General features: G+C 72.6%; 52 protein-coding genes and 1 riboswitch (1 of these 53 cut by a window edge). Of the genes, 21 read left to right on the top strand and 31 right to left on the bottom strand.

What is annotated here, in order from left to right; all coding sequences use genetic code 11:
• The 4 genes from acnA to HIR71_RS04010 form a co-directional block, all read right to left on the bottom strand.
• Positions 1-2501, bottom strand: the 5' portion of a protein-coding gene (acnA, locus tag HIR71_RS04025) for an aconitate hydratase AcnA (protein ID WP_169323664.1). 337 nt of this gene lie to the left of the window's left edge; the window shows 2501 of its 2838 coding nt (coding positions 1-2501); the start codon lies at positions 2499-2501; its stop codon lies off the left edge, out of view.
• A 207-nt stretch (positions 2502-2708) separates the two neighbouring features.
• Positions 2709-2885, bottom strand: coding sequence for a translation initiation factor 2 (locus HIR71_RS04020; RefSeq protein ID WP_169323663.1), 177 nt, complete (start codon positions 2883-2885; stop codon positions 2709-2711).
• 146 nt (positions 2886-3031) lie between these two features.
• Positions 3032-4372 (bottom strand): class I SAM-dependent RNA methyltransferase, encoded by a 1341-nt coding sequence (locus tag HIR71_RS04015; protein WP_396030953.1) that lies wholly within the window; start codon positions 4370-4372, stop codon positions 3032-3034.
• On the bottom strand, positions 4362-6359 hold the full coding sequence (locus HIR71_RS04010; protein ID WP_169323662.1) for an APC family permease: 1998 nt from the start codon (positions 6357-6359) through the stop codon (positions 4362-4364). Before HIR71_RS04010 ends, HIR71_RS04015 begins: the two co-directional genes overlap by 11 nt.
• A gap of 113 nt (positions 6360-6472) precedes the next feature.
• Between HIR71_RS04010 and HIR71_RS04005 the strand changes: the two genes are divergently transcribed.
• Positions 6473-7120 (top strand): potassium channel family protein, encoded by a 648-nt coding sequence (locus HIR71_RS04005; RefSeq protein WP_169323858.1) that lies wholly within the window; start codon positions 6473-6475, stop codon positions 7118-7120.
• A complete protein-coding gene (locus HIR71_RS04000) occupies positions 7120-7794 on the top strand; it encodes a potassium channel family protein (protein WP_169323661.1) in 675 nt (224 codons plus the stop codon). Before HIR71_RS04005 ends, HIR71_RS04000 begins: the two co-directional genes overlap by 1 nt.
• Here HIR71_RS04000 and HIR71_RS03995 read toward each other — a convergent pair.
• The 4 genes from HIR71_RS03995 to dut form a co-directional block, all read right to left on the bottom strand.
• The gene (locus tag HIR71_RS03995) at positions 7727-8401 is read right to left on the bottom strand and encodes a DUF3159 domain-containing protein (protein WP_311836074.1); all 675 of its coding nucleotides are present in this window, start codon (positions 8399-8401) and stop codon (positions 7727-7729) included. The genes HIR71_RS04000 and HIR71_RS03995 overlap by 68 nt on opposite strands.
• Entirely contained in the window at positions 8394-8759 is a 366-nt protein-coding gene (locus tag HIR71_RS03990) for an OB-fold nucleic acid binding domain-containing protein (protein ID WP_169323659.1), read from the bottom strand. Before HIR71_RS03990 ends, HIR71_RS03995 begins: the two co-directional genes overlap by 8 nt.
• 39 nt (positions 8760-8798) lie before the next feature.
• A complete protein-coding gene (locus HIR71_RS03985) occupies positions 8799-9608 on the bottom strand; it encodes a DUF3710 domain-containing protein (RefSeq protein ID WP_169323656.1) in 810 nt (269 codons plus the stop codon).
• A 102-nt stretch (positions 9609-9710) separates the two neighbouring features.
• Entirely contained in the window at positions 9711-10181 is a 471-nt protein-coding gene (gene dut, locus HIR71_RS03980) for a dUTP diphosphatase (RefSeq protein WP_311836073.1), read from the bottom strand.
• Between the two features lie 83 nt (positions 10182-10264).
• Between dut and HIR71_RS03975 the strand changes: the two genes are divergently transcribed.
• Entirely contained in the window at positions 10265-10744 is a 480-nt protein-coding gene (locus tag HIR71_RS03975) for a DUF3093 domain-containing protein (RefSeq protein ID WP_169323655.1), read from the top strand.
• A gap of 66 nt (positions 10745-10810) precedes the next feature.
• Here HIR71_RS03975 and HIR71_RS03970 read toward each other — a convergent pair whose 3' ends face one another.
• Both HIR71_RS03970 and HIR71_RS03965 read right to left on the bottom strand, forming a co-directional pair.
• On the bottom strand, positions 10811-11110 hold the full coding sequence (locus HIR71_RS03970) for a DUF4193 domain-containing protein (RefSeq protein ID WP_146902053.1): 300 nt from the start codon (positions 11108-11110) through the stop codon (positions 10811-10813).
• A gap of 136 nt (positions 11111-11246) precedes the next feature.
• Positions 11247-12092, bottom strand: coding sequence for an inositol monophosphatase family protein (locus HIR71_RS03965; RefSeq protein WP_396030949.1), 846 nt, complete (start codon positions 12090-12092; stop codon positions 11247-11249).
• 134 nt (positions 12093-12226) lie between these two features.
• Between HIR71_RS03965 and sepH the strand changes: the two genes are divergently transcribed.
• Entirely contained in the window at positions 12227-13309 is a 1083-nt protein-coding gene (sepH, locus tag HIR71_RS03960) for a septation protein SepH (protein WP_169323652.1), read from the top strand.
• Between the two features lie 19 nt (positions 13310-13328).
• On the opposite strand, the gene HIR71_RS03955 is transcribed toward sepH, so the two are convergent.
• The 4 genes from HIR71_RS03955 to HIR71_RS03940 are packed head-to-tail and all read right to left on the bottom strand — an operon-like array spanning position 13329 to position 18661.
• On the bottom strand, positions 13329-13976 hold the full coding sequence (locus HIR71_RS03955) for a thymidine kinase (protein ID WP_169323650.1): 648 nt from the start codon (positions 13974-13976) through the stop codon (positions 13329-13331).
• Between the two features lie 17 nt (positions 13977-13993).
• Entirely contained in the window at positions 13994-15202 is a 1209-nt protein-coding gene (locus HIR71_RS03950; RefSeq protein ID WP_169323648.1) for an alkaline phosphatase family protein, read from the bottom strand.
• The gene (locus HIR71_RS03945; protein ID WP_169323646.1) at positions 15199-15774 is read right to left on the bottom strand and encodes a DUF5998 family protein; all 576 of its coding nucleotides are present in this window, start codon (positions 15772-15774) and stop codon (positions 15199-15201) included. The genes HIR71_RS03950 and HIR71_RS03945 overlap by 4 nt, the downstream gene beginning before the upstream one ends.
• A gap of 40 nt (positions 15775-15814) precedes the next feature.
• Positions 15815-18661: a bifunctional acetate--CoA ligase family protein/GNAT family N-acetyltransferase gene (locus tag HIR71_RS03940; protein ID WP_169323644.1), complete on the bottom strand. Its 2847-nt coding sequence runs from the start codon at positions 18659-18661 to the stop codon at positions 15815-15817.
• A gap of 112 nt (positions 18662-18773) precedes the next feature.
• Between HIR71_RS03940 and HIR71_RS03935 the strand changes: the two genes are divergently transcribed.
• A complete protein-coding gene (locus HIR71_RS03935) occupies positions 18774-21248 on the top strand; it encodes a DNA gyrase/topoisomerase IV subunit A (protein ID WP_169323642.1) in 2475 nt (824 codons plus the stop codon).
• Positions 21249-21292: 44 nt separating this feature from the next.
• On the opposite strand, the gene HIR71_RS03930 is transcribed toward HIR71_RS03935, so the two are convergent.
• Together HIR71_RS03930 and HIR71_RS03925 are read right to left on the bottom strand one after the other, a co-directional pair.
• A complete protein-coding gene (locus tag HIR71_RS03930) occupies positions 21293-22354 on the bottom strand; it encodes a GNAT family N-acetyltransferase (RefSeq protein WP_169323640.1) in 1062 nt (353 codons plus the stop codon).
• A gap of 82 nt (positions 22355-22436) precedes the next feature.
• Positions 22437-24611, bottom strand: coding sequence for a DNA gyrase/topoisomerase IV subunit B (locus tag HIR71_RS03925; RefSeq protein WP_169323639.1), 2175 nt, complete (start codon positions 24609-24611; stop codon positions 22437-22439).
• Positions 24612-24721: 110 nt separating this feature from the next.
• Here HIR71_RS03925 and HIR71_RS03920 point away from each other — a divergent pair, with 110 nt between their 5' ends.
• A complete protein-coding gene (locus tag HIR71_RS03920; protein ID WP_169323638.1) occupies positions 24722-24943 on the top strand; it encodes a DUF7455 domain-containing protein in 222 nt (73 codons plus the stop codon).
• 180 nt (positions 24944-25123) lie between these two features.
• Here the strand turns inward: HIR71_RS03920 and HIR71_RS03915 are convergent, their stop codons facing one another.
• The 4 genes from HIR71_RS03915 to HIR71_RS03900 all read right to left on the bottom strand — a co-directional run bounded on the left by HIR71_RS03915 (position 25124) and on the right by HIR71_RS03900 (position 28979).
• A complete protein-coding gene (locus HIR71_RS03915) occupies positions 25124-25312 on the bottom strand; it encodes a hypothetical protein (RefSeq protein WP_169323636.1) in 189 nt (62 codons plus the stop codon).
• Between the two features lie 14 nt (positions 25313-25326).
• Positions 25327-25402: riboswitch (cyclic di-GMP riboswitch) on the bottom strand.
• Between the two features lie 141 nt (positions 25403-25543).
• Positions 25544-27175: an RNA polymerase sigma factor gene (locus HIR71_RS03910; RefSeq protein WP_311836072.1), complete on the bottom strand. Its 1632-nt coding sequence runs from the start codon at positions 27173-27175 to the stop codon at positions 25544-25546.
• 151 nt (positions 27176-27326) lie between these two features.
• Positions 27327-27728: a universal stress protein gene (locus HIR71_RS03905; RefSeq protein WP_169323634.1), complete on the bottom strand. Its 402-nt coding sequence runs from the start codon at positions 27726-27728 to the stop codon at positions 27327-27329.
• A 96-nt stretch (positions 27729-27824) separates the two neighbouring features.
• Positions 27825-28979 (bottom strand): DUF4192 domain-containing protein, encoded by a 1155-nt coding sequence (locus tag HIR71_RS03900; protein WP_169323632.1) that lies wholly within the window; start codon positions 28977-28979, stop codon positions 27825-27827.
• Positions 28980-29122: 143 nt separating this feature from the next.
• Between HIR71_RS03900 and HIR71_RS03895 the strand changes: the two genes are divergently transcribed.
• Together HIR71_RS03895 and HIR71_RS03890 are read left to right on the top strand one after the other, a co-directional pair.
• A complete protein-coding gene (locus HIR71_RS03895; protein WP_169323631.1) occupies positions 29123-29722 on the top strand; it encodes a hypothetical protein in 600 nt (199 codons plus the stop codon).
• Positions 29723-29740: 18 nt separating this feature from the next.
• Positions 29741-30850 carry a polyprenyl synthetase family protein gene (locus HIR71_RS03890; RefSeq protein WP_169323629.1) on the top strand — a complete coding sequence of 370 codons (1110 nt, stop codon included), beginning with the start codon at positions 29741-29743 and terminating at the stop codon, positions 30848-30850.
• A gap of 31 nt (positions 30851-30881) precedes the next feature.
• Here the strand turns inward: HIR71_RS03890 and HIR71_RS03885 are convergent, their stop codons facing one another.
• Complete coding sequence (locus HIR71_RS03885) at positions 30882-31325, bottom strand: Rv2175c family DNA-binding protein (protein WP_169323626.1); 444 nt, start codon at positions 31323-31325, stop codon at positions 30882-30884.
• 182 nt (positions 31326-31507) lie between these two features.
• On the opposite strand from HIR71_RS03885, the gene HIR71_RS03880 reads away from it, so the two are divergent.
• Together HIR71_RS03880 and pknB are read left to right on the top strand one after the other, a co-directional pair.
• Entirely contained in the window at positions 31508-32932 is a 1425-nt protein-coding gene (locus HIR71_RS03880; RefSeq protein WP_169323624.1) for a lytic transglycosylase domain-containing protein, read from the top strand.
• A 49-nt stretch (positions 32933-32981) separates the two neighbouring features.
• Entirely contained in the window at positions 32982-35009 is a 2028-nt protein-coding gene (gene pknB / locus HIR71_RS03875) for a Stk1 family PASTA domain-containing Ser/Thr kinase (RefSeq protein WP_169323622.1), read from the top strand.
• Between the two features lie 60 nt (positions 35010-35069).
• Here pknB and HIR71_RS03870 read toward each other — a convergent pair whose 3' ends face one another.
• The 3 genes from HIR71_RS03870 to HIR71_RS03860 all read right to left on the bottom strand — a co-directional run bounded on the left by HIR71_RS03870 (position 35070) and on the right by HIR71_RS03860 (position 38596).
• The gene (locus HIR71_RS03870; protein ID WP_169323620.1) at positions 35070-36443 is read right to left on the bottom strand and encodes a class II 3-deoxy-7-phosphoheptulonate synthase; all 1374 of its coding nucleotides are present in this window, start codon (positions 36441-36443) and stop codon (positions 35070-35072) included.
• Positions 36440-37657: a pyrophosphate--fructose-6-phosphate 1-phosphotransferase gene (locus HIR71_RS03865; RefSeq protein WP_169323618.1), complete on the bottom strand. Its 1218-nt coding sequence runs from the start codon at positions 37655-37657 to the stop codon at positions 36440-36442. Before HIR71_RS03865 ends, HIR71_RS03870 begins: the two co-directional genes overlap by 4 nt.
• Positions 37658-37795: 138 nt before the next feature.
• Positions 37796-38596, bottom strand: a complete 801-nt coding sequence (locus tag HIR71_RS03860; RefSeq protein ID WP_249051557.1) for a lysophospholipid acyltransferase family protein — start codon at positions 38594-38596, stop codon at positions 37796-37798.
• 72 nt (positions 38597-38668) lie between these two features.
• Between HIR71_RS03860 and HIR71_RS03855 the strand changes: the two genes are divergently transcribed.
• The gene (locus HIR71_RS03855) at positions 38669-39280 is read left to right on the top strand and encodes a hypothetical protein (RefSeq protein ID WP_169323617.1); all 612 of its coding nucleotides are present in this window, start codon (positions 38669-38671) and stop codon (positions 39278-39280) included.
• An 11-nt stretch (positions 39281-39291) separates the two neighbouring features.
• On the opposite strand, the gene HIR71_RS03850 is transcribed toward HIR71_RS03855, so the two are convergent.
• Positions 39292-40236, bottom strand: a complete 945-nt coding sequence (locus tag HIR71_RS03850) for an ROK family glucokinase (protein WP_169323615.1) — start codon at positions 40234-40236, stop codon at positions 39292-39294.
• A 255-nt stretch (positions 40237-40491) separates the two neighbouring features.
• On the opposite strand from HIR71_RS03850, the gene HIR71_RS03845 reads away from it, so the two are divergent.
• Positions 40492-42312, top strand: a complete 1821-nt coding sequence (locus tag HIR71_RS03845) for an AMP-dependent synthetase/ligase (RefSeq protein ID WP_169323613.1) — start codon at positions 40492-40494, stop codon at positions 42310-42312.
• 119 nt (positions 42313-42431) lie between these two features.
• On the opposite strand, the gene HIR71_RS03840 is transcribed toward HIR71_RS03845, so the two are convergent.
• The gene (locus HIR71_RS03840; RefSeq protein ID WP_169323611.1) at positions 42432-42731 is read right to left on the bottom strand and encodes a hypothetical protein; all 300 of its coding nucleotides are present in this window, start codon (positions 42729-42731) and stop codon (positions 42432-42434) included.
• A gap of 122 nt (positions 42732-42853) precedes the next feature.
• On the opposite strand from HIR71_RS03840, the gene HIR71_RS03835 reads away from it, so the two are divergent.
• Together HIR71_RS03835 and HIR71_RS03830 are read left to right on the top strand one after the other, a co-directional pair.
• Positions 42854-44602: a DEDD exonuclease domain-containing protein gene (locus HIR71_RS03835; protein ID WP_169323610.1), complete on the top strand. Its 1749-nt coding sequence runs from the start codon at positions 42854-42856 to the stop codon at positions 44600-44602.
• A gap of 39 nt (positions 44603-44641) precedes the next feature.
• On the top strand, positions 44642-44923 hold the full coding sequence (locus tag HIR71_RS03830; RefSeq protein ID WP_169323608.1) for an Lrp/AsnC family transcriptional regulator: 282 nt from the start codon (positions 44642-44644) through the stop codon (positions 44921-44923).
• Between the two features lie 23 nt (positions 44924-44946).
• On the opposite strand, the gene trpD is transcribed toward HIR71_RS03830, so the two are convergent.
• Positions 44947-45993, bottom strand: a complete 1047-nt coding sequence (trpD, locus tag HIR71_RS03825) for an anthranilate phosphoribosyltransferase (protein ID WP_169323606.1) — start codon at positions 45991-45993, stop codon at positions 44947-44949.
• The gene (locus HIR71_RS03820; protein WP_169323604.1) at positions 45990-46424 is read right to left on the bottom strand and encodes a response regulator transcription factor; all 435 of its coding nucleotides are present in this window, start codon (positions 46422-46424) and stop codon (positions 45990-45992) included. Before HIR71_RS03820 ends, trpD begins: the two co-directional genes overlap by 4 nt.
• Positions 46425-46628: 204 nt before the next feature.
• Here HIR71_RS03820 and ctaE point away from each other — a divergent pair, with 204 nt between their 5' ends.
• The 5 genes from ctaE (at position 46629) to HIR71_RS03795 (ending at position 51681) form a co-directional block, all read left to right on the top strand.
• Positions 46629-47276: an aa3-type cytochrome oxidase subunit III gene (ctaE, locus tag HIR71_RS03815; protein WP_211373750.1), complete on the top strand. Its 648-nt coding sequence runs from the start codon at positions 46629-46631 to the stop codon at positions 47274-47276.
• A 63-nt stretch (positions 47277-47339) separates the two neighbouring features.
• Complete coding sequence (gene qcrC, locus HIR71_RS03810) at positions 47340-48122, top strand: cytochrome bc1 complex diheme cytochrome c subunit (protein ID WP_169323600.1); 783 nt, start codon at positions 47340-47342, stop codon at positions 48120-48122.
• Positions 48119-49147, top strand: a complete 1029-nt coding sequence (qcrA, locus tag HIR71_RS03805) for a cytochrome bc1 complex Rieske iron-sulfur subunit (protein ID WP_169323599.1) — start codon at positions 48119-48121, stop codon at positions 49145-49147. The genes qcrC and qcrA overlap by 4 nt, the downstream gene beginning before the upstream one ends.
• Positions 49144-50928: a cytochrome bc1 complex cytochrome b subunit gene (gene qcrB / locus HIR71_RS03800; protein ID WP_169323597.1), complete on the top strand. Its 1785-nt coding sequence runs from the start codon at positions 49144-49146 to the stop codon at positions 50926-50928. The genes qcrA and qcrB overlap by 4 nt, the downstream gene beginning before the upstream one ends.
• 126 nt (positions 50929-51054) lie before the next feature.
• Positions 51055-51681, top strand: a complete 627-nt coding sequence (locus HIR71_RS03795; protein ID WP_169323595.1) for a superoxide dismutase — start codon at positions 51055-51057, stop codon at positions 51679-51681.
• 277 nt (positions 51682-51958) lie between these two features.
• Here HIR71_RS03795 and HIR71_RS03790 read toward each other — a convergent pair whose 3' ends face one another.
• From HIR71_RS03790 to ctaC, 3 genes are read right to left on the bottom strand one after another with little or no spacing between them, the layout of a single operon-like run.
• The gene (locus tag HIR71_RS03790; RefSeq protein ID WP_169323594.1) at positions 51959-52357 is read right to left on the bottom strand and encodes a cytochrome c oxidase subunit 4; all 399 of its coding nucleotides are present in this window, start codon (positions 52355-52357) and stop codon (positions 51959-51961) included.
• On the bottom strand, positions 52354-54183 hold the full coding sequence (gene ctaD / locus HIR71_RS03785; protein ID WP_169323592.1) for an aa3-type cytochrome oxidase subunit I: 1830 nt from the start codon (positions 54181-54183) through the stop codon (positions 52354-52356). The genes HIR71_RS03790 and ctaD overlap by 4 nt, the downstream gene beginning before the upstream one ends.
• Positions 54183-55061, bottom strand: a complete 879-nt coding sequence (gene ctaC / locus HIR71_RS03780) for an aa3-type cytochrome oxidase subunit II (RefSeq protein WP_169323590.1) — start codon at positions 55059-55061, stop codon at positions 54183-54185. Before ctaC ends, ctaD begins: the two co-directional genes overlap by 1 nt.
• Positions 55062-55305: 244 nt before the next feature.
• On the opposite strand from ctaC, the gene HIR71_RS03775 reads away from it, so the two are divergent.
• Positions 55306-56490 carry a cysteine desulfurase family protein gene (locus tag HIR71_RS03775; protein ID WP_396030988.1) on the top strand — a complete coding sequence of 395 codons (1185 nt, stop codon included), beginning with the start codon at positions 55306-55308 and terminating at the stop codon, positions 56488-56490.
• The gene (locus tag HIR71_RS03770) at positions 56487-56753 is read left to right on the top strand and encodes a sulfurtransferase TusA family protein (RefSeq protein ID WP_311836069.1); all 267 of its coding nucleotides are present in this window, start codon (positions 56487-56489) and stop codon (positions 56751-56753) included. The genes HIR71_RS03775 and HIR71_RS03770 overlap by 4 nt, the downstream gene beginning before the upstream one ends.
• Positions 56754-56950 lie beyond the last annotated feature (197 nt).

Raw genomic sequence — 56950 nt, 5'->3', positions numbered from 1 at the left:
CCCTTGGCCGCCCAGTCGCGCGACGAGCCGGAGCCGTACTCCTTCCCGCCCAGGATCACCAGCGGCACACCCGCGGCGGCGTAGCCCTGCGCGGCGTCGTAGATCGTCGTCTGCTCGCCGGTGAGGTGGTTCACGGTGAAGCCGCCCTCGACGCCCGGCACCAGCTGGTTGCGGAGCCGGATGTTCGCGAACGTGCCGCGGATCATGACCTCGTGGTTCCCACGGCGCGAGCCGTAGGAGTTGAAGTCACGGCGGCCGATCCCGTGCTCCGCGAGGTAGGCGCCGGCCGGGCTGTCGGGCTTGATCGAGCCGGCCGGGCTGATGTGGTCGGTCGTGACCGAGTCACCCAGCTTGGCGAGCACGCGAGCTCCCGTGATGTCCGTGACCGGCTCCGGCGTCATGCCCATGCCGTCGAAGTACGGGGGCTTGCGGACGTACGTCGACTGCGGGTCCCAGGCGAACGTGGCGCCCTCGGGCGTCTGCAGCGAGCGCCAGCGGTCGTCGCCCGCGAACACGTCCGCATAGTTCTTCGTGAACATCTGGCGGTCGATCGCGGAGTCGATCGTCGACTGGACGTCCTGCGGCGCGGGCCAGATGTCCCGCAGGAACACCTGCTCCCCGCTCTGGGTCGTGCCGAGCGGCTGGTTCTCGAAGTCGAAGTCCATCGTGCCCGCGAGCGCGTAGGCGATCACCAGCGGCGGCGATGCCAGGTAGTTCATCTTCACGTCGGGGTTGATCCGGCCCTCGAAGTTGCGGTTGCCCGACAGCACCGAGACGACCGAGAGGTCGTGCTCGTTCACCGCGGCCGAGACCTCCTCGGGCAGCGGGCCCGAGTTGCCGATGCAGGTCGCGCAGCCGTAGCCGACCAGGTGGAAGCCGAGCTTCTCGAGGTAGGGCCACAGGCCCGCCTTCTCGTAGTAGTCGGTGACGACCTGCGAGCCGGGCGCCATCGACGTCTTGACCCACGGCTTGGCGGTGAGGCCCTTGGCGACCGCGTTCTTGGCGAGGAGCGCCGCGGCGAGCATGACCGACGGGTTCGAGGTGTTGGTGCACGACGTGATCGAGGCGATGACGACCGCGCCGTGGTCCAGCTCGGTCTCGGTGCCGTCCACCAGGGTGACCGGCACGCGCTTGTGCGGGCGGGTGACGCTGTCGCCGGCGTGGACGTGCGCGGGCTTGTCCGAGCTGTCCGCGTGCTCGCCGGCCGCGATCGGGTCGGAGGCCGGGAAGGTCTCGGCGACCGACTCGTCGAGCCCGGTGAAGGGCGCGGCGGCGGCTGCATCCACGTAGTCGAGGATCGAGGTGGCGAACGACTCCTTCGCCTCGGTCAGCGCGATGCGGTCCTGCGGGCGCTTGGGGCCGGCGATCGAGGGCACGACGCTCGACAGGTCGAGCTCGAGGTACTCGGAGAACACGGGCTCGACGTAGCCGGGCGCGTCGGGCGCGTGCCACAGGCCCTGCTCCTTGGCGTACGCCTCGACGAGCGCGAGCTGGTCCTCGCTGCGGCCCGTCAGACGCAGGTAGTCGAGCGTGACGCCGTCGATCGGGAAGATCGCGCAGGTCGAGCCGAACTCGGGCGACATGTTGCCGATCGTCGCGCGGTTGGCCAGCGGCACCTGAGCCACGCCGTCGCCGTAGAACTCGACGAACTTGCCCACGACGCCGTGCTGGCGCAGCTGCTCGGTGATCGTGAGCACGACGTCCGTCGCGGTCACGCCGGACGGGATGGTGCCCGTGAGCTTGAAGCCGACGACGCGCGGGATGAGCATCGAGACCGGCTGGCCGAGCATCGCGGCCTCGGCCTCGATCCCGCCGACGCCCCAGCCCAGCACGCCGAGGCCGTTGACCATCGTCGTGTGCGAGTCGGTGCCGACGCACGTGTCGGGGTAGGCACGGACGACCGTCGAGCCGTCGGCGCCGCGGGCCTCGCGCGTCATGACGCCGCGGGCCAGGTACTCGATGTTGACCTGGTGCACGATGCCGGTGCCGGGCGGGACGACCTTGAAGTCGTCGAACGCCGTCTGGCCCCAGCGCAGGAACTGGTAACGCTCGAAGTTGCGCTGGTACTCGAGCTCGACGTTGCGCTCGAAGGCGTCGGCACGCCCGGCCACGTCGATCTGGACCGAGTGGTCGATGACCAGCTCGGCGGGCGCGAGCGGGTTGATGCGCGCGGGGTCACCACCCAGGTCCGCCACCGCCTCGCGCATCGTCGCGAGGTCGACGACGCACGGCACGCCCGTGAAGTCCTGCATGACGACGCGCGCGGGGGTGAACTGGATCTCGGTGCTCGGCTCGGCCGCGGGGTCCCAGCCGGCCAGCGCGTGCACGTGGTCGGCCGTGATGTTGGCGCCGTCCTCGGTCCGCAGGAGGTTCTCCGCGAGGATCTTGAGGCTGTAGGGCAGCCGCTCGAGCCCGGGCACAGCGGCGAGGCGGTAGACCTCGTAGGAGGTCTGGCCGACCTCCAGGGTCCCCTTCGACCCGAACGTGTCGACGTTGCTCACTCATGACTCCTTCACCTGGCGGGTGTCCGGCGGCAGTGGGCCGCCGGACGACGACGGCACCGACCACCTGGGGGCGCCGCCGCACGATATCTCGACGTCAAGATACATCGTAGCGCGTCGACGGTCCGCGGGTGCCGCGCGCCGCGCCGACCACCCACCCGCGCGCGTCGTCGCGCGACTCCCCGGTGACCGCGGGACGCGGGCGGCTCAGCCCTGGGACGTGCGCTGCGCGAGCGTCTCCGCGAGCCTGCGCTCGTGCTCGACGGCGCGCTGGTGCGCCCGGGGGTCGTACTCGGGGGTCCCGGTCTTGCGAGCCTCCGCCGCGGCGATCCTGCTGGCCTCGACGTACCGCCGGGCGACGTCGTCCTGGTGCTCCTCCGTCACAGCGACTCCCCTCCTCCGGTGGGCACCCGGCCGCGCACCGGCGCCCAGTGCCTCGACGCTATGCCGGAGAGGTGAACCTGGCCAGCCCTGCGCCCCGCCGAGCCCTCGCGGGCCGCCCCCCGTGCGCCGCCCCCTCAGCCCTGCCGTCAGCCGCGGTCGAGCACGGCCACGCACTCGACGTGGTGGGTCATCGGGAAGAGGTCGAACGCCCGCAGGCCGGCCAGGTCGTACCCGTGACCCGCGAAGTACGACAGGTCGCGCGCGAGCGCCGCCGGGTCGCACGCGACGTAGACCACACGGTCGGGGCGGAGCGCGGCGATCGACCCGACGACGGCGCGACCGGCGCCCGAGCGAGGCGGGTCGAGCACGACGGCGTCGGCGTGCACCACGTCCGAGTCGGCGTCGACGGTCCCCTCGAGGACCCGTGCGACCTCGCCGTGGTGCAGCTCGACGTTCGGGCGGTCGTGGACGTTGCGGCGCGCGTCCCGGACCGCCCGCTCGTCCCCCTCGACCAGGACGACCTCGCCGGTCGGGCCGACCGCGTCGGCGAGCGGGAGCGTGAAGAGGCCCGCGCCCGCGTAGAGGTCGAGCACGGTCGCGCCCTCGACCTCGCCCAGCGCGGCGAGCACCGCGTCGGCGAGCAGGCCGGGCGCCTCGCGGTGCACCTGCCAGAACCCGTCTGCCGCCACCCGGTAGGTGTGCTCGCGACCCGCCACGACGACCCGCTCGCGGACGCTCGTGCGGGCGTTGGGCCGGGTGTCCGCGCGGCCGCCCGCGAACGGCACGCCGTCGACCAGGATCATCGGCGCCTGGTCATCCGCGGGCGCGACGGCCTCGATCCGGACCCCGGGCCGCCAGGTGCGGTCGAACAGCCCGAGCCCGGCGATCGCCTCGCTCGCGAGCGGCATGGCGGTCAGCGGGTGGATGTCGTGGGACCGGAACCCGCGCATCCCGGCCCGGCCCTCGGCGTCGACCACGAGGTCGATGCGCGTGCGCCAGCCCAGGCCCCCCTGCTCGTCGTCGCCGGGAGCAGCCTCGACGACCACGTCGCGCTCGAGCCGCGCCAGGCGCTGGAGCTGCTCCGCCACGACCGCGGCCTTCCACGCGCGCTGCGCGGGCAGGGCGACGTGCGCGAGCTCGCCGCCGCCGACGCCGCCCGGGCCGGCCGCCGGCCAGGCCGAGGGGACGCGGTCGGGGGACGCCTCGAGCACCTCGACGGCGTCGGCCCGCCAGAAGCTCGCGTCCGAGTCGGCGTCGGTCAGCCGGACGACCACGCGCTCCCCCGGCAGGCTGTGCCGCACGAACACCACGCGGCCACCCGGGCGGTCGTCCGTCGGTGCCAGCCGGGCGACGCAGTGGCCGCCGTGCGCGACCGGCCCGACCTCGAGCTCCACGAGCTCGCCGGCCGCCGAGGCCACGCCCGTGCGAGGCGGACGCGCCCGGTTCGGGGTGCGGTGCGGGCGACGGCGGGCGTGGTCAGTAGGCACGCGGCACCGTACCCCGGACGTCGTCGTCCAGCCCCGTCTGCCCCTCGGACGAGGCGAGCTGCCACGGCACCGACGCGACGACCACCCCGGGGGTGAAGAGCAGGCGGCCCTTGAGCCGCAGCGCGCTCTGGTTGTGCAGGAGCTGCTCCCACCAGTGCCCGACGACGTACTCGGGGATGTAGACCACGACGAGGTCCCGGGGGCTCTCGCGCCGGATCGAGCGGACGTAGTCGATGATCGGCCGCGTCACCTCGCGGAAGGGCGAGTCGAGGACCTTGAGCCGGACCGGCAGGTCGAGCGCCTCCCACGCCGTGCGCAGCTCGGCGACGTCGTCGGGGTCGACGCCCACGGTCACGGCCTCGAGAACCTGCGGCCGGGAGGCGCGCGCGTACGAGATGGCCCGCATCGTCGGCTTGTGGAGCCGCGAGACCAGCACGATGGCGTGGACCCGGCTCGGGAGGGCGCGCGCGGCCGCGGGATCGTCCAGGGCGAGCTCCGCGCGGACCAGGTCGTAGTGCCTGCGGATCGCCTTCATGGTGACGAACACGATCGCCATGGCGAGGATCGCGATCCAGGCACCGTGCGTGAACTTGGTGACGAGGACGACGACGAGCACGGTCCCGGTCATGCCGAGCCCGATCGCGTTGATCAGCCGCGAGCGCGTCATCCGGGCCCGTGCCTGGGGGCCGGGCTCGGTCCGCAGGTGCCGGGTCCAGTGCCGGACCATCCCGAGCTGGCTCACCGTGAACGAGACGAACACGCCGACGATGTAGAGCTGGATGAGCCGGGTGACCTGGGCGTCGAACGCGACGATCAGCGCGATCGCGGCGAGCGCGAGCGTGACGATCCCGTTCGAGAACGCGAGCCGGTCGCCCCGAGTGTGCAGCTGGCGCGGGAGGTAGCCGTGCTTGGCGAGGATCGAGCCGAGCACCGGGAACCCGTTGAAGGCGGTGTTGGCCGCGAGCACCAGGATCAGGCCCGTCACGGCCGAGACCACGTAGAAGGCCACCGGGAACCCGCGGAACACCGCGTCGGCCAGCTGGCCGATGACCGGGTGCTGCACGTAGTCGTCGGGCACCGGCCGCCCGTCGACCCGCAGCTGGGAGAGGTCTTGCGCGTAGCGCACGCCCGTGAGGTTCGCGAGGACGAGGATCGACAGGATCATCGTCACCGAGATGCCGCCGAGCAGCGCGAGCGTCGTGGCGGCGTTGCGGCTCTTCGGCTTGCGGAACGCGGGCACGCCGTTGCTGATCGCCTCGACCCCCGTGAGCGCGGCGGAGCCGGATGCGAACGCGCGCAGCACGAGGAACCCGCCGGCCAGACCGGTGAGCCCCTCGTCGAGCCCGGGTGCCCCCAGCAGCTCGAAGCCGGCGCTCTCCGCCGCCGGCAGGTTGCCCGCCCACGACCGCACGAAGCCGACGACCGCCATCGTGCCGATCGACAGCATGAAGAGGTACACCGGGATCGCGAAGGCGCGGCCCGACTCCTTGACCCCCCGGAGGTTGGCGATCGTCAGCAGGACGACGAGGGCGACCGCGAAGGCGGTCTCGTTCCCCCGCAGCGCCGGGATCGCGCTCGCCGCGTACTGCGCGCCCGACGAGATCGAGACCGCGACCGTCAGCACGTAGTCCACCAGGAGCGCGCTGGCCACGCCCACGCCCGCGTTGGCGCCGAGGTTGACGGTCGCGACCTCGTAGTCGCCGCCGCCGGACGGGTAGGCGTGCACGTTCTGCCGGTAGGACGCCACCACCGTGAGCATCACGACGGCGACCGCGAGGCCGACCCACGGCGAGATCACGAGCGCCCCCACGCCCGCGAGCGAGAGCGTGAGCAGGATCTCGTCCGGGGCGTACGCCACCGACGACAACGCGTCCGACGCGAACACCGGCAGGGCGATGCGCTTCGGCAGGAGCGTGTGCCCCATGCGGTCGCTGCGGACAGGGCGTCCGATCAGCAAGCGTTTGGCGGCATCCGAGATGTCCGACACGACAGTCATGCTAGGCACTCCGGCAGACGTCGGACGCCGCGAAGGCCCCGCCACGCCCGCTGCGTGCTCCCAGGCCGGACGGTATAGCGTGACCGGCTGTGCACTTCGTCATCATGGGCTGCGGCCGCGTCGGCGCGACGCTCGCGCAGTCGCTCGAGAGCCAAGGGCACTCGGTCGCGGTCATCGACCAGAACCCGGAGTCCTTCCGCCGCCTCGACGCCGACTTCTCGGGGCGCAAGGTCACGGGTCTCGGGTTCGACCGGGACACCCTCGCGCAGGCCGGCATCGACGACGCCTACGCCTTCGCGGCGGTCTCCGACGGCGACAACTCGAACATCGTGGCGGCTCGCGTGGTGCGCGAGACCTACGGAGTGGACCGGGTCGTGGCGCGCATCTACGACCCCCACCGCGCGGAGATCTACCAGCGTCTGGGCATCCCGACCGTCGCGACCGTCCGCTGGACGGCGGACCAGGTCCTGCGCCGCCTGCTCCCGATGGGTGCGACAGACGAGTACCGCGACTCGTCGGGCCAGATCCGGCTGCTGCAGATGGACGTCCACCCCGCCTGGTACGGCCGGCCGCTGCGCCTGGTGGAGCAGGCCACCGGGTCACGGGTCGCGTTCGTCCAGCGGTACGGCGACGGCCTGCTGCCGACGAGCGACAGCGTGCTCCAGGAGAACGACGTGCTGCACATGCTCGTCCGGACGCCGGACGCGGCCGCGGTCGAGCGCGTCCTCACCCGCGTCCCGGTGGAGAGCTGATGCGCGTCGTCATCGCAGGCGCCGGGTCCGTCGGCCGGTCCATCGCGCGCGAGCTCCTCGCCCACGGTCACGAGGTGACGATCATCGACCGCCAGCCGTCCGCGATGCGCGTCGCCCAGGTCGCCGACGCCGAGTGGCTGCTCGCCGACGCGTGCGAGCTGCCGACGCTCACCGAGGCCAAGGTGGACGAGTGCGACGTCGTGGTCGCCGCCACGGGGGACGACAAGGCGAACCTGGTCATCGCGCTGCTGTCCAAGACCGAGTACGGGGTGCCGCGCACGGTCGCGCGCGTCAACAACCCGAAGAACGAGTGGATGTTCGACGAGAGCTGGGGCGTCGACGTCGCCGTCTCGACACCGCGCATCATGACCGCGATGGTCGAGGAGGCCGTCTCGGTCGGCGACCTCGTGCGGATCTTCACGTTCCACCAGTCGGGCGCGGACATCCTCGAGATCACGCTCCCGGTCGGGTCCTCGCTGGCCGGGCTGCGCGTGGGTCAGGTCGTGTGGCCGACCGACACGGTGCTCGCGTGCATCGTGCGGGGCGACCAGCCGATCGCGCCGAGCCCGGACGACACCCTCGAGGAGGGTGACGAGCTGATGTTCGTCACCGGTCGCCAGGCGGACGAGAAGGAGCTCGAGCGACTGCTGGGGTCCGGACCAACAACCAGGTGAGCCACAGGGTCAGGGCCCAGAGCGGCACGCCCATCGCGAGCCGCGCCGTGCCGAGCCAGCCCACCTCGGCGCCGAGGTAGAGCGGGACCTGGACCACGAGCCGCAGGCCGAACATGCCCACCCAGAGCCACGTCGCGAACGAGTACGCGCGGCGCAGGCGCCGATCGGCGCGCCAGGACGTCCCCTCGCCCCGCAGCAGACCCACGACGACCCCGACGAGCGGCCAGCCCACGAGCAGCGACACGAGGCACGCGGCCAGGTAGCCCGCGTTGGTCCACAGCCCCACGACGAAGTAGTCCTGCGCCTGCCCCGACCGCGCGGCCCAGAACACGCCCACCGCGACCCCGACGACGCCGGCGAGCGCCTGGGTCACGGGGGTGCGCTGCAGCAGCCGGACGACGACGGCGGCCAGCGTGACCGCCGACGCCGCCACGAGCGCGGGCGTCAGGGCGCTGGTGACGAGGTAGACGACGACGAAGACGAGCCCCGGCGCGACCGACTCGGCCACCCCGCGGACACCGCCCGTCGCCTCGGCCACGGAGAACTCGGACCCGGTCAGCGCGCGCAGCCCGTTGTTCTTCTCGGCGGGCTCGGAAGGCTCACTCACCGTGGCGGGGCTGGAGCTCGTAGCGGGGATTGTAGATGGTCGACCGGCCGACGACCGTGCACGCCATGCCCTCGAACGAGCCACGCCGGCCCGGTTCGATGCCGCTGATCTCCCGGCGGCCCAGCCAGACGAGGTCGACCGTGCCCGTGCCGTCGTACAGCTCGGCCTCGAGCGCCGGGACGCCCTCACGGGGACGAAGGGTGACCGAGCGCAGGACGCCGTTGACCGTCGAGCGACGCCGGTCGGGGAGGTCGCGGACCGCGGTGCAGCCGGCCTTGGCCGACTCGTGCCGCTCCTCGTCCGCCTCGAGCTCCGCCTGGGAGGCGAAGACGTGCTGGAGAGCGCTGCGCAGGCTCATGGTCGGTGGTCCGTTCCGGTGCAGGCGGGCGTCACGGCGTCAGTGGATCTCGGTGATCTCGGGGCCGCGCTCGAGCGGGTCGAAGGCCGGCGGTCCCTGCGCGGGTGCGCCATCGGGCGTCCCGGGGACGAGCGGGGAGCCCTGCCCCGGCAGGCGGAGCGGCAGCAGGTCGCGCGGCGCGCGCGCGTCCGACCCGCGGACGACGACGATGTCACCGAAGAGCTCCTCGAGCTCGCGCGCCGCCTCGGGGTCGACGGCGGCCTTGCCCGTCAGCACGCCGCGCAGGAACCACCGCGGGCCGTCGTGGCCGATGAAGCGGGCAGGACGGTGGCCCGTGCGACCCTCGGGGGTGCGCACCTGGAGCCGCGCCAGGAGCTCACGCCCGAACGGCCCCGGGAGGTCGTCGGCAGACCCGCCCTGCTTGGTCACCGACTCGGCGATCTCGGCGCGGATCTCGTCCCAGATGCCCTCGGTCCGCGGTGCCGCGAACGCCTGCACCTGGAGAGCGGAGCCGTGGAGGTTGAGCGCGACCGCGGTGACCTGATCGGACCTCTTGTCGATCTCCATGCGGAGCTCCATGCCGGGCACCCCGGGCACCCACAGGGCGCCGAGGTCGACCCGGCGACCCACGCCGTCGACGTCGTGCTCGTCCCACGGCCCGCCGACGCGGCGGTCCGTGCCGGCGTCCCCCGGGCCGCTGAACGGCGTGACGTCGGCGGTCACGCCCTCGTCGGACGTGTCGCCCGCGGGAGCCGGGCCGGTCGCCTCGGCGTCGGCGCCCTCGACCGCCTCGCTGCCGACGGCGTCATCGGCGGCGCGATCCTTCGCGCCGCGTCGGAACAGACCCACGTGTGCATCCCTTCTCGACCGCACTCTCCAGCCGGCACGCCCGGACGGGGCGTGCCGAGGTGCGGCACCATGTCGACCCTAAGCCGGACGGCGGTGCCGAACCTACCCCCCGGCTGCGTTCCAGCCCCCGCTCGAGCCGAAGCCACCCTCACCCCGGCGGGAGCCCGGCAGCGACTCGACCCGCACGAAGCGCGCGCGCTCGACCCGCTGGACGACGAGCTGGGCGATGCGGTCGCCCCGCGCGAGCTCGAGCGGGGCGACCGGGTCGGTGTTGAGCAGCGTGATCTGGATCTCGCCGCGGTACCCCGCGTCGACCGTGCCAGGCGCGTTGACGATCGTGAGCCCATGGCGTCGGGCGAGGCCCGAGCGGGGGTGGACGAGCCCGACGTACCCGTCGGGCAGCGCGATCGCGACGCCCGTCGGCACCGTCACGCGTCCCTGCGGCGGGATGACGACGTCGACGCGCGTCACGAGATCGGCCCCCGCGTCGCCGGGGTGCGCGTACGCCGGAGCGGGCAGGTCGTCGTCGAGCAGCAGGAGCAGGACCTCGAGGTCCGTGTCGGCGCGGGTCACGGCGGACGACTCTAGACCGGTTCGGCCGTCCCGCTGCACCCCTGCCGGGGCGGATCCCACACGACCGGTGGGATGCTGGGGCCATGACTCCTCCTTCGACGTCGTCGACCGCCCTCACCTTCCACGAGCGGCTCTGGCCCGGTCCGCTCGGGTGGGTCGGGGTCGTGGCGTTCGGGGTCGTCCTCGGCGCCGCGCTGTACCCGGTGGACAGCACGGTGGCCGTCGTGGTCGGCCTGGTCGGCCTCGTCATCGGGCTCGTGGCCATGGTGCGATGGACCCCCACGGTCGCCGTGGTCGACGGCGAGCTCCGCGCCGGCGACGCCCACATCCCGCTGGCCCTGCTCGGCGAGGTCCGACCCCTCGACGCCGAGGCCACCCGCGTCGAGCTCGGCCCGGCGCTCGACGCCCGCGCCTACGTCTGCCTGCGGGCCTGGGCGCGCACCGGGGTCCGGGCCGAGGTCCTCGACCCGGCGGACCCCACGCCCTACTGGCTCGTCTCGACCCGGCGACCGGCTGCGCTCGCACGCGCCGTCGCGCAGGAACGGACGAGCCCGGGAGAGTAGCGCTCCTGGGCTCGTCCGTTGGTACGTGTGGTCAGCGCGATCCCTGCGGACAGTGGGCCGGGCTGGTCAGGCGGCACACTCCGTGCACACGGGCTGACCGTTCTTCTCGAACGCCAGCTGGCTGCGGTGGTGCACCAGGAAGCAGCTCGAGCACGTGAACTCGTCCGCCTGCCGAGGCAGGACGCGGACGGACAGCTCCTCGCCGGAGAGGTCCGCGCCCGGGAGCTCGAAGCCCTCGGCCGCCTCGGTCTCGTCCTCGTCGACAACCCCCGAGCTCTTGTCCGAGCGCCGCGCCTTGAGCTCCTCGAGCGAGTCCTCGCTGAGGTCCTCCTCGGTCTTGCGAGGGGCGTCGTAGTCCGTTGCCATCTTGTGTGGTCACACTCCGTGTCATGTCGAGTCAGTGGTCTACGCGTGAGTAATGCGCACGAGGGCCCGGATGTTCCCGGGCGCAGGGATTGTGCACCATTTTCCTGGGGGCTGCACGTACGGCCGGGTCGCGCGGTCAGGCGCCGCTCGCCGCGCCGTGGGCCTCGAGGATCCGGACCAGCTCCCGCGCGCTCGCGGGCGGGCCGGCGACGGTCATCGCCTCTCCGGCGGGCGCGCCGTGCAGGCCGCTGACCACCGCGCCGGCCTCCGCCGCGACGAGCGCCCCGGCGGCCAGGTCCCAGGGCTTGAGCCCTCGCTCGTAGTAGAGGTCGAGGTTGCCCCCGGCCACGAGGCACAGGTCGAGCGCGGCGGCGCCCATCCGGCGGACGTCCCGGACGTGCGGGAGCACCTGCGCGAGCAGCAGGGCCTGCTCGGTGCGTCGCTGCCGGGTGTACGAGAAGCCGGTGGCGAGGAGGGACTCCGCCAGCGGGCGCGCCGCGTTGACACGCACCCGCTGCCCGTCGAGGAACGCGCCGAGCCCCCGGCCCGCGGTCCACGTCCGGCCGTCCGGCACCGCATGCACCGCGCCCGCGACGGCCGTCCACGTCGCGGGCGCGGTCTCGCCGGCGACGACGGCGACGGAGACGGCGTAGGCGGGGATCCCGTACAGGTAGTTGACCGTGCCGTCGATCGGGTCGACGACCCAGGTCAGACCGGAGGAGCCGGGCCGGAACTCACCCTCCTCGCCCAGGACGGCGTCGTCGGGCCGGTGCTCGGCGAGGAGCGAGCGCAGCAGCTCCTCCGACGCCACGTCCATCTGCGTCACCACGTCCACGGGGCTCGACTTGGTCGCCGCGACGTCGACCCGGTCGGGCCGCCCCTCGAGGACGAGCGCGCCGGCCGCACGGGCCAGGCGCGCGGCGAGCTCCATGAGGACGGTGGTCGTGGCGGCGTCGGGCAGGACGGGCGGCGGCGTGGTCACGTCCTCATCCTGCCCCAGCCGCGTCGTGACCGAGGTGCGAGGGCCTGCAGGGTCGAGCCGACGCCGCGCCGCGTCGGTGCCGCCGTTCGGCGCGTCGAGGTGGCACCCTTCTGGGTGAGGTACCGGGAGGTCGCATGGGTGAGCTGGAGCTGGTAGGCCTGCACGAGGACGGGGAGCACCTCGTCCTGGCAGGTCCCGACGGGCAGCGGTTCCGGCTGCGGATCGACGAGCCGCTGCGTGCGGCGGTGCGACGCGATCGTCCGCAGCTCGAACAGCTGCGCGCCGAGGGTGCGGGCACCCTGTCGCCGCGGGAGATCCAGGCCCGCATCAGGTCGGGTCGCTCGGCGCAGGACGTCGCCGACTCGGCGGGGGTCGCGGTCGAGCACGTCCGCCGCTACGAGGGACCGGTGCTCGCCGAGCGCGAGTTCGTCGCGAGCCAGGCGCGCGCTGCGCGCGTCGGCCGGGAGACGGGTGCGCCCGTCCTCGGTGACCTGGTGACCGACCGGCTCGCCGCACGCGGCGTCGACGTCGGGTCGATCGAGTGGGACGCCTTCCGCGAGGGGTCGGGCTCATGGACGGTGGCCGTGCGCTTCCGCACCGGTGAGGACCCGCGCGAGGCCCTGTGGTCGTTCGACACGCAGGCCCGGTCGGTGCAGGCGCTCGAGGACGAGGCGCGGTGGCTCTCCGAGACCGAGCTCGCGGACGAGCCCATCCCCCGGCGTCACCTCGCCGCTGTGCGGGACGCCGTCTTCGACGTCCAGGCCGACGGCGCGATCCGACCCGTCCTCGCCTCGGTCGACGCTCCTGTCGCGACGTCGGAGCCGGAGCCGGACGACGTGACGGCCGCCCTGCTCGACGACCTCCGGACGAAGCGGGGCGTGCGCCAGCAGCTCGAGCTGCCGGACGAGGACGACGACGGCGAGGCGTTCGAGGGCTTCGGGCCGCAGCACATGTTCGACCTCGGTCCGGCGGGCGAGCCACCCGCCGCTCACCCGCCGCACTCCGACCCCGGGTCCGCGACCGACGCGACGGTCCTGCCGGCGAGCCCACGCCGGCTCGCGCGTCGCACGAAGACCCCGGTGGCGCTCGAGCCCGACGAGCCGCACCCTGACGAGGCGGTGCCGCCGCCGCTCGCGGAGCGTCCGCGCGGCGGCCGCAAGGGGCGTGCGAGCGTGCCGAGCTGGGACGAGATCGTCTTCGGCGCGAAGCCGGAGTAGCCGCCGGCTCCAGGAGCCCTCAGACGTCGAGGTCGAGGGTCTGCGCCGACGGTGACGCGACGCGTGCCGCGACTGACGTCATGCGACGCATGTGGTGGCGGCGGCACAGCACCTCGTACGCGACCTCGCCCGGGTCCGCCTCGGTGTCGCCGACCACGACCTGAGCGCCCTCGACCACCATGATGCCGTCGACGGTGCGGGCGTTGTGCGTGGCCCTCGCACCGCACCAGCACAGCGCCTGGACCTGGAGCTCCTCGACCCGGTCGGCGAGCTCGATCAGGCGCTGCGACCCGGGGAACAGCCGGGTCCGGAAGTCTGCCGTGATGCCGAACGCGAACACGTCGACACCCATCTCGTCGACCAACCTGGCCAGCTGCTCGACCTGCGTCGGCGAGTAGAACTGCGCCTCGTCGCAGATGAGGTAGTCCACCCGGTCGCCCCGCATGCGGCGCGTGACCACCTCGGCCCAGAAGTCGGTGGCGTCACCGACTTCGTACGCCGCCGTCCGCAGGCCGAGACGCGAGGAGAGCACGTCCGTCCCCGCGCGGTCGTTGCGCGTGAAGATCACCCCGCCGCGGCCGCGCGCCGCGTGGTTGTGGTCCATCTGCAGCGCCAGGGTCGACTTGCCGCTGTCCATCGTCCCGGAGAAGAACGCGAGCTCTGCCACGGCCCGTCGCCTCCGGGCTACCGGTGCACCACGAGGAGCGGGACGTGCATCTCCTCGGGCGTGAACGAGCCGTGGACGCCGAGCAGCTCCATCGAGGCGGCGGTCTGCGTCCGGGAGTCGACGACAGTGGCCCTGCCGGTCATCGCCGCGACGACGTCACCGAGGAGGGGCCGCACGTGCTCGGAGACGGGTCCGAACCACCCCGCCGCGATCGCGTCGTCGCGCGTGGCGACGACGGCCGCGTCGCCGAGCGTCGCGCGCCAGCGGTCGGCGACGTCGTCCGCGGCGGCGAGCGTGCCCGACGTGGTGTGCACGTGCAGGGCGCGCGGCTCCCCCGCGACGAGCTCGACGCCGTCGGACAGCGCCGGGGTGCGCGCGACGTCCCACCGTCGAGCCGGGTCGACGGCGACCATGCCGTGGTCCGCCGTGACGACCATGGACGTGCCCGGCGGGAGCGCCCTGGCCAGGCGGGCCAGCTCGCGGTCGAGGGCGCCCAGCTCGTCTCCCCACTGCCACGAGCCCGGACCGAAGTGGTGGCCCGCCTTGTCGACCTCGCCCCAGTACAGGTAGACGAGGGCCGGGCCCATGAGCTCGTAGACAGCGGCGTCGACCCGGTCGGAGAGCCGCTCGGCGCGGTGGTAGCCGCCACCACGCAGGGCGGCCTCCGTCAGCCCCGACCCTGCGAAGCGCGCGGGGCCGACCGACGTCACCGGGATTCCCGCCGCCGCGACGCTCTCGAAGATCGTCGGCTCCCGCTGCCACTCGCGGGGGTCACCGAGCCCGTCCCACGACACGAGGTTCCCGAGAGCCCTCGTCGCGGGGTTGCGCGCGGTGTAGCCGACCATGGCCGTGCGGCCGGGACCCGTGCCGGTGCCGAACAGGCCCATCGCGGCTGCGGTGGTCGAGGGGAACCCGGTGGCGAGGACCGTCCCCGCGTCGAGCAGCGAGCGCAGGAACGGCGCGTGCCCCGAGCGCTCGCTCAGGTTCAGGTGCCCGAGCCCGTCCACGAGCACGACGACGGCCCGCTGGACCGTGGGCAGGCCGAGGAGGGACCGCGCGTGCGCACCGGTGCCGACCCCGGTGGTGACCTCGACGCCGAGCGCGTCGGCCACCGCCGGCAGCACGGCCCCGAGGGAGCCGCGACCGTACCGGGGTGCGACCAGCCCTGCCTGGGCCAGGTCGGGCAGCGGGCGTGCCCCGACGGGCGTGCGCCCCGCGTCGCTCATCGGGTGCGCGAGCTGGCCGCCGACAGCGTGCGCGCGAAGTCGACCGCCGCCCGGACCGCACCGGGACCCTCCGCCTGGGCGCTGATCCGCACGACGATGTCGTCAGGCGTCATCGACCCGGTCAGGCCGTGGTCCGCCTCGCAGGCCGGGTCCGGGCACGTGGCCGGCTCGAGGTCGATCCGTGAGACCGCGCCCCAGCCGATCGCGAGCGTGAGCTCGGCCGGTCCCGTCCCGGTCTCGTGCGTCGCGGGCGACGCGATCACGTGGGTGAGCGCGACCGAGCGCAGCTCGGCCAGCGGCACGGCCTCGGTGGTCGCCGACGCGCTCGCCGCCGGGTGGTGGCTGTCGGCCGGGTGGTCGTCGACGTGCGAGACCACGAGCCGGGTGGGCGTCAGCACCAGCACGGTCACGTGCCGGCGCACCTCGTCGGCGTCGAACGTCGTCTCCGGGTGCACGAGGTGCGCGACGACGGTCTCGTCCGCCAGGGCGACGTCGAGCACGTCGGCGACGAGGTCGGGGTAGTAGCCCGCACGGTCGAGGTCCTGGCGCAGGTCGGTGGTGGTTCCGGTCACCCGTGCATCCTTCCACCCCGCGGGCAGGCGGTCATCTCGCTCATGCCGGCAGCGACCGGCGCGAGCCGTCGGCGCGCGTCGCCTCCTCGACCTGCACGCGCGCGGAGAGCACCGCCGCGCCCCTCTCGGCGACCACGACCGGGTGCAGCTCGAGGCTCCGCACCTCGGGGAGGTCCGCCGCCAGCACCGAGACGCGCGCGAGCACGTCCTCGAGAGCGGTGACGTCGGCGGACGGCAGCCCGCGGTACCCGAAGAGACGGGGCGACGCGCGTGCGGACCGCACGAGCTCGGCGACGTCGACGTCGGTGAGCGGCGGGATGCCGTACGCGACGTCGTCGAGCAGGTCGACCGCGTCGCCCGCGAGACCGAACGACACGACCGGGCCGAACAGCGGGTCCTCGGCGCTGCGGATCACGCAGGCCACGCCCGACGGCGCCATCCGCTGCACCTCGAGGGGCGCGTCGGTCGCGCCCACCTGCGCGGCCCGCTCCCGCAGGTGCGCGTACGCGCCGCGCAGGTCCTCCACGTCACCGAGGTCGAGGCGGACGCCCCCCAGGTCGGCACGGTGGCGCAGGAGCGGCGACGTGCTCTTGAGGGCGACCGGCCAGCCGAGCTCCTCGGCCGCCGCGACCGCCTCGTCCACGCCGGCGACGGTGATGCCCGTCCACACGTCGATGCCGTAGCACGCGAGCAGCTCGAGGGCAGCCGCCGGGCCGAGCGGGACCGGGCCGCGGCCCTGTCGCCCACGCAGGTGAGCGGCGACGATCGCGCGGGCACGCACGCGGTCGATCCCCGGCGGGTGGACGGGCTGACCCCGGTCCGCGGCACGCCAGGCGGCGTAGCGCGCCACCGCGCCGAGCGCGACGACGGCCCCCTCGGGGGTCGAGTAGGCGGGAACGGTCCACCGACGACGGGCGGGCGCCGTCTCGTCCGCCTGCGCCACGTCGTGCGGCGGGGTCGCGACCGCCGGCTCGTCCGGGGCCGCCGCCGTCAGGTCGTCGGTGATCCCGTGCAGCCCGAGCACGCACGCCACCGTGGCGACACCGGAGCCCGCGGCGGCCGCCGCCACGGCGCGCACGAGCCGCGGTGAGCTGGTCCCCACGGTCGGGACCTGCACCACGACGACGACGTCGCAGCTCCCGTCCCGGTAGAGCGCATCGAGCTCGGCCGTGAGCGTGGTCTGGTCGGCGTCCTCGGAGTAGAGCACCACGCGCCCCTCGTGGTCGAGGCCGGCCGACGCGGCTGCCTCCGCCACGAGCGCGACCATCGACGACGCGCTGCCGACGATGCCGACCCGGCGGCCGCGCGGCAGGGGCTGGTGGGCGACGAGCTGCGCGATGTCGAGCATCCGGTGCGTGTTCTGCGCGCGGATCACGCCCGACTGCCGGAACATCTCCTCGAGCGTGCGGCGCGGCGACCTCGTCGCGCGCACGGCGTGCCCGGGCGGCACGACCTGTCCTGACTGCCCCGCGGTCACGACGATCACGGGTTTCACCGCGGCCAGCCGGCGCGCGATCCGCGAGAACTTGCGGGGATTCCCGATCGACTCGAGGTAGAGGCCCGCAACCGAGGTGGCGGGGTCCTCCTGCCAGAACTGCATGAGGTCGTTGCCGGACACGTCCGCGCGGTGGCCGGCAGAGAAGAACGACGACACGCCGAGGTTGCGGTTCGCGACGGAGTTGAGGATCGGCACGGCCATCGGCGCCGACTGGCAGAACAGCCCCAGCTCACCGGGCGGCGGGAGGTCCGCGGCGAGCGAGGCGTTGAACGGCGGGTCGGCCGCCGCGTCGAAGAAGCCGTACGAGGCGGGCCCCACGAGTCGCATCCCACCCGCGTGCGCCGTACGCACGAGCGCCCGCTGCAGCGCGAGCCCGGTGCCGCCGGTCTCGGCGAACCCGGTCGACAGGACGACGACGCCACGGACCCCGAGCGGCCGCAGCCGGCGCACGACCACCACGACGTCGGCGGCCGGCAGCGCCACGACCGCGAGCTCGACCGGACCCGGGACGTCCTCGACCCGGTCCCAGCTCCGCACCTCCGGACCGCCCGCGGGGGCCTGCGGGATGTCCTCGGCCCGCAGCCCGACGACGTGCAGGACCCGGGTCCCCCCGGTCGTGAGGCTGTGCGCTCCCCGCCGGACGAGCCGGTCGAGCACCGAGCCGGGCGCGGCGCCCGGCGAGCCGACCAGCAGCACCGAGCGGGCCGACATCACCCCCTGCACGCTGCGGGCCTCCGCGCGGTGCTCGCGGTCCGCCATCACGGCTTGGGACCGGTCGGTCGGGTCGATGTCGAACGACACCGTGACGACGCCGTCGTCGACGGTCTGCGCGACGTCGAAGCCCGCCTCCCGGAACACCGCGATCATCCGGCCGTTCTGCGGCAGCACCTCGGCGGTGAACCGGCGGACACCCCGCTCGCGCGCCGCTGCGGCGAGGTGCTCGAGCAGGACCGAGCCGAGCCCCCGGCCGTGGTGCGCGTCGGCGATGTTGAACGCCACCTCGGCCGCGTCGGGTCCGACGCGGTCGTAGCGCGCGACGCCGATGATCTGCTCGGTGGGCTGCTCGTCCGCGCCCGGGGCGGCCGCCGGCAGGTCCTGCACCGCGATCAGCGCGACCCGGTCGTGGTGGTCGACGATGGTGAACCGCGCGAGGTCCCGCTCCGACAGCCTGCTCAGCGGCGCGAAGAAGCGCAGGTACGTCGACCGCTCGGACTGGGCCACGTGGAACGCCTGCAGGGCGTCGGCGTCCGTCGGGGCGATCGGTCGCAGGTGCGCCGTCCCGCCGTCACGCAGCACGACGTCGGCCTCCCAGCCGGCCGGGTACGGCGCGCTCGCCGCGTCGATCGCGGGCGCGTCGGCCGCGGGGGGCACGGCGTCGGGGCTGGCCATGGCTCCAGGTTAGGGGCCGCGACCGCGCGCCTGACCACCACCTGCGCCGGTTGGGGAGACAATGACCGACGGACACCACGCCGTCGACGTCACTCGAGGAGCCGCATCACCCATGGCGCGCCGTACCGCCACCCCCGCGCCCCTGCCCGAGGACTTCACCGAGACCATCGTCGACATCGACGTCTCGACCGAGATGCAGGGCTCCTTCCTCGAGTACGCGTACTCGGTGATCTACGCGCGCGCTCTCCCGGACGCGCGCGACGGCCTCAAGCCGGTGCAGCGCCGCATCCTCTTCCAGATGGCCGAGATGGGCCTGCGCCCGGACCGTGCGCACGTGAAGTCGGCGCGCGTCGTCGGCGAGGTGATGGGCAAGCTGCACCCGCACGGTGACGCCTCGATCTACGACACGCTCGTCCGCCTCGCGCAGCCCTTCGCCCTGCGGCTCCCGCTGGTCGACGGGCACGGGAACTTCGGCTCGCTCGACGACGGCCCGGCCGCCCCGCGGTACACCGAGGCGCGGCAGGCGCCCGCCGCGCTCGTGATGACGACGGGGCTCGACGAGGACGTCGTCGACTTCGTGCCGAACTACGACAACAAGCTGATGCAGCCCGAGGTGCTGCCCGCGGCGATCCCCAACCTCCTGGTCAACGGTGCGTCGGGCATCGCGGTGGGGATGGCCACGAACATGGCCCCGCACAACCTCGTCGAGGTCGTCGCGGCGGCGCGCCACCTGGTCGCGCACCCCGAGGCCACGCTCGAGGACCTCATGCGGTTCGTGCCCGGGCCCGACCTGCCGGGCGGCGGCAAGATCATCGGGCTCGACGGCGTGCGCGACGCCTACCGGACCGGCCGCGGCGCGTTCCGCACGCGGGCCACGAGCCGGATCGAGAACGTCACCCCTCGGCGCAAGGGCGTCGTCGTCACCGAGCTGCCGTCCATGGTGGGCCCCGAGCGCGTGATCGAGAAGATCAAGGAGGGCGTCCAGGCCAAGAAGCTCACGGGCATCACGAGCGTCGTCGACCTGACGGACCGCTCGCACGGTCTCCGGCTCGTCATCGAGGTGAAGACCGGGTTCAACCCCGAGGCCGTGCTCGAGCAGCTCTACCGGTACACGCCGCTCGAGGACGCGTTCAACATCAACAACGTCGCGCTCGTCGACGGTCAGCCGCGCACCCTCGGCCTCCGTGAGCTTCTGGTGGTCTGGGTCGAGCACCGGATCGACGTCGTGCGGCGTCGCTCGCGCTTCCGCCTCGCGAAGCGGCAGGAGCGGTTGCACCTCGTCGAGGGGCTGCTCGTCGCGATCCTCGACATCGACGAGGTCATCCAGGTCATCCGCACGTCGGACGACGGCGACGCGGCGCGGACCCGGCTGCGCGACGTCTTCGACCTGTCCGAGGCGCAGGCCGAGTACATCCTCGAGCTGCGCCTGCGCCGGCTCACCAGGTTCTCGCGGATCGAGCTCGAGAAGGAGCAGTCCCAGCTCGCCGAGGAGATCGCGGAGCTCGAGGCGGTCCTGGCCGACGACGCCCTCCTGCGCACGATGGTCTCGGACGAGATGGCGGAGGTTGCGCGCCTGCACGGCACGCCACGCCGGACCATCCTGCTCGACTCGGCGGGCGGCGGCGGCCCGGTGGCTGCCTCGGCCCGGACGGCGACCCCCCTCGAGATCGAGGACACGCCGTGCTGGGCCCTCCTGTCCGGGACCGGTCTCCTCGCGCGCACCTCCGACGACCGTCCACCGGCGCGGGTAGGCGCCCGCCACAAGCACGACGTGCTGCGGACCGTCGTGCCGACGACGACGCGCGGCGAGATCGGTGCCGTGACCTCGCGCGGTCGGCTGGTGCGGCTCCCGATGCTCGACCTCCCGGGGCTGCCGCCAACCGACGGCCCGCCGAGCCTGTCGGGCGGCGTGCCGGTGAGCGAGGTCCTGGCGCTGCTGCCGGGCGAGCGGGTCATCGCCCTGTCCTCGCTCGACCAGGGTGCGCCGACGCTCGCGCTCGGGACGGCGTCGGGCGTCGTGAAGCGCGTGGCGCCGGGCGACGCGCCGTCGAACAAGGACGCGTGGGACGTCATCGCGCTCAAGGACGGTGACGAGGTGGTCGGCGCGGGAGCCGCGACAGACGCCGACGAGCTCGTGCTCATCAGCTCGGAGGCGTCGCTCCTGCACTTCTCCGCGTCGTCGGTCCGCCCGCAGGGCCGTGCGGCCGCCGGCATGGCGGGGATGAAGCTCCCGGAGGGGCAGCAGGTGGTCTTCTTCGGTGTCACGGCGCCTGTGCCCGAGGGCGCGGACGAGCACGAGTACGCCGTGGTGACCGTCGCCGGCTCCCGGTCTGCCCTGCCGGGCACGCAGCCCGGTGCGGTCAAGACGACCCCCCTGGCGGCGTACCCGGGGAAGGGGCGCGCCACCGGCGGCGTGCGTGCGCACCGCTTCCTCAAGGGCGAGGACACGCTCCTGCTCGCGTGGGTCGGGCTCGCTCCCCCGCGCGCCGTGGGGTCGGCGGGGCAGCCGCTCGAGCTGCCTCCGGTGGACCCGCGCCGCGACGGGTCCGGAGTCGCGCTGCCCGCGCCGGTGCACGCGATCGGCTGACCTGACGCCGCGGGCCGGGCCGGGTCTGGCCGGGCTGGGCCCGGTCAGATCTCGATCGAGTACATTACCGACCCGCTCGTGGGCTCGAACCCCACGCGCGCGTACAGCCCGTGCGCGCCCGTCGGGTTCTCCGTGTCGACGTCGAGCACCGCGTGCTCGAGCCCGTCGGCGCGGTACGCGTCCATCGCGGCCGCGAGGAGCGCGACGGCGACACCCCGGCCGCGCCACGGCCGCCGGACGCCGAGCTGGCTCACGTAGCCGAACGTGTACCCGCGCACCGGCCAGTCGTGCTCGAACCGGGCCGACATGAGGTAGCCGGCGACGGCGGGGCGCCCGTCCTCGGCCGCGTCGTCGTCCAGCACCGCGAAGCTCCACCCGGGGGCGAACGCCGGACGGCCGGATCGCCACTGCTCGGCCGTCCGTGGCTGGCTGCCCCAGTGGTCGGCGAAGGCCTCGTTGTGCGCGAGCCGGACGGCGTCGTCGAGCTCCTCGCCCCACGGCACCAGTCGCAGCCCGGACGCGAGCGATGCCTGCGGGGACGGCGTCGCGAGGTCGCGACGCATCGTCGTGTACCACCGCCGCGGCGCGAACCCGCCCGCCGCGTACAGCCGTCGCTCGGCCTCCGAGTCGTTCTCGAGGAACGTCATCAGCCGCGCAGGGGCGTCCCGCCCGCTCTCGACCAGGAGCTGCCGGCCCCGGGCGTCGAGCCAGTGCAGCAGGCCCCGCCCGATCCCCTGCCCGCGGCGGGCCGGGTCGACGCCGCCGTGGAGGTACGCCCGGATGATGCTGACGTCACCGGGTGACACCTCGGCGAAGCCGAACGCCCGGAGCGTGCCGTCGGGCTCGACGGCGCCCAGCGTGTCGCGCGCCAGGTCCTTCCACGAACCCTCGAGCCACTCGAGCACCTCGTCCGGCGAGGTGCGGTACGGCGGCTCGTCGGCATCCTCGACGCGGCCGACCAGCGCGGTCAGAGCGGTGGCGTCGGCCAGGGTCAGGGGCCGCCAGACGAGCCCGGCCACCGGCGCGGGCGTCGGGACGGTGCGTGGCGCGGCCGCGCGCACGACGAGAGGGGAGGCAGCGGCCGGCTGGGTCGACGACGTGGACATTGCGCCACGGTAGCCATCGAGCGGCAGTGCGAGCAGCCTGTTTTCGCGGGCTCCGTCCCTCGGCGGACCTTCCGTCGACCCGCTACGCGTCGATGCGGCTGCGGTCGAGCTCCACCGCCCCCGCGACGATGAAGTCCTTGCGCGGCGCGACGTCGCTCCCCATGAGCAGCTCGAAGACCTTCTCGGCCTCCTCGGCGTGCCTCATCGTGACGCGACGCAGGGTCCGGTGCCGCGGGTCCATGGTCGTCTCCGCCAGCTGGTCGGCATCCATCTCGCCGAGTCCCTTGTACCGCTGGATGTCCTCCTTGTAGCGGCGGCCTGCGCGCTCGAGCTTCGTGAGCGTCGCGGTCAGCTCGGACTCCGAGTACGTGTACACGTACTCGTTCTTGCGCGAGCCGGCGCCGATCACCTCGATGCGGTGCAGCGGCGGGACGGCGGCGTACACGCGCCCCGCGTCGACCAGCGGGCGCATGTACCGGAAGAACAGCGTGAGGAGCAGCGTGCGGATGTGCGCGCCGTCGACGTCGGCGTCGGTCATCAGGACGATCTTGCCGTAGCGCGCCGCGCCCAGGTCGAACGAGCGGCCCGAGCCGGCACCGATCACCTGGATGATCGCGGCGCACTCGGCGTTTTTGAGCATGTCCGTGATGGACGCCTTCTGGACGTTGAGGATCTTCCCGCGGATCGGCAGGAGCGCCTGGAAGTCCGAGCTGCGGGCGAGCTTCGCGGTCCCCAGGGCGCTGTCGCCCTCGACGATGAACAGCTCGCTGCGGTCGACGTCGTCGCTCCGGCAGTCCGCGAGCTTCGCGGGGAGCGACGACGTCTCGAGGGCGTTCTTCCGCCGGGAGATCTCCTTCTGGTGGCGTGCGCTGAGCCGCGCCCGCATCTCGGCGACGAGCTTGTCGAGCAGCAGCGTGGTCTGCGTCTTCTGGTCCCGCTTCGGCGAGCTCAGGAGGGCGCCGAGCTGGGTGTCCACGACCTTGGCGACGATCGCGCGGACCGGTGCCGTCCCGAGGACCTCCTTGGTCTGCCCCTCGAACTGCGGCTCGGCCAGCCGGACGGTGACCACGGCGGTGAGCCCCGCCAGCACGTCGTCCTTCTCGATGCGCTCGGCCTCGCCGCGGTTGGAGATCTTGAGGCGGCGGGCGTTGGTCTCGACCGCCTTGCGGAGCGTCCGGAGAAGACCGGCCTCGAACCCCGCGAGGTGCGAGCCGCCCTTCGGCGTCGCGATGATGTTGACGAAGGTCTGGACCTCGGTCTCGTAGCCCGCGCCCCAGCGCAGCGCGATGTCGACCTCGCACTCGCGCGTGACCGCCTTCGGGCTGAGGTGGCCCTTGTCGTCGAGCACCGGGACCGTCTCCTCGAAGGTCGCCGACCCGGTGAGGTGCCAGGTGCCGGTGACGGGCGCGTCGGGAGCCAGGAAGTCGACGAAGTCGACCGTGCCGCCCGAGTGCTGGAACCGCTCGGAGTGCGGCCCGTCCGCACCCGGCGTGCCCGGGAGCCGACGCTCGTCCCGGACCGTGACCGTCAGGCCGGGGACGAGGAAGGTCGTCTGACGCACGCGCGTCACGAGCTCGTCGTACGAGAAGACCGCGGTGGCCGGGAAGACCTGCCGGTCGGCCCAGTAGCGCACGCGCGTACCGGTGCGGGCCTTGGGCGCCCGGCCCGCGACCGCGAGCTCGGACCCGGAGATGAACGGGGTGAACGGCGACTCGGGTGACGGGCCCGAGACCGGGTCGGTGAACACGCCCGGCTCACCGCGGTGGAAGGTCATCCGGTGGACCTTGCCGCCCCGCTCGACCTCGACGTCGAGCCGGGAGGACAACGCGTTGACGACGCTCGCCCCGACGCCGTGGAGACCGCCCGACGCCCCGTAGGAGCCGCCGCCGAACTTGCCGCCGGCGTGGAGCTTGGTGAAGACGACCTCGACGCCGGACAGGCCCGTCTTGGGCTCGATGTCGACCGGGATCCCGCGACCGTTGTCGTGCACCTCGACCGACGAGTCGGCGTGCAGGACGACCTCGATCTCGTCGCAGTGCCCCGCGAGCGCCTCGTCCACCGCGTTGTCGATGATCTCCCAGAGGCAGTGCATGAGCCCGCGCGAGTCGGTGGACCCGATGTACATCCCGGGCCGCTTCCGGACGGCCTCGAGCCCCTCGAGCACCGAGAGGTGCCGGGCGGTGTAGCTGGACTGGGGGGAGACTGTCGTCACGAGTGCCGAGCGTAATCGCTGGTGACCGCAGGGCGCCGCTGCCATGCCGGTCTCGCGACGAAGTGCGCGGAAAGTCCGGGTCACCGGACTTCGCGGGTAGCGAACCCCACCCGTCCGGCGGCATGGGATCTGCGCCCTGATGGTTACATGTGATTGTGAACGCGACGACGACTGAACCGCTGACCGTGGCCGACCGCTGCGACCGCTGCGGCGCCCAGGCCTATGTGCGGGTGCTGATGCCGAGCGGCGAGCTCCTCTTCTGTGCCCACCACGCCCGTGAGCACGCTCCGAAGTTCTCCGAGCTGGCGACTCACGTGCACGACGAGACCGACAGGCTCCTCGCGGAGCACGGCGCGGGCGCCGCCTCGGCTCGCTGATGCGGCGGGCGGCCTCGACCGCCCGCCATCGACGGCTCGCGACCCGACGAAGGGCCCCTCCCGCAACATCACCGGGAGGGGTCCTTCGTCGTGCGCTCGTGGGTGGGGCCCCGGGGTCACGCTCCCCGGTGCTGGCCTCTCACCGGACACCCGAGGCGGCACCCGGGGTGATGGCTCGCGTCAGCGGATCTGCGCCGGCACGAACGACAGGCGGCGGTCCGCGCCGAGCACGCCGTTCTGCCGACGGACGAGTGCCTCCAGGGAGGAGCCGGTCAGCGGGCGAGCCGGACCGGTCGCGGGTGCGTCGCCCCGGAGCGTCTCGCTGTGGGCGCCGGCACCGCTGTCGGGGGTACCCGTGAAGTCCGTCATGATCGCTCCCGTCTTTCGGTGTCCCGGCTGACCCCGCAGGGTCCCGTGGCTTTGCGTCCCCGCCTCACGACGGGTTTGCCCTTCTCGCTGACCGGACAGAACGTACCCCAGCTCCCGCGGATGTGTGAGCAGTTCCGCAGAGAATGCCCCGTTCGGCCCATCCGGGTGGGCGTACGCACGAGGGCCCGGACGCATGAGCGTCCGGGCCCTTGATGCTCGAGACCGAGCGGATCAGTCCAGGTAGTCGCGCAGCACCTGCGAGCGGCTCGGGTGCCGCAGCTTCGACATCGTCTTGGACTCGATCTGCCGGATCCGCTCGCGCGTGACCCCGTAGACCTTGCCGATCTCGTCGAGCGTCTTGGGCTGCCCGTCGGTCAGGCCGAAGCGCATCGAGACGACACCTGCCTCGCGCTCCGAGAGCGTGTCGAGCACCTGGTGCAGCTGCTCCTGGAGGAGTGTGAAGCTCACCGCGTCGGCGGGGACCACGGCCTCGGAGTCCTCGATCAGGTCACCGAACTCGCTGTCGCCGTCCTCGCCCAGCGGCGTGTGCAGCGAGATGGGCTCCCGACCGTACTTCTGGACCTCGACGACCTTCTCGGGCGTCATGTCGAGCTCCTTGGCGAGCTCCTCCGGCGTCGGCTCGCGTCCCAGGTCCTGGAGCATCTGCCGCTGCACGCGCGCGAGCTTGTTGATGACCTCGACCATGTGCACGGGGATGCGGATGGTCCGCGCCTGGTCCGCCATCGCGCGGGTGATCGCCTGCCGGATCCACCACGTGGCATACGTCGAGAACTTGTAGCCCTTGGTGTAGTCGAACTTCTCGACCGCGCGGATCAGGCCGAGGTTCCCCTCCTGGATCAGGTCGAGGAACAGCATGCCGCGACCCGTGTAGCGCTTCGCGAGCGACACGACCAAGCGGAGGTTGGCCTCGAGCAGGTGGTTCTTGGCACGACGACCGTCCGCCGCGATCCACTCGAACTCCCGGCGCACCTTCGACTCGAGCTTGATCCCGGAGTTCAGCCGCTCCTCGGCGAAGAGGCCGGCCTCGATGCGCTTCGCGAGGTCGACCTCCTGCTCGGCGTTGAGGAGCGCGACCTTGCCGATCTGCTTGAGGTAGTCCTTGACCGGGTCCGCGGTGGCGCCGGCCGTCACGACCTGCTGGGCGGGCGCGTCGTCATCGTCGGCGTCGGAGTACGTGAAGCCGGTGTCCTCGGCCTCGTCCTCCTTGACCACGACGTCGCCGTCCTCGACCGGGGCGTCGCCCGTGACCTCGACGTCGGCCGGCTCGGTGTCCGCGTCCGGCTCGCCAGCGGCGCTCGTGGTGCCTGCAACCTCCACAGGAGCCTTGGTCGCCGTCGGCTTCGCGGCCGTCGTCTTCGCGGCCGTCGTCTTCGCGGCCGTCGTCTTCGTCGCCGCTGTCTTCGCGGGCGCCTTCTTCGCCGCCGTCCTGCGGGTCGGCGTCGCGGCCTCGGTTGCATCCGGCCCGTCATCCGCACCGTCCACGTCCGTGGCGGCGCCCGAGGCGGGGGCCTTCTTCGTCGTCGGCGCCTTCGTGGCCGCCTCGGCCGGCTCCGCGACCGTGGCCTTGGCGCTCTTGCGCGCCGTCGTCGTCGCAGCGGCGACCTTCGCCTTGCCGACCACCCGCGCCTCCTCGGCGGGCTCGGCGACCGTGATCCCTGCCGAGGACAGGGCGCGGTGGACGGCCTTCAGCCGCTTCGCGTCGGTGATCCCGGCGGACTCGCACGCGGCGCGGAAGACATCCGCGTCCACCGTGCCGTGCGTGCGCCCGTGCATGACGAGGTCCTGGAGTGCGGCATGGCCGAACTCGCGCGGAAGTGCAGAACTTGTGGGGAGGGACGACACGAACGACCTTTCGGCAGCGTCTGGCCCGGAGTCGAGGCCCGGGGTACCTGCATATTGTACCGGCAGGGGCCGCGTCGAGGCCCCTGCGGATGTCAGCCTCCGTGGGGCTCCGGGTGGCCGACGAACGAGTCCAACGACCGGGGGCAGGCCATCATTCCCGCGCGGGCTTGACCGCCAGCACGGGGCACGGTGCGTCGAGCAGGATCCGCTGCGCGTTGGCGCCGAGGATGAGCTTCCCGACGGGGCTCCGGCGCCGCAGCCCGATGACGATCAGCTCTGCCCCCGTGTTCTCCGCCGCGGCCAGGAGGTCGTCGGCGACGTCGCCCGTGCGTCCGACGAGCCGGACCTCGTGCGGGACGCCACGTTTTGCCAGGTCCTGCCGGACGGCGTCGAGGGCCCGCTCCTCCGCCAGCCGCTCGTCGCCGTCCGACGCGCTCGTGCGGTGGACGGTCACCACGACGAGCCGCGTGCCGCGCTTCTCGGCCTCCGCTGTCGCCGCTTCCAGCGCGGTCCGCCCCTCGACGGTCGGGAGATAGCCGACGACGATGCTCATGGCGCCTCCTTGCAGGCGGGGTGACCGACGGCAGACCGTCCGTCGACCGTACCCGAGGAGCCTCCGAGGAGAGGAGACCGGCGGCACCGGCGCGGCTCAGCGGCTGCGCCTCACCCAGCCGGGCGCGAGTCCGGACGCCAGTGCGTCCCCGAGCAGGTGCGCCAGCCGGTAGGACGCGTCCGCGCTGAACGCCTGGTCGAGGAGCACACCGGCTCGAGGACCGTCTCCCTGCCACCACGCGAGCAGGGCCAGCAGCGTCAGGGCGGGCGCGCCGCGCTCGGACCGCGCGTGCGCGACCACCTCCTCCAGGACGCCGGACCCGCTCGCCACGAGCGATTCGTCGGGGCGGATCCCGCGACGAGGATCGACGATCGCCCCGAGCGCATCCGACGTCCCGGTCACCACGTCCCGGACAGCGGTCGGTTCGGCGAGCGCGCGCTCGGCAAGGTCCCCGGTGCCCTGCACGAGCGCCAGCAGGACGGCGTCCCGGACGCGGACGTCCGCGAGGGCCGCCTCGAGCCGCCCGGCCTCGGCGGGCGGCAGCGGGGCGTGCCCGGCGTGGCGCCGTTCCGTGGCGGCACGCCAGAGCGCGAGCCCGTCCTGCTGCCACCGGAGCGCGGCCTCGGGACCGACCAGCACGGCGGCTGCTCCGCGCGCTGCCCACCGGTCCGCGGCCCGTGCGGCGTTCCGACGCGCCGCGGACGGCGCGGGTGCGACTCGCGCGAGATCCTCGCGCGAGTCGGCGACCAGGGCTCCGGCGAGGACCATGTGGGCTCCCACCTCGCTGCTCTGCAGGTCGCTCAGCGGGCGGCCGCCCTCCGGGCAGCAGCTGGGGTCGTCGCAGTCGAGAGACAGGTACCCGGTGGGGCCGACCACCCAGACCGACATCTCCTCGAGGAAGGGCTCCGCGGCGTCGCGCATGTGGTCGGCCGCCGCTCGGGTGAGCGCCGCCGTCGTGCTCGCCCCCCGCGCGACCGCGCGCCGATCGGCGGGGATGTCCGTGTACAGCACGAGGACGCCCCGCCGCGCGCCGTCGGACACCAGGTGCGACACGAGACCGCGCGCCAGCTGGGGGCCCTGGCTCCGGTCGGCGAGGTCCGGGAGGTCGACCCGCGCGACGAGACCGACGCGGCCCCGCGGTGGCCGCAGGGAGACGGCCACCGCGCTCTCCCTCGGCTGGAAACCGAGCTGGTACGGCAGAAGGGCGAGCAGCTCACGGGGCTCGCGGACCCGGATCGTCGTGGTGTCCATGCGCCGATGGCACCGCACCGGTGCCGGCTCGCACCGATGCCTCGGTCGGCGGTGTGGGTCCACCGCCGTCAGCCGGTGATGTGGTCGGGTGAGAAGCTGGCCTGCCGGCGACCTGCGCGACCGCCCCCGGATACGGTGAGCAGATGACTCTCGAGGGGCGCGCCGGTCGCCGCGCGCCCCGCGCTGCCGTGCGTCCCGCCCTGCTCACCCTCGTCCTCCTGGCGCTGCTCGCGGGGTGCGGGCTCGGGCCGTTCGCGGGCGACGTGGGTGCCGGCGACACGTCGGCGTCGGCCTCGCCTGGACCCGAGGTGCCGGCGCCCGAGGACCCCTCGGGCGGGACCCCCGAAGCAGGCACCACCCCGACCCCGCTGCTCGAGCACGAGACAGATCCGAACTCCCGTGTCGGCGGGCTCGTGCCGGGCTTCCCGGCGGACCTGCTCCCGGTGCCCGAGGGCGCGGAGGTGCTGGTCTCGGCCGTCGAGCCCATCGGCGACTCGGGGGCGTACCAGGTCAGTCTGAACCTGCGCACGACGCTCGCGGCATCGGAGGTGGTGGACATGTACCGCCAGAGCCTGACGAGGGCCGGGTTCACCGAGTCGGACCAGAACCCGCCCGACGCCGTCCTCGCCGCCCAGACCACGTTCACCCGGTCCGGCGGGGACGAGCTGCTCGTCATCGGTGTGCTCGACCGCGACGGCGTGCGGACTGTCACACTCGGGGGACGTCTGCGCGGCGAGGCCTGACCCGCCTAGGCTGCGAGGGTGACTCCTCCCGACGCCAGCCCTGTCGACGTCGAGGACGTCCGCTCCCGTGTCGACGCCGTGCTCGCGGCCTACCTGGACGCGCAGCGCCCGCTGCTCGCAGGGCTGGGCCGGGACAGCGTGGCGCTGGTGGACGCGGTCGACCGGATGCTCTCCGGCGGGAAGCGCCTGCGCGCCGCGTTCTGCTACTGGTCGTGGCGCGCGCACGGGGGTGCCCCCGATGCCCCGGCGACCGAGGCCGTGCTGCGGGTCGGGGCTGCGCTCGAGCTCTTCCAGGCAGCCGCCCTGTTCCACGACGACGTGATGGACGACTCCGACACGCGCCGGGGCCACCCCGCGGCGCACCGGTCGTTCGCCGACCTCCACGGCCGCTCGCGGTGGAACGGTGAGGGGCGCCGGTTCGGCGACTCCGCCGCCATCCTGCTGGGGGACCTCGCGCTCGTCGCGAGCGACGCGGAGTTCCAGCGCGCTATGCCGGCGTTCCCCGCGGGAGCGGCCGCCGCCGCGCGCGACGTGTTCGACCTCATGCGCACCGAGGTCACGGTCGGCCAGTACCTCGACGTGCTCGCGCAGGCGCTGCCCTGGGGCCAGGATCCTGCCGTCGACGAGTCACGCGCCCGCGAGGTGATCCGCGCCAAGTCGGCGCGCTACAGCGTCGAGCATCCGATCGTGCTCGGCGCCGCCCTGACCGGCGCCGACGCGGCGGCGCGCAGTCGCTGCGCGGCCTTCGGCCTCCCGCTCGGTGAGGCGTTCCAGCTGCGGGACGACCTGCTCGGGGTGTTCGGCGACCCGAGCGCCACCGGCAAGCCGACCGGGGACGACCTGCGCGAGGGAAAGCGCACGGTCCTGGTGGCGCGCGCCATGGCTGCGGGCGACGAGGAGCAGCGACGCCTCCTGAGCTCGCGGTTGGGCGTGCGCGACCTCGCGGACGACGACGTCGCGGCGCTCGCGGCGCTCATCCGCGACACCGGCGCCGAGCGCGACGTCGAGGGACTCATCGGCGAGCTCGCCGACGAGGGCTTCAGCGCGCTCGAGGCCGCCCGCCTGCACGAACCCGGAGCGTCGATGCTGGCGACGCTGGGGCACGCCGCCGTCGACCGGCAGGCTTGACCGTAGCCGGAGGAGGTCCCGGCCCGGCCGGTCAGAGCAGCGTCTGGGCAAGTCGGCGGACGGCGGCCTTCTGCCCGGCCCGCAACGCCGCGAGCGGCGTGCCGTCGAGGGACTCCTCCTCGGTGCACAGCCACGCGATCGTCTCGGCGTCGTCGAACGCGGCGTCGCGCAGGAGGGTGACCGTCCCGGCGAGCGAGGAGAGCACCGCGTAGGCGGCGCGGGGCGCGCCGTCCTCCCCCTCCGGGTCCGGAGCCGGTGCGCGCAACGTCGAGTTCGCCGGGTTCTCCAGGTGCGCCGGGACGAGGAAGCCCGCCGGGACGGAGACCACCTGAGGGTCGCCACGGCGGACCGCCACGAGCCGGCCCTCCTTGAGCAGGCGGCGGACCTTGCCGGCCTCCAGACCGAGACGGTCCGCGACGTCGGGCACGGTCAGCCACTCGTCGACGAGCTCGTCCAGGGCTGCGATGTCAGTCACGGGCCCAGCGTACGCAGCGTCGACGCGCGCTCCCACTGCTCCGAACGAGGGGCACAGATCGAACTACACGTCGGGAATTACCGCCCGCGCCTTTCCACTCCTCGTGCGGGCGGCTACGGTCGCACAAGTCACACCAGTCACATGAGCATCATCCATCACTCACGTCACACGAGGCCCCCATCATGAGTCAGCCCGTCGCCCTGCGGTCGGATGCAGCAGCCACCCCCGGCCGGATCCGTCGTCGCGTCGCGACCGGCACGGGCGCGACCCTCGCACTGGCGGTGGCGTCGGTCGGTGCGGGCGGGGCCGCGCACGCGGACGAGTACGTCGTGCGGAGCGGGGATACCGTGAGCCGGATCGCGGCGCGCACGGGGACCTCGGTCGCTGCGATCGCTGGCGCCAACAGGCTCGCGAACGCCTCGCGCATCGCCATCGGGCAGCGGCTCGTCATCCCGACGGGTGCGTCCGCCGCCCCCGCCCCGGCTGCGCCGGCGCCGGCGCCGGCGGCGCCCGCCCCGAGCTCACGGACTCACCCGGTCGTCTCGGGTGACACCGTCTCCGGGATCGCCGCGCGGTACGGGACCACCGTGGCCGCCGTCGTCGCCGCCAACGGGCTCGACTCGCGTGCCTTCATCCGCGTGGGCCAGCAGCTGACGATCCCCGGCGCCGGGGCCCCCGCGACCGCTGCCCCCGTCTCCGCACCCGTCTCCGCACCGGTCACGATCGCACCGGTCGCCGCCAGCCACCGGGTCGTCTCGGGCGACACCGTCTCCGGCATCGCCGCGCGGTACAGGACCACCGTGGCCGCCGTCGTCGCCGCCAACGGGCTCGACTCGCGTGCCTTCATCCGCGTGGGCCAGCAGCTGACGATCCCCGGCGCCGGGGCCCCGGCGACCGCTGCCCCCGTCTCCGCACCCGTCACGATCGCACCGGTCACGATCGCACCGGCTGCCGTGACCCACCGGGTCGTCTCGGGCGACACCGTCTCCGGCATCGCGGCGCGGTACGGGACCACCGTGGGCGCCGTCGTCGCCGCCAACGGTCTCGACTCGCGGGCGCTCATCCGCGTCGGCCAGCAGCTGACGATCCCCGGCAGGGCCGCGGCGGCACCGACGACCGCACTGGTCGGCAACACGTTCGCGGGGCGCACGTACCCCGAAGCCGTCGTCGCGTCCGCGAACGCCAACAAGGCGACACTGCTGCGCGCGGGCGTGCCCTCGAAGGCGGAGATGCAGGCGAAGGTGGTCGCGACCGCGCGCGCGATGGGCGTCGACCTGGCCCTGGCGCAGGCGGTCGCCTTCCAGGAGTCGGGCTTCAACCAGACGGCGGTATCCCCCGCCAACGCCGTCGGCACCATGCAGGTGATCCCTTCGTCGGGCGAGTGGGCGTCCCAGCTGGTCGGCCGCCACCTGAACCTGCTGGACCCGGACGACAACGTCACCGCCGGTGTCGCGATCCTGCGCCAGCTCCTGCGGTCGAGCCCCGACCTGCCGACGGCGATCGCGGGGTACTACCAGGGCCTGTCGTCGGTCAAGCGCAACGGGATGTACGCCGACACGCGCGTCTACGTCGCCAACGTCCAGACCCACATGACGCGCTTCCGCTGAGCGTCCCGCCTCACGGGTTCTGCACGGTGCCGCCCGTAGGATGACGCCCGTGGGAGCCACCATCACCGATCCGCTCGTCGGCCGTCTGGTCGACGGGCGGTACGAGGTCGTCTCCCGGATCGCGCGCGGCGGCATGGCAACGGTGTACCTCGCGATCGACCGTCGGCTCGACCGCGAGGTCGCGCTCAAGGTGATGCACCCGCATCTCGCCGAAGGAGCTGCGGGCTCGGCCTTCGTCGCGCGGTTCCGCCGTGAGGCGCGGGCGGCAGCGCGGCTGACCCACCCGGCCCTCGTCGGCGTCCTCGACCAGGGGGTCGACGGCGAGACCAGCTACCTCACCATGGAGTACGTCGACGGCATCAACCTGCGCCGGCACCTCGGCGAGCGCGGCGCCCTCAGCGTCGAGGAGTCGTTCACCATCCTCGAGCGCATGCTCGACGGGCTGGCCGCGGCGCACCGCACGGGCCTCGTGCACCGCGACATCAAGCCCGAGAACCTGCTGCTCGCGACGGACGGCCGCATCAAGCTCACCGACTTCGGCCTCGCGCGCGCGGTCACCGAGGTCACCTCCACGACCACCGGCACGGTGCTGGGCACGGTCGCCTACCTCGGTCCCGAGCTCGTCGCCACAGGGCTCTCCGACGCGCGGACCGACGTGTACGCGGCGGGGATCCTGCTGTACGAGATGCTCACGGGGCGTCAGCCGTACACGGGCGAGACCCCGATCCAGGTGGCCTTCCTGCACGTGAACTCGGACATCCCCGCGCCGTCGGACCTCGTGGAGTGGCTGCCGCAGGAGATCGACGAGCTCGTCAGCGCCCTGGCCGCCCGCCAACCCGACCACCGCCCGGTGGACGCGGGAGCGGCGCTCGAGCTGGTCCGTCGCACCCGTGCCGCGCTCGACCCCGCGACCCTCGCGCGGCGCGCGGACGTCGCGCCGACGATCACGCTCCACCCGGCGACGATCGACCCGGACTCGGGCGTCGACCTCACGGACTCCGGGTCGGCGGGCGGCGAGGCGAACCCCGCGGACGCTCCACGACCACCCGGTGCGGCCACCGCGCGCGCAGGCGACACCACCCGCCTGGACGTCCCCGCGACCGGGAGCACGGTGGCTCTGCCGATCGGCGCCGGACTGCGGGCGTCGACCGGCGATCGCGACACGCCGACGGTCGACGACGCGCCGAGGCGTCGTCGGCGGATCCGGTGGATCGCCCTCGTCCTCCTGCTGTCCGGACTGGTCGCGGCCGGGACGTGGTGGTACATGACCGCCGGCCCCGGCGCGTATACCGGTGTGCCCGACGTGCTGGGCCGGCAGGAGGCCGACGCCGTCGCCGTGCTCGAGCGGGCCGGGCTCGACGCCGCCCCCATCCCCGTGTTCGACCCCGCCGAGCCGGGCACCGTCGTCGCGACGGACCCCGGTCCCGGGGGTCGCGTCCTCAAGGACGGCACCGTCGAGCTGTCGGTGTCCCAGGGCCCCGAGATGACGACCGTTCCCGACGAGCTGGTCGGGACGCACTTCGACGCCGCCTCGCAGGCGCTCGAGGGCGCGCGGCTCGTGGTGGGCGACTCGGTCACCCCGTACGACGACGTCGCGCCCGTCGGGACGGTCGTGGCCGTCTCGGTCGAGGAGGGCGCGCAGGTCGAGGTCGGCACCGAGGTCGTCCTGACCGTCTCCCAGGGCCCGGCCCCCGTCACGATCATCTCGGTCGTCGGCGCGACGCAGGAGCAGGCGACCGCCGAGCTCGAGGCCCTCGGGCTGAAGGTCAACCCGGTGCGGGCGTTCAGCGACACGGTCGAGTCGGGACGGGTCATCAGCCAGGATCCGGCGCAGGGCACCGCCGGGTACCGGACCGACACGGTGACGATCACCGTGTCGCAGGGCCCGGAGATGATCGAGGTGCCGCGCGTGATCGGTCAGGGCTTCGTGGCCGCGAGCGACGCACTGAGCGCTCTCGGCTTCGTCGTCGCTCGCGAGAACGTCCTGGGAGCCCCGGGCGGGTTCGTCCTGGAGCAGAGCGCGAAGCCGGGCGAGAAGCTGCCCAAGGGCAGCACGATCACCCTCACGGTGTTCTGAGACATCGTCTTCGGTGGCGGCGCGACTGAGACGACGCGTCCCGAACTGGTCCCCCGCCGGTCACGCCCCCCGCATGAGCTGCACGACCTGGAACGCCATCTCGAGCGACTGCTGGTGGTTGAGCCGCGGGTCCACGAGCGTCTCGTACCGCCGCGCCAGCCCGGCGTCGTCGATCTCCTCGCTCCCGCCCAGCACCTCGGTCACGTCGTCACCCGTGAGCTCGATGTGCAGACCCCCCGGAACCGTGCCGAGCGAGCGGTGCACCTCGAAGAAGCCCCGGACCTCGTCGAGCACGTCGGTGAGCCGCCGGGTCTTGTAGCCGCTCGCCGACGTGATCGTGTTGCCGTGCATCGGGTCGCAGACCCACGTCACCGGCGACCCGACCGCGGTCACCTTCTCGACGAGAGCCGGCAGCGCGTCGCGGACGGTCGCGGAGCCCATGCGCGTGATGAACGTCAGCCGCCCGGGCTCGCCGGACGGGTTGAGGCGATCCATGAGCGCGAGGGCGTCGTCCGCCGTCGTCGTCGGGCCCAGCTTGACCCCGATCGGGTTGCGCACGCGCGAGAGGAAGTCGACGTGGGCGCCGTCGCGCTGACGGGTGCGCTCCCCGATCCACAGGAAGTGCGCGGAGCAGTCGTACGGCAGCCCGGTCCGTGAGTCGATGCGGGTCAGGGGCCGCTCGTAGTCGAGGAGGAGCGCCTCGTGGCTCGAGAAGAACTCGACGGTGCGCAGGGCGTCGAAGTCGGCCCCGCACGCCGCCATGAACCGGATGGCGCGGTCGATCTCCGCCGCGGTCTCCTCGTAGCGGGCGTACGCGGGGTTCGCCATGAAGCCGCGGTTCCACTCGTGGACGCGCCGCAGGTCGGCGAAGCCCCCGGTCGTGAACGCACGGATGAGGTTCAGCGTCGACGCGCTCGTGTGGTACGCCTCGAGCAGCCGCTCGGGGTCGGGGATGCGCGCCTCGGGCGTGAAGGCGTGCCCGTTGATCGTGTCGCCCCGGTACGCGGGCAGCGTGACGCCGTCGCGCGTCTCGTCGTTCGAGCTCCGCGGCTTGGCGTACTGCCCCGCCATCCGGCCCATCTTGACGACCGGCAGGCTGGCCCCGTACGTGAGCACGACCGCCATCTGCAGGATGGTCTTGACCTTGTTCCGGATGTTGTCCGCGGTCGCGTCGGCGAACGTCTCGGCACAGTCGCCGCCCTGGAGCAGGAAGGCCTCACCCCGGCCGGCGGCGGCGAGCCGCGACTTGAGGACGTCGGCCTCCCCCGCGAACACCAGGGGCGGCAGCGCGCCGAGGCGCGTCGTCACGCGCGCGACGTGCTCGGCGTCGGGCCAGGTCGGCTGCTGGAGGACGGGCAGCTCGCGCCAGTGATCCAGGCCTGCGAGCACCTGGGGGTCGGGGGCCACTGACGCGAGGTCGTGCGTGTCGATCATGACGTCGCCGGGACGAGCTGCTGGCCGATCTCGCCGAGCAGGGCGCCGAACCAGGGCTGCGAGACGTCGAAGGCCTTGCCTCCCGCGATCCGCGGGAAGGCGATGGCCTTGAGCCGGCCGCCGTCCTCCTCGTCGTGCCCGACGACGCCCGCCTCGCCCGTGAGCGCGCACTCGACCGCGAAGTCGGTCATCGACTTGATGAGGCGCAGGTCCTCGGCGTTCGGCGCCGCGGCGCGCGAGTAGTACCCGCTCTTCTGGACCATGACCTTCTCCGCACCCAGGAGCTCCGCGAACTGCTTGGCGAACCACTGGCCCGGGTTGATGGTGTCGAGGCGCACGTGACCGAACGGGTCGCGCGGGACCTCGGTGCCGGACGCCTCGAGCTGGGCCACGATCTCGTGCATGCCCGCGCCCTCGGACAGGAAGATGTTGACGTTGCCGATCTCGTCCATCACACCGCGCAGCCGCTTGGCCTCCGCGTCGATGTCGAGCGCGAGCTCGGGCAGGAACACCGCGTGGATGTCCCAGCGCTCCTTGCTGAGCCCGATCCCCGGCAGCCACTCCTGCGTGTCGAGCCACCTCCGGTACTCGGCCGCGGCCGCGGCCGTGAGCCACCCGCAGTGGCGGCCCATGACCTCGTGCACGATGAGCATGCGCGGGCCGGAGCGGTGCTCGCCGATGATGTTCCGCGCGAAGCCCGCGGCCTCCTCGGCGGCGGTCCATGCGCCCAGCGACTGCTTGATGGGGATGACGTCGTTGTCGATCGTCTTGGGCAGGCCGACCACGGTCAGGTGGTAGCCGTGCTCCTCGAGGTAGGCGGCCAGGTCCGCAGCGGTCGTGTTCGTGTCGTCGCCGCCGATCGTGTGCAGGACGTCGACGCCGTCGGCCTGGAGGCGCTCGGCCGCCGCCTGGAGCGGGTCGACACCCTCCGCGACGAGCCCACGCTCGACCAGGTCGGCCGCGTTCGTCAGCTTGACCCGCGAGTTCCCGATGGGAGAACCACCGAAGCGGTGGAGCAGGCCCGCCTTGGAGCGGGTCTCGGCGTCGACCACGATCTTGTCGCCGGTCAGGAGCCCGTGGTACCCGTGCTGGTAGGCGATGATCTCGATCTCGGGCGCGAGCTCGGTGTACCGCTCGATCAGGCCGCCGACGGCCGAGGACAGGCACGGAGCGAAGCCACCTGCCGTCAGGAGCGCGACGCGACGAACCGACATGAGACACACCTCTCGTAGACCGACACCACCGAGCCGACGGGGACCGGCCGGCACGAGCCCTCAGGACGAGTCCGAGGGCGGGGCCGGCAGGACCGGCGACGCGGGACCCTGCTCCTCACCGCACGGGCGGTGACGTGCTCATCCTACTGACGCACCGGCGTCGTCCTCGGGCGGTACCGGAACGTGGACCTCGGGGGCCGGGCGACCACCCGGCGCGGTGGCCGCACCCGCGTCCTGCGACGAGGCTGCCTCGGCGTGGCCGGTCGCGATCCTGGCCTTCTGCGTGGCGGCGTACACGTCCACGTACTCCTGGCCCGAGAGGCTCATCAGCGCGTACATGATCTCGTCGGTGACGGCCCGCAGGATGAAGCGGTCGTTCTCCATCCCGGCGTACCGGGTGAAGTCGAGCGGCTCACCGATGACGATCCCGATGCGCGTGGGCTTGGGCAGTCGCTGGCCGATGGGCTGGGCCCTGTCCGTGTCGATCATGGCGACGGGGACCACCGGCGCGCCGGACTCGAGCGCGAGCCGCGCTACGCCCGTCTTGCCCCGGTAGAGGCGACCGTCGGGGCTCCGCGTGCCCTCGGGGTAGATGCCGAACAGCTTTCCCTCGCCGAGCCTCCGCAGGCCGGTGCGCAGCGCGGCCTCGCTCGCCCGACCGCCGCTGCGGTCCACCGGGATGGTCCCGACGCCGCGCATGAAGCCGGCCGTGAGCCGCCCCTTGATCCCCGCACCGGTGAAGTACTCGTTCTTCCCGATGAACACGATCTCGCGGTTGAGCACGAGGGGAAGGAAGAAGGAGTCGACGACGGCGAGGTGGTTGGACGCGAGGATGGCGCCGCCCTCCGCCGGGACGTTCTCGATCCCGCGGACCCACGGTCTGAAGAGCACCTTCAGGAGCGGACCCACCAGGACCCGCTTCATGAACCAGTAGAACAACCCGCCTCCTTGCCACTGTGCATGCGGCGGGACCATCCGCGCACCGTCGGGTCCGACTCTAGAGTGAGATGCATGGCCGCACGGCATCACGACACCGGTGGGACCCCCGACGACGGCGATCAGCCCGAGCGCGACCTCGCCGAACGGTGGGCCGAGATCGTGGCCGAGCTGAGTGACCTCGACACGGGGCCGGGCGCGGCGCGCGACGCTCGTGCGGGTGGTGGCGACCTGGACGAGGGCGAGCCCGGTGCGGGCGGCTCAGGTGAACCCGGACGGTCGCCGGAGGTCGATGCGCCCCGGAAGGACCCCGGCGGCACGGCGTCCTTCCCTGTCGCCCCGTGGGTATCGGCCCCGCCCGAGCGTGCGGCGCGGGAGCTCACCGGGCGCGATTGGGAGGGCACCGAGCAGATCGACGCGGCCGAGGCCGAGGTGGACGAGCGCGAGCACTTCGTCCCGCCGGACCCGGGCCCCGTCCTCGGGGGTGACCCGTTGCTCACGATGGCCTGGTTCGGCGCGGCAGGGGTACCCATCGCTCTGCTCCTGATGGTCGTCGCGTGGCGGGACGCGCCCACGGGCCTCGTCCAGGGAGCGGCTGTCGTCTTCGCGATCAGCTGCATGGTCCTGGTCTGGCGGCTCCCGCACCGCCGCGAGGAGTCGGACGACGACCCGGGTGCTGTCGTCTGACCTTCGCGACGTCAGATCCGCGCGAGGTCGGCGGCCCCGACGATCCCGGCGTCGTTCCCCATCGCAGCCAGCTGGAAGTCGGCGAGCGGCCGGTACCCCCGCGCGGACAGCGAGTTCTCGTACGCGTGCCGGGTCGGCGCCAGCAGGAGCTCCCCCGCCTCACCGACCCCGCCACCGACGACGATCAGGGCCGGGTCGAGGACCGCCGCCAACGACGCCGACCCCTCCCCGATCCACCGCCCGAGCTCGGCGAACAGCTCGATCGCGAGCGGGTCGCCCTGCCGGGCCGCCTCCGTGATGTGCGGGCCCTCGAGCGCGGCGGGGTCACCCCCGGCGAGCTCGAGCAGCCGCAGGGCTCGCTCGGGTCGCGTGATCAGCGCGGCCTGCGCATCCCGCACGAGAGCCGAGCCCGACGCGTACTGCTCCCAGCAGCCCTCGTTCCCGCACCCGCAGTAGTGCCCGTGGGGCACCACGCGCATGTGCCCCAGCTCGGCGGCCACCCCCCAGGCCCCGCGCACGAGCCGACCGCCGACGACGAGCGCGCCGCCGAGGCCGGTCCCGATGGTCAGCATGATCATGTCGTCGACGTCGCGCCCCGCCCCGAACCGGAACTCCGCCCAGCCCGCGGCGTTGGCGTCGTTCTCGACCACGACCGGGACGTCGGCGTCGAGCAGCGCACGGACCCGATCCTGGAGCGGGTAGTCGCGCCAGGCGATGTTGGGGGCGAAGAGAACGGTCGACCGCGCGGCGTCCACGAACCCGGCGGCCGCCACCCCGATCGCGCCGATCTCGAAGTCCTGGGACAGCTCCAGGTAGACGTCCTTGACCGCGCGGTCGATGCTCGCCGCGTCGTCGGGCTCGGTCGGGCGGCGGGCCATGGCGAGGATCGTCCCGTTCTCGTCCACGACGCCCGCGGCGATCTTCGTGCCGCCGATGTCCACACCGATCGCGTGCATGTCCGTCCTTGCTGGTAGGAGGTCTGAGGGCGCCGTTCTGGTCCGGACCGGCGGGTGCCTCGCTGGTCCGAGGGCCCGTGCGAGCCGGGCGCCGGGAGGCTCACGCTACGCGGGTACGCGCAGGCACGCGGCGGGAGCCGGGCCGGTGCAAGCCCGGATGACCGTGGTGCAAAGAGTTCCCCCGCGGCGGTCCTTGAACTACCCGGCACGTCCCGTATCGTCTACCCCACTTCCCCGCCTGCCACAGGAGCCAGCATGGATGAGTTCCGGACGCCTCTCTTGGTTGAGGTCGACCCTTCGCGCAACCTCAACGACCTGCTGGCAGCCCGGGTGGGCGCAACTCCCGATCAGCCGTTCATCGAGCACAAGACCACCGCGGACGGCCCGTGGATCGCGCTGACGGCACGTCAGTTCGAGGCGAAGGTCGTCGAGGTCGCGAAGGGACTCGCCGCGCACGGGGTCGAGCCGGGTGACCGCGTCGCCATCATGTCGCGCACGCGCTACGAGTGGACGCTCCTGGACTGGGCGATCTGGGCTGCGGGTGCGATCCCGATCCCCGTCTACGAGACGTCGTCGGCCGAGCAGGTCCACTGGATCCTCACCGACGCCGACGTGTCCCTGCTGGTCGTCGAGACCGCCGAGCACGCAGCGACGGTGGCGCAGGTGCGCGCGGAGACTCCTCGCCTGCGCGACATGCTGGTCATCGACGGTGGCGCCATCGACGCGCTCGTCGCCGCCGGCACAGCCGTCACCGACGAGGAGATCGCGCGCAGGCGCGGCCTGGCGGTTCTCGCGGACGTCGCCACGATCATCTACACCTCGGGCACCACCGGCCGCCCCAAGGGTGCCGAGCTGACGCACGAGAACTTCTACGTGCTCACCGTCAACGCCGTCGAGGGCCTCGGCGAGGTCGTGTCCACGCCGGGTGCGCGCACCCTGCTCTTCATGCCGCTCGCGCACGTCTTCGCGCGGTTCGTCGAGGTGCTCGTGGTTCCCGCGGGCGCCGTGCTCGGCCACACCCCGGACACCAAGAACCTCGTCGCGGACCTGGGCTCGTTCAAGCCCACGTTCGTGCTCTCGGTGCCGCGCGTCTTCGAGAAGGTCTACAACTCGGCCGAGCAGAAGGCGGCCGCGGGAGGCAAGGGCGCCATCTTCCAGCGCGCCGCGAAGACCGCCATCGTCTACTCCCGAGCCCTCGACACCCCCAAGGGTCCGAGCCCGTGGCTCACGCTGCAGCACAAGGTTGCGGACAAGCTCGTCCTGCACAAGATCCGCGATGCGCTCGGCGGCCGCGCCGAGTGGGCGATCTCGGGAGGCGCACCGCTCGGGGAGCGCCTCGGGCACTTCTACCGCGGACTGGGTCTGCGCGTGCTCGAGGGCTACGGCCTCACCGAGACGACCGCACCCGCGACCGTCAACACCCCGACGCTGACGAAGATCGGGACCGTGGGCCCCCCGCTTCCCGGCACCGCGGTCCGCATCGCGGCGGACGGCGAGGTCGAGGTCCAAGGGATCCACGTCTTCCGCGGCTACCACAACAACCCGACGGCGACGGCGGAGGCGTTCCACGACGGCTGGTTCCGGACCGGCGACCTCGGGTCGCTCGACGCGGACGGCTGCCTGCGGATCACCGGGCGCAAGAAGGAGATCATCGTGACAGCGGGCGGCAAGAACGTCGCGCCCGCGGTGCTCGAGGACCGTCTGCGGGGGCACCCCCTCGTGAGCCAGGTCGTGGTCGTGGGCGACCAGCGTCCGTACATCGGTGCGCTCGTCACCCTCGATGCGGAGGCCCTTCCCGGCTGGCTCGCCGCCCACGGGCACGCCGAGATGACCGTCGCCCAGGCCGCGAAGGACCCCGCGGTGCTCGCATCGCTGGACAAGGCGATCGCGAAGACCAACGAGGCGGTCTCGCGCGCCGAGTCGATCCGCAAGTACCGCATCCTCGACGACGACCTGACCATCGCCAACGGCTACCTGACGCCGAAGCTCAGCGTGAAGCGCAACCAGGTGCTCAAGGACTTCGCGGGCCAGATCGACGCGCTGTACGAGGGCGGCCTCGACGACTCGCGGGCGTAGCCGGCGCCGGCGAGAGCGCGCGGCACAACCCGCAGAGGGACTCGAGGGGCCGTCGGCCCAGGAGGGTGCCCGCGGGCGACCGTCCTCGGACCGGCGGCCCTGACGAGCGTGGAGGGCGCTCACCCGGCACGCGTGACCGGTGGGGCGAGCCGCAGCGGTGGGACGAGCCCCGAGGAGGCGAGCACACCGATCGCCACCCGCTCGGCGTCGTCCAGGTCGACGGGTTGCGACGGGACGCCAGCCGGAACCCCGGGCGACGTCACGCCGGGCACCGAGACGTCGGCCGTGAGCCCTCGCGCGGTGCCCACGACGACGGGCGGCGGGCCGACGTCGGTGCGGACCGGGATGGTCAGGAACGTCACGACGCAGTCGGCGCACGCGGCGCCGCGCACCGTGCAGGTGCCACAGTCGATCATCATGGGCCGGACGGTAGCCCGGGCCACTGACGTCGCACCTCGGCCCGTCGCCGCCGACGCCGTCGAGGACCGGCTCCCGGTGCGCCGCCACCGTGTTGTCGGTCCCCACGGCTACCGTCGCGCCCATGCCGTCAGTCCGTCCCCTGAGCCGTGCAGAGCTCGCGCCGCCGACCCAGGGACGGCCCGTCCAGCTCGGTCTCGACGAGCTCGGCACCCCGCTGCGCGAGGTGACCTTCGTCGTCGTCGACCTCGAGACGACCGGTGGCACGCCGGCCGACTGCGGCATCACCGAGATCGGCGCCGTGAAGGTGCGCGGCGGCGAGGTGCTCGGCGAGTTCCAGACGCTCGTGAACCCGGGCACGCCGGTGCCGGCGTTCATCGCGGCGCTCACCGGCATCACGACGTCGATGATCGCCACGGCCCCCCGCGTGGAGCAGGTGCTCCCGGCGTTCCTCGAGTTCGCCCGCGGGTCGGTGCTGGTGGCGCACAACGCGCCCTTCGACGTCGGCTTCCTCAAGGCGGCGGCGGCGCGGTGCGACCACGCGTGGCCGCGGCACCAGGTCGTCGACACGGTGCGTCTCGCCCGTCGCGTGGTGCTGCGCGACGAGGCGCCCGACCACAAGCTCGGCACGCTGGCCGCGCTCTTCGGCGCCACGGTGACCCCCGACCACCGGGCGCTGTCCGACGCACGCGCCACGGTCGACGTGCTGCACGCGCTGCTCGGCCGTCTCGCGCCTCTCGGCATCACGCACCTCGAGGACCTCGCGACCGCTGCCGACCCCGTCCCGCCGGACGTCCGGCGCAAGCGTCACCTGGCCGACGACCTGCCCGACGCGCCGGGCGTGTACCTTTTCCGCGGTCCCGGCGACGAGGTGCTCTACGTCGGTACGTCGACCTCGATCCGCTCCCGTGTACGCAGCTACTTCACGGCAGCGGAGAAGCGGGGCCGGATGACGGAGATGGTGCGGATCGCGCACGCCGTGACGCCGGTGGTGTGTGCGACGACCCTCGAGTCGCGCGTCCGCGAGCTGCGCCTGATCGCCGAGCACTCCCCCCGCTACAACCGCCGGTCGCGGTTCCCCGAGCGGATGCCGTGGGTCCGGCTCGTCGAGGGTGAGCGCCCGCGACTGCTCGTCAGCAAGGAGCTCCGCGTCGGCGCGGCGCACATCGGGCCGTTCTCCTCACGGAGCACCGCGCAGCTCGCGATCGACGCGCTGCACGCCACGTTCGCCCCACGCACGCCGGGGACGCGCGGCGCCGATCTCCTCGACCAAGACTCGGTGCGGCACGTGCGTGCGGCGATGACGATCGAGCCGCGGCCTGTCGTCGCGCGACACACCGCGCGGATCGCGGCGCTGATCGCCCAGGAGCGGTTCGAGGACGCCGCGGCGGTCCGGGACCGGCTGGAGGCGTTCGTGCGTGGCGCGGCCCGCGTCCAGCGCCTCGCACCGATCGCGACGTGCCGGGAGCTGCTCGCCGCCAGGCGCACCGAGACCGGCGGGTGGGAGGTCGTGCTGGTCCGCTATGGACGGCTCGCCGGCACGGCGACCGTCGACCGGGGCACCGACCCCTACGTGGCCGTGGCCTCGCTCCGCCTCACGGGCGAGGACGTCGCCGCGCCGGTCGCCCCGGCGCCGGCCGCCCATCCCGAGGAGACCGACATCATCCTCGACTGGCTCGACTCCCCGGACGTCCGGCTGGTCGACGTCGTGGTCGACGACGAGGCGCCGCCCGCCCGATCCTGCCCCGTACGCGGCGCCCAGGCGTTCACCTCGCCGGCCCGTATCGCCCAGCTCGTGGCCCACGCCGGGACGACGGAGCCCAGCGGCGAGCCCAGCGGCGAGCCCAGCGTCACCGGCATCGACGCGGCATGATGAGCCGCGACACCGTCCCAGGCGCGACCGGAGGAAGCCATGCTGACAGCAATCGTCCTGATCGACGCCGAGGCCGGCAAGATCCCCGAGGTGGCGGCCGCGATCACCGAGGTGCCGGGCGTGAGCGAGGTCTACTCGGTGACCGGTGAGGTCGACCTCATCGCGATGGTGCGCGTCCGGGAGCACGACCAGCTCGCCGACGTCATCGCGGACCGCGTCAGCAAGGTCGACGGCGTCCTGCGGACGCAGACGTACATCGCCTTCCGTACGTACTCCAAGCACGACCTCGAAGAGGCGTTCGCGCTCGGGCTCGAGGACTGACCCCGCAGGGGGCCGACGCCAGGTCAGGACGCCGAGGCGCGCACCCAGCGCTCGAGGACGTCGCGAGCGGCGCCGTCGTCGATCGAGCGCGCTGCGTGTGCCACGCCCGAAACGAGCCGGTCCACGAGGCCGCCCGAGCCGGTCCCGTCCAGCACCCCGTCCGCCACGAGCGCCGCGGCAGCATTGAGCACGACGGCGTCTCGCACGTGCCCGAGCTCGCCCGCCAGGACGCGGCGCGCGACGCCCGCGTTGTGCTCGGCGTCCGCACCCCGCAGGTCGTCGATCGTCGCGGGCGCGAGCCCGAGGCCCGCCACCGAGTCGAGGACGCTCTCGGTCACGATGCCGTCGCGCACCTCCCAGACGTGCGACGGCGCCGTCGGCGCCAGCTCGTCGAGACCGTCGTCGCCGCGGAACACCAGGGCGTTCGTCCCACGCGCGGCGAACACCCCGGCGACCAGCGGAGCCATCCGCTCGTCCGCCACCCCGACGGCGGTCGCGCCGGGCTGGGCCGGGTTCGTCAACGGCCCGAGGATGTTGAAGGCGGTCGCGACCCCGAGGTCGCGGCGCGCGGCGGCGGAGTGGCGCATCGAGGGATGGAACACCTGCGCGAAGCAGAACGTGATCCCCACCTCGATCGCGATCTCGCGGACCCGCTCCGCGGGCTGGTCGAGGCGGATGCCGAGCGCCTCGAGCACGTCGGCGGAGCCCGACGACGACGACGACGCCCGGTTGCCGTGCTTGACGACCGTCGTCCCGGTCCCCGCGACGACGAGCGCCGCCATCGTCGAGATGTTGACGGTGTGCGCGCGGTCCCCACCGGTCCCGACGAGGTCGATCGCGCGGCCCGGCACGGCGAACCGCAACGAGTGCTCGAGCATCGAGTCGGCCAGGGCGGTGAGCTCGTCGACCGTCTCCCCCTTCGCGCGGAGCGCGATGAGGAACGCGGCGAGCCGGGCCGGTGAGACCGCACCGTCCATCACCTGGTCCATCGCCCAGGTCGTCTGCTCGGGCGTGAGGTCCTCTCGCGCGACGAGCGACGTCAGGAGCTCGGGCCAGGTCGGTGTGCTCATGCGGAGGCGTGACCCGCCAGCAGTCGCGCGACGACCTCCCGGACCTCGACCGGGTCGAGCGGCTGCGCGACGACGGCGTCGGCGAGCGACCACGAGGCGAGCCACGCGTCCTGCGTCCGCCCGATGAGGACCAGCACCGGCGGGCACTCGAACAGCTCGTTCTTGAGCTGCCGGCACAGCCCCATGCCACCCGACTTGGCGGCCTCGCCGTCGACGATGAGGAGGTCGAACCGCTCGGTGTCGGCGCGGGCGACGACGGCAGGGTGCGTCGCGGCCTCGACCCACTCGATCTCCGACGCGCCGCGTGTCAGCCGCCGACCGACCGCGAGCCGCACCTGCTCGCGCGTGTCCACGTCGTCGCTGTAGAGCAGCACGCGGGGCGCGCGCTGCTGCACCTCGGCGCCCGACTGGTCCCGGATCTCGATGGTCATGCCCCGCCTCACTCGCCTCGTCCGCGCTCGCGCGCACCTGTCCAGGCATCTTGGCACGCCGCAGCGTCGTCCGGGCGCACCGTGCCGCAGGCACCCCAGCGGGCGGTGCGGCCGGGGGCGGTCACCACCGGGAACTGACGGTGTGACAGATTCCGCCCGCCTCGCCTGGGTCCAATGACCCATTCACCGCGGATCTCGGCCATAATGACGAGCGTGTCGACCGCAACGGCTGCCCCCAGCACCCCTGTCCACGTGAGCGTCAACCGACCCAACCCGGTCTCGGTCGGCACCATCGTGTGGCTCGCCAGCGAGCTGATGTTCTTCGCTGGTCTCTTCGCGATGTACTTCACGCTCCGCGCCACCGTGCCGGACGACTGGGCGGCGAGCACGCCCACCCTCAACCTGCCGTTCGCCGCGACCAACACGACCGTCCTGGTGCTGTCCTCCGTGACGTGCCAGATGGGCGTGTGGGCGGCCGAGCGCTTCCAGCCTCGCCGCGCCGGCCCGCTGTGGGCGGTGAACCGCTGGGGGATGAACGAGTGGATGACCCTCACCTACATCATGGGTTCGGTCTTCGTCGCCGGGCAGATGTTCGAGTACGCCGAGCTCATCGACCAAGGCGTCACGATCTCTTCGAGCCCGTTCGGCTCGGTCTTCTACCTGACGACCGGCTTCCATGCCCTCCACGTCGTCGGTGGGCTCATCGCCTTCCTCTTCCTGCTCGGACGTTCCTTCACGGCCAAGCGATTCGGCCACCACGAGGCGACGACCGCGATCGTCGTGTCGTACTACTGGCACTTCGTGGACGTGGTCTGGATCGCCCTCTTCGCCGTCATCTACCTGATCCGTTGACCCGTCGCCCGCGTGTCGGGCCCCAGCTCCCCTGCTCCCCACTTGCGAGACGAGGATCCATCCGTGAAGGCACTCGCAGCCCGCAGGCACCACCGGCTCGCGCCGCTCGTGCTGCTCCTGCTCGCGCTGCTGGTCACCGGCGGGCTGTACGCCGCCCTTGCTCCCAGCCCGGCCACCGCTGCGTCGACCCCGACCGCGGACGACGTCGCGACGGGTGAGAAGCTGTTCCAGGCGAGCTGCGCGACGTGTCACGGCTTGAACGCGCAGGGCACGCAGGACGCGCCGTCGCTCATCGGGGTCGGCGCCGCGTCCGTGGACTTCCAGGTCAGCACGGGGCGCATGCCGATGCAGGCCAACGGACCGCAGGTCATCGCCAAGCCTCCGCAGTTCGCGGAGGAGGAGACGCGGCAGCTCGCGGCCTACGTCGCCTCGCTGGGTCCCGGTCCGGCGATCCCGACCGACGAGATGGTCGACCCGTCGAAGGGTGACCCGGCCAACGGCATGGCGCTCTTCCGCACCAACTGCGCGATGTGCCACAACGCCGTGGGCGCGGGCGGCGCACTCTCGAAGGGCAAGTACGCGCCGGACCTCCGCGAGACCAGTCCCGTGGCGATCTACGAGGCCATGCAGACCGGCCCGCAGTCGATGCCCGTGTTCAACGACGCGACCCTCACACCGGAGGAGAAGCGCGACATCATCGCCTACGTCGACGAGCAGCGTGCCGGGTCGCCCGGCGGCGCACAACTCGGCGCCCTCGGCCCGGTGAGCGAGGGCCTGTGGGTCTGGGTCCTCGGCATGGGTCTTCTCATCGGCTGCGCCGTGTGGATCGGAGCGAAGTCCTCGTGAGCACGCACAACCACCCGACCGACGTGACGGTCACCGGAGCCACCGACGGCGTCCCGGCCGTCTTCACGGACCCAGGCATCCCGCACCACCGCGACCGGCAGTCCGACCTTCACCCTGCGGCCGAGAAGCGTGCCGAGCGGCAGGTCACCCTGCTCTTCGGCCTGTCGGTGCTGGGCACCATCGGGTTCCTCGTCGCGTACTTCACGGTGCCGCCGGGCGAGACGGTCGCGAGCATGCGTCTGTCGAACCTACTGCTCGGGCTCGGGCTCTTCCTCGCGATGTTCGCCATCGGCATCGCTGCCGTGCACTGGGCGAAGTCGCTCATGAACGCGCACGAGAAGGCGGAGGACCGCCACGAGCTGCGCAGCTCGGACACCACCCGTACGGCTGCCGTGGAGATGCTCCGTGAGGGCACGGAGGACTCCAGCATCGGTCGCCGTGGCGTCCTCAAGGGCGCCATGGTCTCGGCGCTCGCGCTCGCCCCTCTGTCGGTCGCCGTACCCCTCATCGGGGAGGTCGGCGAGGACTGGGACGTCTCGAAGTTCAAGAGCACGATGTGGCGCAAGGGCACCCGGCTCGCGATCGACCCCTCGGGTCGGCCCATCCGCGCCGCCGACGTCACGATCGGCTCGGTCGTGCACGTCATCCCTGAGAACCTCAGCGAGGCCGAGCACCCCCTCGACGAGAAGGCGAAGGCCGTCGTCCTGCTCGTGCGGCTCGACCCGCGCGACCTCAAGGAGGCGGAGGACCGCAAGGGCTGGTCCTACGAGGGCATCGTCGCCTACTCGAAGATCTGCACCCACGTCGGGTGCCCGGTCTCCCTCTACGAGCAGCAGACGCATCACCTGCTCTGCCCGTGCCACCAGTCGACGTTCGACGTCGCCGACGGCGCCAAGGTCGTCTTCGGCCCCGCCAACCGGCCTCTGCCGCAGCTGCCGATCGAGGTGGACGACGAGGGCTACCTGGTCGCGCAGAGCGACTTCACCGAACCGATCGGCCCGAGCTACTGGGAGCGTCTGCGATGACGACCACCACATCCCCTGCCGCGAAGGCGGCCGGCGGGACCGCTGACTACCTCGACCAGCGGACCGGCCTCGGCGCGGCGGTCAAGGGGCTCTCGCGCAAGATCTTCCCGGACCACTGGTCGTTCCTGCTGGGCGAGATCGCGCTCTACTCGTTCATCGTGATCCTGATCTCGGGGGTCTTCCTCACGCTGTTCTTCGTCCCGAGCATGGCGGAGACCGACTACGAGGGTCCCTGGGCTGCGATGAACGGTGTCGAGATGTCGGAGGCGTTCGCCTCCACGCTCCGGCTGTCGTTCGAGGTCCGTGGCGGGCTACTGATGCGTCAGATCCACCACTGGGCCGCACTGCTGTTCATGGCGTCGATCGTCACGCACATGATGCGCGTGTTCTTCACGGGCGCGTTCCGCAAGCCGCGTGAGCTCAACTGGCTCATCGGCTTCACGCTGATGATCCTCGGCCTTGCCGCAGGCTTCTCGGGCTACTCCCTCCCGGACGACGTGCTCTCCGGGAACGGCCTGCGCATCACCGACGGTGTCGTCCGGTCGATCCCGATCATCGGGTCGTACCTGTCGTACTTCATCTTCGGTGGCGAGTTCCCGGGCCAGGACCTGATCCCCCGGCTCTTCATCGTCCATGTGCTGCTGGTCCCCGCGATCATCCTGGCGCTCGTCGGGCTCCACCTGTTCCTGGTGTTCCTCCAGAAGCACACGCAGTACCCGGGTGGCGGCCGCACGAACACGAACGTCGTCGGGTTCCCGCTCTTCCCGATCTACGTCGCCAAGGCAGGTGGCTTCTTCTTCATCGTCTTCGGGGTCATCGCGCTCATGGCGGCGACCATGACCATCAACCCCGTCTGGAACTACGGACCCTACGACCCGTCGCCCGTCGGCGCCGGGGCCCAGCCGGACTGGTACATGCTTTTCCTCGAGGGCTCGCTGCGCCTCATGCCGGGTCAGGGCACCGAGTGGGTCATCGGCGGCTACACCCTGTCCCTCAACGTGCTCATCCCGGCTGTCGTGGTCCCGGGGATCCTCTTCACCGCACTCGCGGCCTACCCGTTCATCGAGCAGTTCGTAACCGGCGACAAGCGCGAGCACCACGTCCTGGACCGCCCACGCAACGTGCCGTTCCGGACCGCCACCGGCGTCGCGATCCTCACGGCGTTCTTCATTCTGGTGCTGGCCGGCTCCAACGACCTTATCGCGACCCAGTTCGACCTGTCGATCAACGACATCACCTGGACGTTCCGGGTCCTGTTCTTCGTTGCCCCGGTGCTCGCCTTCTGGATCACGAAGCGCATCTGCCTCGGCCTCCAGCGCAAGGACCGCGAGCTGGTGCTCCACGGTCACGAGACAGGCCGCATCGTGCGGTTCGCGCACGGCGAGTACATCGAGGTCCACCGTCCGCTGGACGACCAGGAGCGGTGGCTGCGGGTCAGCCAGGAGCCGAATCGCCCGCTCGAGATCGAGCCGGCGGAGGACTCGCGCGGCGTGCGTCGCAAGGGCTACCGAAAGGACGTCCTGCGGCAGCGCCTGTCCCGGATCTTCTTCGAGGATCGGGTCGAGCCGGTCACCCCCGCGGAGCTGGCCGCGGCGCACTCGCACGGCGAGCACGACGCGCTCGGCAGCGTCCACCAGACGCACGGAGGGGCGAACGTGCCGGAGCTCGATCAGGCCGGCACCGACGGCGTCCCGACCGTGACCGCTGCCGGTGGAGGACGGCGACTGGCTGAGCCCGAGACGCCTCAGCAGGGTCCCGGTGCTGACGCACGGAATCACTGAGACCGTGCAGCGGTTCAGTGGGTAGAAGCGTCCGCAGGCGCCGCTCGTCCGAGCGGCGCCTGCGGCATCTGGAGGACGACGCCGCAGCGTGCTGCGGCCCGACGCAGGAGAGAGGCTTGGTTATCCATGGCTGACTACACACTCCCGGATCTGCCCTACGACTACGCGGCGCTCGAGCCGCACATCTCGGGGCGAATCATGGAGCTGCACCATGACAAGCACCACGCCGCCTACGTGGCCGGCGCCAACACGGCGCTCGAGAAGACGGCCGAGGCGCGGGAGACCGGCTCCCTTGACGCGATCAACCTGCTGGAGAAGAACCTCGCGTTCAACCTCGGCGGCCACGTCAACCACTCCGTGTTCTGGAAGAACCTGTCCCCCGACGGCGGCGACAAGCCCACCGGCGAGCTCGCTGCCGCGATCGACGAGCACTTCGGCTCGTTCGACGGCTTCCAGAAGCAGTTCACGGCGAGCGCGCTCGGCATCCAGGGTTCTGGCTGGTCGATCCTCGCCTGGGACTCGATCGGCCAGAAGCTGATCGTCGTGCAGCTGTACGACCAGCAGAGCAACATCGCGCTCGGCCTCGTCCCGGTCGTCACGCTCGACATGTGGGAGCACGCCTTCTACCTCGACTACGTCAACGTCAAGGCGGACTACGTCAAGGCATGGTGGAACATCGTGAACTGGGCGGACGCGACTGAGCGCTTCACCCGTGCCCGTACCCAGACGGTGGGCCTCATCGTCGGCATCTGAGCGTCCAGGTGCGGGTGCCTGCAGGATCTCCGTCCCGCAGGCGCCCGCGCGCTTCAGGCCTTCCCGGGCCGCACCCGCGGTCCTCACCGTCGCACGGCGTCTCGCGCGACGACGGTCTTCGCCCGGCTGGGGCGACGACGGACGGACGGGGCCGCTCTCGCCAGTCGAGCCCTGCACCAACGGCTGAGCGCCGGTGACCGTCGGTCACCGGCGCTCGGCCACTGTTGTGCGCTCGCCGCGCGCGCCTGCCGCCGCGGCCGCCCCTCGTCGAGACGGCCTAGTGGGCGTGCTGCCCGCGGGAGAACTCGAAGACCCAGCCGATGAGCCCGATGATCCCGGCAACGAACCCCACCGCCATGAGCCACCAGCTGACCGCCATCCCGAGGAAGACGATCCCCGCCGCGGCACCGATGACCAGCGGCCACCAGCTCCACGGGCTGAAGACGCCCTGGTCGCCCGCGCCCGCCTCGATCTCGCCCGAGGGGTCGTCCTCCGGACGCGCGTCGATCCGGCGCGACAGCAGGTTCAGGTAGACGCCGATCATCGCCGTGAGCCCCGCGAGCAGGAGAAGAGCAGCAGTACCCACCGGCTCCCAGTCGCTCCAGAGCGCGTACACGACGGTGCACAGGAGGAAGAACGGGACGAACAGCATGAAGAGCCTGGTCTCGACCTTCATCGCGTCTCCCCCTCGGTCGTGTCCCCGCCACCACCCGGCCGCGGCCGGTCGTCGACGATGGTCGCGGACGACTGCTCGGGCTTCCCCGTCCCGTCGGCCATGCGCTGGCGAGCCTGGGCCGCCTGACCCTGATGCTCGGACTCCCAGTCGAGGAATCCAGGATCCGGCTCGGCGTAGTCCATCGCGGCGACCTCGGGGTGGTGCAGGTCGAAGGCGGGACGCTCGGACCGGATGCGCGGGAGCGACGTGAAGTTGTGCCGCGGCGGCGGGCAGCTCGTGGCCCACTCGAGCGACGCTCCGTAGCCCCACGGGTCGTCCACGGTCACGATCTCGCCCTTGCGCCACGTCACGTAGACGTTCCAGAGGAACGGCAGGGTGGACGCGGCAAGCAGCACCGACCCGACGGTCGACAGCTGGTTCATCCAGGTGAAGCCGTCGTCGGGCGAGTAGTCCGCATAGCGCCGCGGCATGCCGATGACGCCGAGCCAGTGCTGGATGAGGAAGGTCGCGTGGAAGCCGAGGAACAGCGTCCAGAAATGGATCTTGCCCAGGCGCTCGTCGAGCATGCGACCGGTGAACTTGGGCCACCAGAAGTAGAAGCCGGCGAACATCGCGAACACGACCGTGCCGAACACGACGTAGTGGAAGTGCGCCACCACGAAGTACGTGTCCGTCACCTGGAAGTCGAGCGGGGGGCTCGCGAGGATGATACCGGTCAGCCCACCGAAGAGGAACGTGACGAGGAAGCCGAGCGACCAGAGCATCGGCGTCTCGAACGTGAGCTTCCCGCGCCACATCGTGCCGATCCAGTTGAAGAACTTCACCCCGGTCGGCACGGCGATCAGCATCGTCATGAGCGCGAAGAACGGGAGCAGCACGGCGCCGGTCGCGTACATGTGGTGCGCCCAGACCGTCACGGAGAGGGCCGCGATGGCGATCGTCGCGTAGATGAGGCCCTTGTACCCGAAGACCGGCTTCCGACTGAACACCGGGAAGATCTCGGAGACGATGCCGAAGAACGGCAGCGCGATGATGTACACCTCAGGATGACCGAAGAACCAGAACAGGTGCTGCCAGAGGATCGCTCCACCGTTCTCGGGGTTGAAGACCTGCGATCCGAGCCGGCGGTCCGAGCCGAGCGCGAAGAGCGCCGAAGCCAGGGTCGGGAACGCCATGAGCACCAGCAGGCTGGTCACCAGGATGTTCCAGGTGAAGATGGGCATCCGGAACATCGTCATGCCCGGGGCGCGCATCGTGATGACCGTCGTGATGAAGTTGACCGCAGCGAGGATGGTCCCGAACCCGGTCATCGCCAGGCCGAACACCCAGAGGTCTCCGCCGAGCCCCGGCGAGAACGTGGTGTTCGACAAGGGTGCGTAGGCGAACCAGCCGAAGGACGCGGCACCCTGGGGCGTGAAGAAGCCCGCGGTCGCGATGATCCCGCCGAACAGGTAGAGCCAGTACGCGAGCATGTTGAGCCGCGGGAACGCGACGTCGGGAGCACCGATCTGCAGCGGCATGATCACATTGCCGAACCCGACGAACAACGGGGTGGCGAAGAGCAGCAGCATGATCGTGCCGTGCATCGTGAACAGCTGGTTGTACTGCTCCTTGCTCTGCACGATCTGGATCCCCGGCGCGAAGAGCTCCGCCCGGATGATCAGCGCCATCACTCCGCCGATGGCGAAGAAGATGAACGACGTGATCAGGTACATGTACCCGATCGTCTTGTGATCGGTCGACGTGACCCACTTGATGACGGTGCGGCCCAGCGTCTGGCGCTGCGGCGCGAGGCCCGGGATCACGTCGTGCTGGACGGCGGCCATCAGTTCTCATCCCCCCGCGAACCGGATGCGGTCCGCAGATCCTGTTCGCGGCTGTACTCCATGCCGAGCTGACCGGTCTGCCCCTTGTCCCGGAGCTGGTCCATCTGCGCGTCGAAATCCTCCCGCGACACGACCGCCACGTTGAAGAGCATCGACGAGTGCTCCTCGCCGCAGAGCTCCGCGCACTTGCCCACGTAGACGCCCTCCCGCTCCGGGACGATCTGGAAGTAGTTCGTCTTGTACGGGATCATGTCGAGCTTGTAGAGGAACGCAGGGACCCAGAACGAGTGGATGACGTCCCGTGAGTCCAGGACGAACTCGACGCGCTCGCCGACGGGCAGGTAGAGCGTCGGGACGCGCTCGAGGCTCCCGGGTTCTCCCACGTCCTGCGCCTGGACGCCCGTCTCGTAGACGTCCTCGTCCACGTAGTTGAAGTCCCAGCTCCACTGCTTGCCGATCACCTGAACGGTGATGTCCGGCTCCTCGCTCCGGTCGAGGATCGCCGACATGTCGCGCGCCGTGTAGTAGTACAGGACGCCGATCATGAGGATCGGCAGGATCACGTACATGATCTCGAGCGGCACGTGGTAGCGGAGCTGGACCGGCAGCGTCTCGTCGTCCTTGCGCTTCCTGTAGACCGCGACGCACCACAGGATCAGTCCCCAGGTGATCAGCCCCACGAGCAGCGCGGCGATCCACGAGCCGACCCACAGGCTCGTGATCCGCTCGGTCATGTTGGTGACCTCGCCGTCCTCGTACCCGGGGAGGTAGCCGCGCTGCGCCTCGGCCGAGCAGCCCGAGACGAGAGCGACGAGGGCAACCACGGCGGCCACCTTCAGAGCCGGTCGCCGATTCCGGCTGGGAAGTTCCGAGTGCAAGGTGCGGCCCTTTCACGTCACGTCGCCCAGCGCGTACCGCGTGAGACGGCGTCGCTGGTCCGGGACCTTCGTCCTCGACCCGAGCAGCCTAGCGCGCCGGACGCGCGCCGGGGACGTGGGCCGGCCGTGTTGGCGACGCCGTGTCAGAATGCGTGCGGCGCTCCCGGGCGTCGCTCGTCGCACTAGCGTGGGCCACGTGACCAGCGACGACGCGGCGCACCCAGGCATCCTGGAGAACGCCCCTGTGACGCGCGCCACGCCGACGCACACCACGCCGACACGCGTGGTGCTCGACGCCGGCGGGCGGGCGCCCGTGGACCCCGCGGCACGTACGGCTCTCCTGGAGGCGCTCGACCTGGGCTGGGCGGATCCCCGGCGCCTGCACGCAGAGGGTCGGCGGGCGCGTGCCCTCCTCGACGGCGCGCGCGAGGCGATCGCGGCGCAGGCCGGGGCGCGGACCGCCGACGTGCGGCTGTCAGCTCACCACACCACCGCGCTGCACGCCGCCGTGCGCGCCGTCGCCCGGGGCCGACGTCGGGTCGGTCGCGACGTCGTCGTGTCTGCGGTCGAGCGGGCCGCGGTCCTCCATGCCGCGGACTACGCGGTCGCCCAGCCGTGGACGGCCGACCGGGGTCGCCGCGTGACCGTGCCGGTCGACGCGGTCGGCCGGGTCGACGGCGAGGCGATGGCTGCGGCCCTCGCCGCACCGGGCGTCGCACTTGCCGCGCTCCAGCACGCCAACGGCGAGGTGGGCACCGTGCAACCCGTCGCACGCGTGCACGAGGCCGCCCGCGCCGCGGGGGTCCCTCTGCTCGTCGACGCGGGCGCGAGCGCAGGGCACGTCCCGATCGACGCCGCCTGGGACCTCCTGGCACTCGACCCGCCGGACTGGGGCGCACCGGCCGGCGTCGGCGTCCTCGTCGTCCGTCCGCAGGTGCGCTGGATGCCCGACTGGCCCGAGGACGAGGACGACTGGTTCCCGGGCGGCGTGAGCGTGCCGGCGGCCCTGGCCGCGGCGGTCGCCCTCGAGCGGGCCGCGGCGCGGCGGGCGGAGACGGACGCGCGCCGCCGCGGGCTCGTCGACCGCGTGCGGACCACGGTGGCGGCGACGGTCCCCGACGTGGAGGTCGTCGGCGACCCGTCCGGCAGGCTGCCCCACGTCGTGACCTTCTCGTGCCTCTACGTCGACGGGGAGGCGCTCGTGACGGAGCTCGACCGCCTGGGCTTCGCGATCGGCTCGGGCTCGGCCTGCACGTCGAGCGCGCTCGAGCCGAGCCACGTGCTGGCGGCGATGGGAGCGCTGACCCACGGCAACGTCCGGCTCGCGCTTCCCGCCGACGTGGCCGAGGCCGACGTCGAACGGTTCCTCGCCGCCCTCCCGCAGGCGGTCGCCCGGGTCCGGGACCTCCTGGGGGTGCACGGCCTGTGACCGGGGCTGGGCCCGTGACGGCGGCCGGCACCTGCGGGGATCCCCTCGTCGTGGACGCGCGCGGGCTCCGCTGCCCGCTGCCGGTCGTCGAGCTCGCCCGCGCCGCGCGGGGCGCGCCCGACGGCACCCTGCTCACCGTGCTGGCGACGGACCCGGCTGCCCGTCACGACGTCCCGGCGTGGGCCCGGCTGCGCGGACACGCCGTCGTCGCGTGCCTCGAGGACGACGGCACCTGGCGCATCACCGTGCGGACAGGTTCCTGAGGACGCACGAGGGCCCGGCCACCGCGAGGCGACCGGGCCCTGCGAGCGCACCGGAAGGTGCGATCAGCGGCTGACATGAAGATGGCTGCCAGGCCACGGGCGCTACGGGCGTCAGCCGGTGGCGGGTAGTGGGTTGAGGGTGACGTCGTAGCCGAGCTGGCGGAGTTGGGTCAGGGCGCGCTGCTTGGTCTTGTCCG

It is taken from the genome of Cellulomonas fimi (genome assembly GCF_012952065.1).
In the GTDB taxonomy this organism is placed as follows: domain Bacteria; phylum Actinomycetota; class Actinomycetes; order Actinomycetales; family Cellulomonadaceae; genus Pengzhenrongella; species Pengzhenrongella fimi_A.
The sequence above is the reverse complement of the archived record's forward strand: the minus strand, read 5'-3'. Positions and strand labels throughout refer to the sequence as shown.

Coding starts and splice junctions, on each gene's coding strand:
- HIR71_RS03850 (WP_169323615.1), bottom strand. CDS start 40,236: ATGCACGCGATCGGTGTGGACATCGGCGGCACGAAGATCGCCGCGGGC.
- HIR71_RS03880 (WP_169323624.1), top strand. CDS start 31,508: ATGAGTCAGCCCGTCGCCCTGCGGTCGGATGCAGCAGCCACCCCCGGC.
- HIR71_RS03940 (WP_169323644.1), bottom strand. CDS start 18,661: ATGGCCAGCCCCGACGCCGTGCCCCCCGCGGCCGACGCGCCCGCGATC.
- HIR71_RS03930 (WP_169323640.1), bottom strand. CDS start 22,354: ATGTCCACGTCGTCGACCCAGCCGGCCGCTGCCTCCCCTCTCGTCGTG.
- HIR71_RS03835 (WP_169323610.1), top strand. CDS start 42,854: ATGCCGTCAGTCCGTCCCCTGAGCCGTGCAGAGCTCGCGCCGCCGACC.
- ctaD (WP_169323592.1), bottom strand. CDS start 54,183: ATGGCCGCCGTCCAGCACGACGTGATCCCGGGCCTCGCGCCGCAGCGC.
- HIR71_RS03915 (WP_169323636.1), bottom strand. CDS start 25,312: ATGACGGACTTCACGGGTACCCCCGACAGCGGTGCCGGCGCCCACAGC.
- HIR71_RS04005 (WP_169323858.1), top strand. CDS start 6,473: ATGGGCTGCGGCCGCGTCGGCGCGACGCTCGCGCAGTCGCTCGAGAGC.
- sepH (WP_169323652.1), top strand. CDS start 12,227: ATGGGTGAGCTGGAGCTGGTAGGCCTGCACGAGGACGGGGAGCACCTC.
- HIR71_RS04000 (WP_169323661.1), top strand. CDS start 7,120: ATGCGCGTCGTCATCGCAGGCGCCGGGTCCGTCGGCCGGTCCATCGCG.
- HIR71_RS03855 (WP_169323617.1), top strand. CDS start 38,669: ATGGCCGCACGGCATCACGACACCGGTGGGACCCCCGACGACGGCGAT.
- HIR71_RS03895 (WP_169323631.1), top strand. CDS start 29,123: ATGACTCTCGAGGGGCGCGCCGGTCGCCGCGCGCCCCGCGCTGCCGTG.
- HIR71_RS03830 (WP_169323608.1), top strand. CDS start 44,642: ATGCTGACAGCAATCGTCCTGATCGACGCCGAGGCCGGCAAGATCCCC.
- HIR71_RS03935 (WP_169323642.1), top strand. CDS start 18,774: ATGGCGCGCCGTACCGCCACCCCCGCGCCCCTGCCCGAGGACTTCACC.
- HIR71_RS03950 (WP_169323648.1), bottom strand. CDS start 15,202: ATGAGCGACGCGGGGCGCACGCCCGTCGGGGCACGCCCGCTGCCCGAC.
- HIR71_RS03795 (WP_169323595.1), top strand. CDS start 51,055: ATGGCTGACTACACACTCCCGGATCTGCCCTACGACTACGCGGCGCTC.
- HIR71_RS03845 (WP_169323613.1), top strand. CDS start 40,492: ATGGATGAGTTCCGGACGCCTCTCTTGGTTGAGGTCGACCCTTCGCGC.
- HIR71_RS03865 (WP_169323618.1), bottom strand. CDS start 37,657: ATGTCGGTTCGTCGCGTCGCGCTCCTGACGGCAGGTGGCTTCGCTCCG.
- HIR71_RS03905 (WP_169323634.1), bottom strand. CDS start 27,728: ATGAGCATCGTCGTCGGCTATCTCCCGACCGTCGAGGGGCGGACCGCG.
- HIR71_RS03840 (WP_169323611.1), bottom strand. CDS start 42,731: ATGATGATCGACTGTGGCACCTGCACGGTGCGCGGCGCCGCGTGCGCC.
- HIR71_RS03990 (WP_169323659.1), bottom strand. CDS start 8,759: ATGAGCCTGCGCAGCGCTCTCCAGCACGTCTTCGCCTCCCAGGCGGAG.
- qcrB (WP_169323597.1), top strand. CDS start 49,144: ATGACGACCACCACATCCCCTGCCGCGAAGGCGGCCGGCGGGACCGCT.
- trpD (WP_169323606.1), bottom strand. CDS start 45,993: ATGAGCACACCGACCTGGCCCGAGCTCCTGACGTCGCTCGTCGCGCGA.
- HIR71_RS03900 (WP_169323632.1), bottom strand. CDS start 28,979: ATGGACACCACGACGATCCGGGTCCGCGAGCCCCGTGAGCTGCTCGCC.
- ctaE (WP_211373750.1), top strand. CDS start 46,629: ATGACGAGCGTGTCGACCGCAACGGCTGCCCCCAGCACCCCTGTCCAC.
- HIR71_RS03820 (WP_169323604.1), bottom strand. CDS start 46,424: ATGACCATCGAGATCCGGGACCAGTCGGGCGCCGAGGTGCAGCAGCGC.
- HIR71_RS03925 (WP_169323639.1), bottom strand. CDS start 24,611: ATGGCAGCGGCGCCCTGCGGTCACCAGCGATTACGCTCGGCACTCGTG.
- HIR71_RS03870 (WP_169323620.1), bottom strand. CDS start 36,443: ATGATCGACACGCACGACCTCGCGTCAGTGGCCCCCGACCCCCAGGTG.
- HIR71_RS03975 (WP_169323655.1), top strand. CDS start 10,265: ATGACTCCTCCTTCGACGTCGTCGACCGCCCTCACCTTCCACGAGCGG.
- HIR71_RS03790 (WP_169323594.1), bottom strand. CDS start 52,357: ATGAAGGTCGAGACCAGGCTCTTCATGCTGTTCGTCCCGTTCTTCCTC.
- HIR71_RS03970 (WP_146902053.1), bottom strand. CDS start 11,110: ATGGCAACGGACTACGACGCCCCTCGCAAGACCGAGGAGGACCTCAGC.